The 56,739-nt window shown below is 70.4% G+C and carries 50 protein-coding genes (2 of these 50 running past the window's edge); 14 read left to right on the top strand and 36 right to left on the bottom strand.

Translation table 11 applies throughout. The features are described from left to right. Both NNW99_RS29865 and NNW99_RS29860 read left to right on the top strand, forming a co-directional pair. A protein-coding gene (locus NNW99_RS29865) for an alpha/beta hydrolase (protein WP_215122271.1) crosses the window boundary here: on the top strand, positions 1–1,152 show its 3' portion. It extends 492 nt beyond the left edge of the window; only the last 1,152 of its 1,644 coding nucleotides appear in the window; its start codon lies off the left edge, out of view; the stop codon is at positions 1,150–1,152. A gap of 99 nt (positions 1,153–1,251) precedes the next feature. After that, positions 1,252–2,085 carry a pectate lyase gene (locus tag NNW99_RS29860; protein ID WP_215122270.1) on the top strand — a complete coding sequence of 278 codons (834 nt, stop codon included), beginning with the start codon at positions 1,252–1,254 and terminating at the stop codon, positions 2,083–2,085. A 221-nt stretch (positions 2,086–2,306) separates the two neighbouring features. Here NNW99_RS29860 and NNW99_RS29855 read toward each other — a convergent pair whose 3' ends face one another. After that, positions 2,307–3,461: a right-handed parallel beta-helix repeat-containing protein gene (locus tag NNW99_RS29855; RefSeq protein ID WP_215122269.1), complete on the bottom strand. Its 1,155-nt coding sequence runs from the start codon at positions 3,459–3,461 to the stop codon at positions 2,307–2,309. A gap of 258 nt (positions 3,462–3,719) precedes the next feature. Here NNW99_RS29855 and NNW99_RS29850 point away from each other — a divergent pair, with 258 nt between their 5' ends. Beyond that, positions 3,720–5,927: a family 43 glycosylhydrolase gene (locus NNW99_RS29850; protein ID WP_215122268.1), complete on the top strand. Its 2,208-nt coding sequence runs from the start codon at positions 3,720–3,722 to the stop codon at positions 5,925–5,927. 3 nt (positions 5,928–5,930) lie between these two features. Here NNW99_RS29850 and NNW99_RS29845 read toward each other — a convergent pair whose 3' ends face one another. The 17 genes from NNW99_RS29845 to NNW99_RS29765 form a co-directional block, all read right to left on the bottom strand. Then, positions 5,931–7,088 (bottom strand): dienelactone hydrolase family protein, encoded by a 1,158-nt coding sequence (locus NNW99_RS29845; protein WP_215122267.1) that lies wholly within the window; start codon positions 7,086–7,088, stop codon positions 5,931–5,933. Next, positions 7,075–8,340: a polysaccharide lyase family 1 protein gene (locus tag NNW99_RS29840; RefSeq protein WP_215122266.1), complete on the bottom strand. Its 1,266-nt coding sequence runs from the start codon at positions 8,338–8,340 to the stop codon at positions 7,075–7,077. Before NNW99_RS29840 ends, NNW99_RS29845 begins: the two co-directional genes overlap by 14 nt. Further along, the gene (locus tag NNW99_RS29835) at positions 8,333–9,454 is read right to left on the bottom strand and encodes a pectinesterase family protein (RefSeq protein WP_215122265.1); all 1,122 of its coding nucleotides are present in this window, start codon (positions 9,452–9,454) and stop codon (positions 8,333–8,335) included. Before NNW99_RS29835 ends, NNW99_RS29840 begins: the two co-directional genes overlap by 8 nt. Positions 9,455–9,650: 196 nt before the next feature. After that, positions 9,651–10,961: a polysaccharide lyase family 1 protein gene (locus tag NNW99_RS29830; RefSeq protein WP_215122264.1), complete on the bottom strand. Its 1,311-nt coding sequence runs from the start codon at positions 10,959–10,961 to the stop codon at positions 9,651–9,653. 36 nt (positions 10,962–10,997) lie between these two features. Next, positions 10,998–11,795 (bottom strand): rhamnogalacturonan acetylesterase, encoded by a 798-nt coding sequence (locus tag NNW99_RS29825; RefSeq protein WP_215124509.1) that lies wholly within the window; start codon positions 11,793–11,795, stop codon positions 10,998–11,000. Between the two features lie 108 nt (positions 11,796–11,903). Beyond that, positions 11,904–13,253: a sugar ABC transporter substrate-binding protein gene (locus NNW99_RS29820; RefSeq protein WP_215122263.1), complete on the bottom strand. Its 1,350-nt coding sequence runs from the start codon at positions 13,251–13,253 to the stop codon at positions 11,904–11,906. Positions 13,254–13,315: 62 nt separating this feature from the next. Next, entirely contained in the window at positions 13,316–15,307 is a 1,992-nt protein-coding gene (locus NNW99_RS29815; protein WP_215122262.1) for a pectinesterase family protein, read from the bottom strand. A 34-nt stretch (positions 15,308–15,341) separates the two neighbouring features. Beyond that, positions 15,342–16,850 carry a glycoside hydrolase 43 family protein gene (locus tag NNW99_RS29810; RefSeq protein ID WP_215122261.1) on the bottom strand — a complete coding sequence of 503 codons (1,509 nt, stop codon included), beginning with the start codon at positions 16,848–16,850 and terminating at the stop codon, positions 15,342–15,344. After that, positions 16,847–17,692, bottom strand: a complete 846-nt coding sequence (locus NNW99_RS29805) for a PmoA family protein (protein WP_215122260.1) — start codon at positions 17,690–17,692, stop codon at positions 16,847–16,849. Before NNW99_RS29805 ends, NNW99_RS29810 begins: the two co-directional genes overlap by 4 nt. Further along, positions 17,689–18,852, bottom strand: coding sequence for a Gfo/Idh/MocA family protein (locus tag NNW99_RS29800; protein WP_215124508.1), 1,164 nt, complete (start codon positions 18,850–18,852; stop codon positions 17,689–17,691). The genes NNW99_RS29805 and NNW99_RS29800 overlap by 4 nt, the downstream gene beginning before the upstream one ends. Before the next feature lie 20 nt (positions 18,853–18,872). After that, complete coding sequence (locus tag NNW99_RS29795; RefSeq protein ID WP_215122259.1) at positions 18,873–20,159, bottom strand: polysaccharide lyase family 1 protein; 1,287 nt, start codon at positions 20,157–20,159, stop codon at positions 18,873–18,875. Continuing rightward, a complete protein-coding gene (locus tag NNW99_RS29790) occupies positions 20,156–21,052 on the bottom strand; it encodes a carbohydrate ABC transporter permease (RefSeq protein WP_215122258.1) in 897 nt (298 codons plus the stop codon). Before NNW99_RS29790 ends, NNW99_RS29795 begins: the two co-directional genes overlap by 4 nt. Continuing rightward, entirely contained in the window at positions 21,049–21,984 is a 936-nt protein-coding gene (locus tag NNW99_RS29785; RefSeq protein ID WP_215122257.1) for a carbohydrate ABC transporter permease, read from the bottom strand. Before NNW99_RS29785 ends, NNW99_RS29790 begins: the two co-directional genes overlap by 4 nt. A 289-nt stretch (positions 21,985–22,273) precedes the next feature. Then, complete coding sequence (gene araD / locus NNW99_RS29780) at positions 22,274–24,004, bottom strand: L-arabinonate dehydratase (protein ID WP_215122256.1); 1,731 nt, start codon at positions 24,002–24,004, stop codon at positions 22,274–22,276. Continuing rightward, on the bottom strand, positions 24,001–24,912 hold the full coding sequence (locus NNW99_RS29775) for a dihydrodipicolinate synthase family protein (protein ID WP_215122255.1): 912 nt from the start codon (positions 24,910–24,912) through the stop codon (positions 24,001–24,003). Before NNW99_RS29775 ends, araD begins: the two co-directional genes overlap by 4 nt. Continuing rightward, entirely contained in the window at positions 24,909–25,568 is a 660-nt protein-coding gene (locus NNW99_RS29770; RefSeq protein ID WP_215122254.1) for a GntR family transcriptional regulator, read from the bottom strand. Before NNW99_RS29770 ends, NNW99_RS29775 begins: the two co-directional genes overlap by 4 nt. Positions 25,569–25,718: 150 nt before the next feature. Beyond that, on the bottom strand, positions 25,719–26,315 hold the full coding sequence (locus tag NNW99_RS29765; protein WP_215122253.1) for a TIGR03086 family metal-binding protein: 597 nt from the start codon (positions 26,313–26,315) through the stop codon (positions 25,719–25,721). A 120-nt stretch (positions 26,316–26,435) separates the two neighbouring features. Between NNW99_RS29765 and NNW99_RS29760 the strand changes: the two genes are divergently transcribed. After that, positions 26,436–26,891 (top strand): SRPBCC domain-containing protein, encoded by a 456-nt coding sequence (locus NNW99_RS29760; RefSeq protein ID WP_251057976.1) that lies wholly within the window; start codon positions 26,436–26,438, stop codon positions 26,889–26,891. 74 nt (positions 26,892–26,965) lie between these two features. Continuing rightward, a complete protein-coding gene (locus NNW99_RS29755) occupies positions 26,966–28,204 on the top strand; it encodes an MFS transporter (RefSeq protein ID WP_215122251.1) in 1,239 nt (412 codons plus the stop codon). Positions 28,205–28,635: 431 nt separating this feature from the next. On the opposite strand, the gene NNW99_RS29750 is transcribed toward NNW99_RS29755, so the two are convergent. Continuing rightward, positions 28,636–29,802, bottom strand: coding sequence for a hypothetical protein (locus NNW99_RS29750; protein WP_215122250.1), 1,167 nt, complete (start codon positions 29,800–29,802; stop codon positions 28,636–28,638). Further along, entirely contained in the window at positions 29,799–30,740 is a 942-nt protein-coding gene (locus tag NNW99_RS29745) for a 5-dehydro-4-deoxyglucarate dehydratase (RefSeq protein WP_215122249.1), read from the bottom strand. The genes NNW99_RS29750 and NNW99_RS29745 overlap by 4 nt, the downstream gene beginning before the upstream one ends. A 223-nt stretch (positions 30,741–30,963) precedes the next feature. On the opposite strand from NNW99_RS29745, the gene NNW99_RS29740 reads away from it, so the two are divergent. The 6 genes from NNW99_RS29740 to NNW99_RS29715 all read left to right on the top strand — a co-directional run bounded on the left by NNW99_RS29740 (position 30,964) and on the right by NNW99_RS29715 (position 37,028). Next, positions 30,964–31,773 carry an NAD(P)-dependent oxidoreductase gene (locus NNW99_RS29740; RefSeq protein ID WP_215122248.1) on the top strand — a complete coding sequence of 270 codons (810 nt, stop codon included), beginning with the start codon at positions 30,964–30,966 and terminating at the stop codon, positions 31,771–31,773. 290 nt (positions 31,774–32,063) lie between these two features. Then, a complete protein-coding gene (locus NNW99_RS29735; protein ID WP_215122247.1) occupies positions 32,064–32,831 on the top strand; it encodes a DeoR/GlpR family DNA-binding transcription regulator in 768 nt (255 codons plus the stop codon). A 78-nt stretch (positions 32,832–32,909) separates the two neighbouring features. Beyond that, on the top strand, positions 32,910–34,283 hold the full coding sequence (locus tag NNW99_RS29730; protein WP_215122246.1) for a sugar ABC transporter substrate-binding protein: 1,374 nt from the start codon (positions 32,910–32,912) through the stop codon (positions 34,281–34,283). Next, positions 34,280–35,221: a carbohydrate ABC transporter permease gene (locus NNW99_RS29725; RefSeq protein ID WP_215122245.1), complete on the top strand. Its 942-nt coding sequence runs from the start codon at positions 34,280–34,282 to the stop codon at positions 35,219–35,221. The genes NNW99_RS29730 and NNW99_RS29725 overlap by 4 nt, the downstream gene beginning before the upstream one ends. After that, complete coding sequence (locus NNW99_RS29720; RefSeq protein WP_215122244.1) at positions 35,218–36,042, top strand: carbohydrate ABC transporter permease; 825 nt, start codon at positions 35,218–35,220, stop codon at positions 36,040–36,042. The genes NNW99_RS29725 and NNW99_RS29720 overlap by 4 nt, the downstream gene beginning before the upstream one ends. Further along, positions 36,039–37,028 (top strand): zinc-dependent alcohol dehydrogenase family protein, encoded by a 990-nt coding sequence (locus NNW99_RS29715; RefSeq protein ID WP_215122243.1) that lies wholly within the window; start codon positions 36,039–36,041, stop codon positions 37,026–37,028. Before NNW99_RS29720 ends, NNW99_RS29715 begins: the two co-directional genes overlap by 4 nt. Positions 37,029–37,211: 183 nt before the next feature. Here the strand turns inward: NNW99_RS29715 and NNW99_RS29710 are convergent, their stop codons facing one another. Beyond that, positions 37,212–37,922, bottom strand: a complete 711-nt coding sequence (locus tag NNW99_RS29710) for a 2-phosphosulfolactate phosphatase (protein WP_215122242.1) — start codon at positions 37,920–37,922, stop codon at positions 37,212–37,214. 120 nt (positions 37,923–38,042) lie between these two features. On the opposite strand from NNW99_RS29710, the gene NNW99_RS29705 reads away from it, so the two are divergent. Both NNW99_RS29705 and NNW99_RS29700 read left to right on the top strand, forming a co-directional pair. Next, a complete protein-coding gene (locus tag NNW99_RS29705; protein WP_215122241.1) occupies positions 38,043–38,264 on the top strand; it encodes a hypothetical protein in 222 nt (73 codons plus the stop codon). Between the two features lie 64 nt (positions 38,265–38,328). Further along, positions 38,329–39,564 (top strand): TerD family protein, encoded by a 1,236-nt coding sequence (locus NNW99_RS29700; protein WP_215124507.1) that lies wholly within the window; start codon positions 38,329–38,331, stop codon positions 39,562–39,564. 95 nt (positions 39,565–39,659) lie between these two features. On the opposite strand, the gene NNW99_RS29695 is transcribed toward NNW99_RS29700, so the two are convergent. The 12 genes from NNW99_RS29695 to NNW99_RS29640 form a co-directional block, all read right to left on the bottom strand. Next, complete coding sequence (locus NNW99_RS29695; RefSeq protein ID WP_215122240.1) at positions 39,660–40,247, bottom strand: TetR/AcrR family transcriptional regulator; 588 nt, start codon at positions 40,245–40,247, stop codon at positions 39,660–39,662. 74 nt (positions 40,248–40,321) lie between these two features. Beyond that, complete coding sequence (locus tag NNW99_RS29690) at positions 40,322–40,954, bottom strand: DUF6461 domain-containing protein (protein WP_215122239.1); 633 nt, start codon at positions 40,952–40,954, stop codon at positions 40,322–40,324. Between the two features lie 38 nt (positions 40,955–40,992). Further along, positions 40,993–41,865 (bottom strand): carbohydrate ABC transporter permease, encoded by an 873-nt coding sequence (locus NNW99_RS29685; protein ID WP_215122238.1) that lies wholly within the window; start codon positions 41,863–41,865, stop codon positions 40,993–40,995. Further along, positions 41,855–42,874 carry a carbohydrate ABC transporter permease gene (locus tag NNW99_RS29680; RefSeq protein WP_215122237.1) on the bottom strand — a complete coding sequence of 340 codons (1,020 nt, stop codon included), beginning with the start codon at positions 42,872–42,874 and terminating at the stop codon, positions 41,855–41,857. Before NNW99_RS29680 ends, NNW99_RS29685 begins: the two co-directional genes overlap by 11 nt. A 1-nt stretch (position 42,875) precedes the next feature. Next, entirely contained in the window at positions 42,876–44,168 is a 1,293-nt protein-coding gene (locus NNW99_RS29675) for an ABC transporter substrate-binding protein (protein ID WP_215122236.1), read from the bottom strand. A 316-nt stretch (positions 44,169–44,484) separates the two neighbouring features. Beyond that, positions 44,485–45,522, bottom strand: a complete 1,038-nt coding sequence (locus NNW99_RS29670; protein ID WP_215122235.1) for a LacI family DNA-binding transcriptional regulator — start codon at positions 45,520–45,522, stop codon at positions 44,485–44,487. Positions 45,523–45,578: 56 nt separating this feature from the next. Further along, positions 45,579–45,983, bottom strand: coding sequence for a VOC family protein (locus NNW99_RS29665; RefSeq protein ID WP_215122234.1), 405 nt, complete (start codon positions 45,981–45,983; stop codon positions 45,579–45,581). Between the two features lie 69 nt (positions 45,984–46,052). After that, positions 46,053–47,069 carry a 1-aminocyclopropane-1-carboxylate deaminase gene (locus NNW99_RS29660; protein WP_215122233.1) on the bottom strand — a complete coding sequence of 339 codons (1,017 nt, stop codon included), beginning with the start codon at positions 47,067–47,069 and terminating at the stop codon, positions 46,053–46,055. 25 nt (positions 47,070–47,094) lie between these two features. Beyond that, complete coding sequence (locus NNW99_RS29655; protein WP_215122232.1) at positions 47,095–47,736, bottom strand: GntR family transcriptional regulator; 642 nt, start codon at positions 47,734–47,736, stop codon at positions 47,095–47,097. Positions 47,737–47,819: 83 nt separating this feature from the next. After that, the gene (locus NNW99_RS29650; protein WP_215122231.1) at positions 47,820–49,403 is read right to left on the bottom strand and encodes a TROVE domain-containing protein; all 1,584 of its coding nucleotides are present in this window, start codon (positions 49,401–49,403) and stop codon (positions 47,820–47,822) included. Positions 49,404–49,757: 354 nt separating this feature from the next. Beyond that, a complete protein-coding gene (locus NNW99_RS29645; RefSeq protein ID WP_215122230.1) occupies positions 49,758–51,191 on the bottom strand; it encodes an alkaline phosphatase PhoX in 1,434 nt (477 codons plus the stop codon). A gap of 155 nt (positions 51,192–51,346) precedes the next feature. Beyond that, positions 51,347–52,774 carry a hypothetical protein gene (locus tag NNW99_RS29640; RefSeq protein WP_215122229.1) on the bottom strand — a complete coding sequence of 476 codons (1,428 nt, stop codon included), beginning with the start codon at positions 52,772–52,774 and terminating at the stop codon, positions 51,347–51,349. 310 nt (positions 52,775–53,084) lie between these two features. Here NNW99_RS29640 and NNW99_RS29635 point away from each other — a divergent pair, with 310 nt between their 5' ends. Further along, positions 53,085–54,914: an endonuclease/exonuclease/phosphatase family protein gene (locus NNW99_RS29635; RefSeq protein ID WP_215122228.1), complete on the top strand. Its 1,830-nt coding sequence runs from the start codon at positions 53,085–53,087 to the stop codon at positions 54,912–54,914. Positions 54,915–54,969: 55 nt separating this feature from the next. On the opposite strand, the gene NNW99_RS29630 is transcribed toward NNW99_RS29635, so the two are convergent. The 3 genes from NNW99_RS29630 to NNW99_RS29620 all read right to left on the bottom strand — a co-directional run. Next, a complete protein-coding gene (locus tag NNW99_RS29630; protein ID WP_215122227.1) occupies positions 54,970–55,656 on the bottom strand; it encodes an antibiotic biosynthesis monooxygenase in 687 nt (228 codons plus the stop codon). 438 nt (positions 55,657–56,094) lie between these two features. Beyond that, positions 56,095–56,460: a DUF3618 domain-containing protein gene (locus NNW99_RS29625; protein WP_215122226.1), complete on the bottom strand. Its 366-nt coding sequence runs from the start codon at positions 56,458–56,460 to the stop codon at positions 56,095–56,097. Continuing rightward, positions 56,457–56,739 carry the 3' portion of a phage holin family protein gene (locus NNW99_RS29620; protein WP_215122225.1) on the bottom strand. Its footprint extends 137 nt past the window's final position, so 283 of the gene's 420 nt are visible here — the last part of the coding sequence; its start codon lies beyond the right edge, outside the window — the gene reads right to left on this strand; the stop codon is at positions 56,457–56,459. The genes NNW99_RS29625 and NNW99_RS29620 overlap by 4 nt, the downstream gene beginning before the upstream one ends.

Below are 56,739 nucleotides of genomic sequence, written 5' to 3'. Positions count from 1 at the left end.
GTCGGCGCGAAGGAGCGGGCGACCTGGATCGAGGCGTACCGGGATCTGAGCCGGCGCTGCGAGCGGCGGAACCCCGAGCTGCTGCGCCATGTGTCCACCGCCGACACCGCCCGCGACCTCGACGGACTCCGCCGGGCGGTCGGTGACGCGCAGCTCACCTACCTCGGCATCTCCTACGGCACATACCTCGGCGCCACCTACGCCAATCTCTATCCGGACAAGGTCCGCGCACTGGTGCTCGACAGCGACTGGGATCCCCAGGCCTGGACGAACCGCGGCTCCGACGACGCCCGGCTCCCGAGCTTCCTCCGCCTGGGCTCCGACCGCAGCGCGGCGGCGACCATCGACAAGTTCCTGGAGCTGTGCGGATCCACCACCACCGCGCGCTGCGCCTTCTCCGCGGGCAGCCCGAAGGCGACCCGGGACAAGTTCGACCGGCTCCTGCGGCGGCTGAGGGACGAGCCGGTGGGCCCGTACACCTACTCCGCCACCGTCGACGACATGGTGAACAGCCTCTACATCGTCCACCCGGGGTGGACGCTGCTCGCGGGCCGGCTGCAGGACCTGTGGCAGGGCCGCACACCGGAGCCGCCCCCGCTGCCGCCCGCGCCCCCGGTGCCGAACCCGAACCCGTACGCGGGTGAGGAGCAGGGCGCCGCCGTGCTCTGCGCCGACAGCCCCAATCCGCGTGACCCCGAGGCCTACCACTCCTTCGAGGAGGAGAGCGCCGCCCGCAACGGGGTCGCCGGACGCTTCTGGACCTGGGCCTCCTCGGGATGCGCCACCTGGCCCGCGGTCGCCGCACACCGCTACCGCGGCCCGTGGAACAAGCCGACCGCGCACCCCATCCTGGTCGTCGGCACCGGATACGACCCCTCCACGCCCTACACGGCCGCGCAGGCCATGGCCTCCGAGCTGGCCGATGCCCGGCTGCTCACCAACGACGGGTACGGGCACACGGCCCTGCTCAACCCCAGCAGTTGCGTCCAGGGCCACGAGATCCGCTACCTCATCGACGGCACCCTGCCGCCCGTCGGAACGACCTGCCGGCAGGACACCCCGCCCTTCGCCGCACCCGAGCCGAACGGCGGCATCGCGACGGGCGGCGGCTGGCTGGCTCGGACGTCGGCGACCGGGCGCGACCGGGCCTGAAACACGCGTTTGAAAAAAATCCGAAGACGCGGCAACCCTTTCCTCACCGGTGACGACCCCTACGCGCAAAGAGTCACCCCCCATTCGAGGAATCGGTACATGACTGCACCAGCAGAACAGCGCGTCCGCCATCGCCGCAGCGTCACCAAGCGGCGGGCGGTGATCGCCGGACTGTCCGCGTTCGGCATCACGGGAGCGGCGATCGTCACCACGTCGCTGCTGTCCACCGCGGGCGCCGCGTCCTCCTGGCCCTCGGACACGGGCAGCAAGCCCGTGTCGAAGACCATCCCAGTCTCCGGTGTGCACGACGGCGGGATGAAGAAGTTCTACGGCAGCGGCGCGCTCGGCGGCGACAGCCAGGACGAGGGCCAGGACCCTCTGTTCGAGCTGGCCGACGGCGCCACGCTGAAGAACGTCATCATCGGCACCCCGGCTGCGGACGGCGTGCACTGCAAGGGCAGTTGCACGCTGCAGAACGTATGGTGGCTGGACGTCGGCGAGGACGCGGCCAGCTTCAAGGGCAAGTCCTCCTCGGCGGTGTACAAGGTGATCGGCGGCGGCGCGAAGAACGCCGACGACAAGGTGCTGCAGTTCAACGGCGCCGGCACGCTGAACGTGTCGGGCTTCCAGGTGCAGAACGCCGGCAAGCTGGTCCGCTCCTGCGGCAACTGCGGAACGCAAGCCAAGCGCACGATCGTGCTCAACGACATCGACGTCACGGCGCCGATGAACTCGATCGTCGGCGTGAACGAGAACTACGGCGACACCGCCACCCTGTCGAAGATCCGCATCCACGGCGACAGCAAGAAGAAGATCAAGACGTGTGTGCGCTTCAAGGGCAACAACACCGGCAAGGAGCCGACGGAGCTGAAGCCGCCGGGCCCGGACGGCAAGACCTGCAAGTTCAAGGCCTCCGACATCAGCTACCAGTGATGCGACGCCCCATCTGAACTCCGGCCCGCCCGAATCATCCCTCGGGCGGGCCGGACGCCGGACGTCCGGTCCCCCAGCCGGACCTTCGGCACCCGACCCTCCGGAGCCCCCCTCCGGACGGTCGGACGGTACCGGCCGAGCCCCCCTCGGCCGACCGGCAGGACGCCCCCGTCGGTGCGAACCGGCGGGGGCGTCGGCATGTGCAGCCGTGCGACGGCCGCCTAGTCCATCGTCGAGCCGATGGTCGTGGAGCCGGTCGTGAGGAACGTCGTCGCGGGCAGGGAGCCGTCCGTCTTGCGTGCCGCGTACGCGCCGGCCGCGTCGGTCGACCTGAAGGGCGGGGTGGTGACGCCGCTGTCCCAGTTGTTGCCGGCGGAGACCGTGGAGGAGCCGCGCTTCACGGGGCCGCCCTTGTCCTTGACCGCGAGGTTCTTGCCGAGGCGGGCCTTGCCGGTGGCGAAGTAGAAGCCGTTCTGGGCGTTGGCGTAGGCGGTGTTGCGGTTCAGGGCGATGGCGCCGGTGTTGGAGTTCTCGGTGAAGCCGTGCAGCGTGTTGTCCCAGGCCGCGTTGTTGTTGACGACGTGGGCGACGGAGGCTCCCCCGCCGCCGAGTTTGAAGCCGTTGCCGTTGCCCTCGAAGGCCGGGTCGTTCCAGCGGTTCTTGCCGTTGCCGAAGGCCCAGGAGTGCTCGATGGTCACCGGCGAGGAGAACTGCCAGAGGTCGAGGCCGTCGTCGGAGTTGTTGTACAGCCGGGCGCCGGTGATCCGGTTGCCCGTGCCGGAGCCGAACTTCACGGCGATGCCGTCGGCGTTCTGGCCGTGCCCGGCTGGGTCGTAGTTGCCGTGGCTGTCGAGGTTCTGCACGAGGTTGCCGGTGGTGCCGTCGCCGCGCAGGGTGAAGCCGGAGTCGCCGTTGTCGGCGGTGACGAGGTTCCTGAACACACCGCCGGCCGAGGAGGTGGCGACGAAGCCCTGGGCCGGGGCGTTGACGAAGGACAGGTCCTGGACGGTCCAGTAGTCGCCGTAGATCCCGGCCAGCCAGGATCCGGCGGGCAGCTTGGAGCCGTCGATGCGCACCTTCTCGCTGCCGTACGGCCGCAGGGTGATGCGTGCGGAACTCGTGCCGTTCGCCGTGGACTTGAGGGTCGCGGCCGGGTGGTAGGTGCCGCCGCGGACCTGGATGACGGTGCCGGCGGTGGCGTTCTTCACGGCCGCTTCGAGCTGGGCCGCGGTGGAGACGGTGACCGCGGCCGAGGCGGCCTGGGCGCCGCCGCTCGTCAGCCCGAGGTAGACGCCGCCCGCCCCCGCGGTCACCGCCACGGCGGCGGCGATGGTGAGCGTACGGGTCCTGCGGTGGCGTCCGGTGCTGAGCAGCACGGAGCGTTCCTTTCCTGGGGGGATGAGGGGCGGAAGCGGGTTCGGAGGGGCCCGCTCCGATCCGTTTCCGCCCAGCAGTCGCCGCCGGGCCGGGAAAGGGTTGCCGCCGTTGCCGCCGTCACGTGCACAGCCGCGCCCGGGTTCCGAAACTTTCGGAACCACCGGCCTCATGCACACCCGTTGACGCCCTGCCCCCGTCCGGTGAAACTCCGAGGGCCGATAGCCAACAGAATCCCCCACACTCCGACAGGAAGTGTCATGCGCCCCCGCACGCTTCTGCTTCCCTTCGTGGCCCTGACCGGCCTTCTCCTGACTCTCCTCACGGCGCCGCCCAGCACCGCAGACCCCGGAGCACCACCCGTGAAGCACTCCAAGTACGCCGGTTATCTCTTCGCCTACTTCACGGGCGAGGGCACCGCCGACGGCGAGCAGATCCGCTACGCCCTCAGCCGGGGCAACGACGCGCTGCACTGGCGTGAGCTGAACGCCGGCAAGCCGGTCCTGACCTCGACGATCGGCGAGAAGGGGCTGCGCGACCCGTTCGTCATCCGCTCCCCGAAGGGCGACAAGTTCTTCCTGATCGCCACCGACCTCAGGATGTACAAGAACTCCAGCGGGAGCTGGGACGACGTGCAGCGGCACGGCAGCAAGTCGATCATGGTCTGGGAGTCCACCGACCTGGTCAACTGGACCGACCAGCGCCTGGTGAAGGTCTCCCCGGACACCGCGGGCAACACCTGGGCCCCGGAGGCCTACTGGGACGACAAGCTCGGTGAGTACGTCGTCTTCTGGGCGTCGAAGCTCTACACCGACGACGACCCGGACCACAAGGGCGACACGTACAACAAGATGATGTACGCGACCACGAAGGACTTCCGCACCTTCAGCGAGCCGAAGGTCTGGAACGACCCGGGCTACTCGGTCATCGACTCCACGGTCGTGAAGTACAAGGACGAGTACTACCGCTACACCAAGGACGAGCGGGACCCCACCTCCTCCAGCCCCTGCTCGAAGTTCATCACCGGCGAGAAGTCGACCTCCCTGACCTCGACGAAGTACGACTTCGTGGCCGACTGCATCGGCAAGGGCGCGATGGACCGCGGTGAGGGCCCGACGGTGTTCAAGTCGAACACCGAGAAGAAGTGGTACCTGTTCATCGACGAGTACGGCGGCCGCGGCTATCTGCCGTTCGAGACCACCGACCTCGCCTCGGGCAAGTGGACCCCGTCCACGAACTATCAGCTCCCGGCGAGCCCCCGGCACGGCACGGTGCTCCCGGTGACGCAGAAGGAGTACGACCGGCTGCTGGCGGCCTACCCGAGCACCTCCACCTCGGTGGTGGACGCGACGGCGAAGCACCAGAAGGGCTACTCGATCGTCACGGACAGCGCCTCGAAGGTCGTCCTGCCGATGCAGCCCAAGGCCGACCTGCGCGACCTCGCCCCGAAGCTCTGGGTGGGTGAAGGTGCCGAGCTGAGCCCGAAGTCCGGCACGCGCCGCGACTTCCGCACGCCGCAGAAGTACACCGTCACAGCGGCCGACGGCACCAAGCGCGTCTGGACGGTCGCGGCGGTCCGCACCCGCAGCCCGCTGCTGCCCGGCCTGAACGCCGACCCCGACGTGCACTATCTCGACGGCAGATACTGGATCTACCCGACGACGGACGGCTTCGAGGGCTGGAGCGGCACCAAGTTCAAGGCGTACTCGTCGAAGGACCTGGTCAACTGGAAGGACCACGGCGTCATCGTCGACCTCGGTCCGGATGTGAGCTGGGCCGACAAGAACGCCTGGGCGCCCGCGATCGCCGAGCGGAACGGCAAGTACTACTTCTACTTCTGCGCCGAACAGCAGATCGGCGTGGCGGTGGCCGACTCCCCCGCCGGCCCCTTCAAGGACGCGCTCGGCAAGCCCCTGGTCCCCAAGGGCGGGGCGCTCAAGGGCCAGATGATCGACCCGGCGGTCTTCACGGACGACGACGGCCAGGCGTATCTGTACTGGGGCAACGGCCACGGGTATGTCGTGCCGCTGGGCGACGACATGGTGTCCTTCGACGCGTCGAAGGTGAAGGACATCACCCCGGACAACTTCCGCGAGGGCTCCTTCGTGATCAAGCGGAAGGGCACGTACTACTTCATGTGGTCGGAGGACGACACCCGCAGCGAGAACTACCACGTGGCCTATGCGACGGGTCCGTCCCCGCTCGGCCCGTGGACCAAGCGCGGGACGATCCTTCAGAAGCGGCCCGAGTACGGCATCCTCGGCACCGGCCATCACTCGGTGGTGAACACCCCCGGCACCGACGACTGGTACATGGTCTACCACCGCTTCGCCCTCAACGGCCCGGGTCTGCCGGGCGGCGACGGCATGCACCGCGAGACCACCGTCGACCGCATGGAGTTCGCGGCCGACGGCAGCATCAAGCCGGTGGTGCCGACACTGGAGGGCATCGAGCCGGTCCGGCGGTGAGCCTCACAGGACGTCGTCGAGCCAGTTGACGACCTCGTCCTGCATCACGTGGGTGAAGACGTGGCCGAGCTCCGGCCACGTCTTCGTCCGTATCCGCTCCTCCGCGTGGCGCGAGCGCCAGACGGCACGCAGCTTGTCGTGGGCGACCCGTACGCCCTCGGCGGGGAAGAGCGTGTCGAGCGCGCCGTTCAGGAACAGCATCGGCCTCGGGGCGGCGATGCTCGCCACGTCGGGGATGTCGAGATGCCGGGCGAGCCCCGGGTGGAGCATCCAGTACGCCGACTGCCCGCGCAGCGTGTTGTTGCCGGGCACCATCATCTCTTTCAGGCCGGTCATCCAGCAGACACTCGCGGCGGCGGCGATGTGATCGCTGAGGGCGGCGGTCTGCCAGGCGCGGTAGGCGCCCATGGAGAAGCCGACGGCCGCGACCCGCCGGGCGTCCACCCGGTCGAGGCCCGCCAGGAAGGCGGCGGCCCGCTGGTCCTCCCGGGCCATGAGCCCGGCGAGCGAGGAGCCCAGATTGTAGAAGTTGGACGCCAGCGCCTGCTGCTGCTCGTAGACGAGGGGCCCGCGGTCGCCCCAGCCGAGCGCGTCCAGGCAGAGCACCACATAGCCCCGCCGGGCCAGTTCGTCGCCGACGAACCGCCCGCTGAAGTACTTGTCCGCCCACGCCCGGGCGGAGGCGAGACGCGTGTCGTCGTACCAGGGCCGGACGAGCTTCTCCTTCCCGATGTCGAACTTGGAGCCGTGGTCGTGCAGGAGCAGCACGGCGGGGAAGGGCCCGTCACCGTGCGGGGTGAGCAGGGCGCCGCGCACCCGCTCGTACCGGGTGAGCGAGACGGTGACCAACTCGCGCGTGTAGCCGTCCCCTTGGGTCCGCCCGGTGTACTCCGGCGCGAACGGCACCCGGTCCTGCCGTTCGACAAGGAGGTGCTCCTCGACCGTGGCCCGGGCGGTCCGCCGCCAGGCGCGGAAGTCGCGGATCGGGGACGTCCCCCAGGCGAGCGGGAAGGTCAGCCGTTCCTTCAGCGCCGGGTGGAAGTCGGGCAGCGGCCCGTCCACGACCGCCGCCTCCGCCCCGGTCACCGCTCCCCCGGCCAGCAGCGCCGCACCCGCCCCGACCACGAAGCCCCGCCGGCCGAGCAGCTCATGGGCGTCCATACGGCCTCCCGGCTCCGGCGTGCCGCAGCACGTACCGCTCGACCGCCGCCGGGGAGGTGAGGGCGCGGTAGTCGTAGACATCGGCGGGGTCCCAGCCGACCTCGCTCCCGAGACCGAGCCCGCTCGCCACGTCGTTCAGCCGGGCGGGCCGGCCGTTGAACCAGGAGCCGGTGTCACGGAACCGCTCACCGCCGTAGTCCGCGACGGCGGCGGACGGTGAAGCGCCCGGATAGCGGAAGACATTGCGCTCGGAGAAGATCGCGGACTCCACGCCGACACCCAGGGCGTAGAGGGGCGTCCGCCCCCGGTAGACGTTGTTGACGACGTGCACCTGCCCGAAGCGGACGCGCGGAGCGCGCTGTACTACCTCGCTGAACAGGTTGCGGACGAAGGTCACCTTGAGATGCCCCCGGTCCCGGTCGCCGCGTCCGTCGCCCGAGCCGATGAGGAGCGCTTTGTCGTGGTCGTCGAAGCGGCTGTCGGAGACGGTGACGAAGTCGGAGCCGTCCTCGATGTCCAGCAGCCCGTCGTGCCGCTGGACGCGTTCGCCGTGGAAGCCGAGGGGCGCCTCGCGGTCCGGGAAGCGGCCGTCGGTGAAGGTGCAGTGGTCGATCCAGATGTTCTTGCCGGTGATCACGGTCAGCGCGTCGAAGCGGGCGTTCCAGCTGCCGCGGGTGCCGTCGTCGGGTGACCAGCTGGTGAAGTGGTCGACGGGCGCCTCCAAGTGCAGGTTGCGCACGATGATGTCGCTGCCCGTGTTGACGGTCAGGAACACCCCGAGCAGCCGGGCGTCACGCCCCACGCCCACCAGCGTGGTGTTGCCCGGCACGGTCAGCTGGATCTGCGCCTTCTCCTTGTTCGAGCCGGTCTGGCGCAGTTGCCGCTGCTGCTTGCAGTACTCGAAGCGGGTGTCGGACCAAGCGGCGCCGTCCTCGCCGAAGCAGGACATGTACGTGCCGAGGTCGTAGCCGGGCGCGTAGTCCTGCTCACCGAGCAGGGAACCGTCGTCGGCCTCGTGCCCGGAGATATCGCCGACGACCCGGATCACCTTGGGCGCGGTGGGATCACCGTCGTTCGCGAGAGCCTGCTTCAGCTCGGCCCGCGTGTCCACCGTCCAGATCCGGCCGCCCGCCCCGCCGTCGGTTCCGGTGCCGGTGGAGGCCCAGCCGATGGGCCCGCGTTCGGCGGCGGAGGCCCCGGGAGCCGGCCAGAGCAGGCACACACCGAGCAGGAGCGCAGCGGCCCTACGCACAGGGCCGCCAGTCACCGAGATACGTCTGCCTGGTGTGCGAGGCGGCTTGCGCCCGGGTGAGCTGGGGCCGGTTCTCCGGAACGGACACGACGGCACCGGGCCCGGTGTTGCGGTACTCGGCGAACCGCATCGACTGCCAGGGATGGCCGCTCGCCATGTTCGTGTAGGGCGCTACCGCGTCGATGCCCGGGCCGAGGTGGGTGTCCCGGACGGTGAGCATCGGGCGGGCGGTGGTGTCGGAGCTGGGCACCCAGGGCCGGGCCAGCTTGAAGTGGCCGTCGGGGGCCTCGCTGCTGACACGGCTCCTGGTCACCAGATAGCCGAGGGGGTTGGCGCCGGCCGTCGAGGGGGCGAAGACGAAGCCGTACGGGGCCGCGGGCAGGTCGGTCCGGTTCAGGGTCCGGAAGTGGCAGTGCTCGAAGACGGCGGTGGCCCTGCCGAAGACGAAGTCGACGTCGCCCTCGGCGTAGCAGTGGGCGAAGTGCTGGCGGGCGAAGGTGCCGAGCGCCATGGAGTCGGCGTACAGGGTGTCCTGGTGGCCGAGGAATCGGCAGTGGTGGAAGGCGGACCGGTCGCCCTGGACCTTGAGGGCGACGGCCTGGGTGCCGGTGATGTCGGGGTGGTCGGCGCGCAGCCAGTCGTTGGCGAAGGTGATCCAGCGGGCGGTGAAGCCGTCGGCCTGCACGGTGGTGGTGGCGGAGCCGGTGGTCCCGTGGGTGCCGCCGCCGGGCTTCGGGGTCCCGGCCGCGTTGTCGTACACGAGCACGACGTCACGGGGTTCCTCGCTCGCCCCGATCCAGGTCATCTCCGTACGGGCGGGGTCGACGGCGACGGTCTGCCGGTAGACGCCGGGCGCGATGACCAGGGTGTACCCGCTCCCACTGGCGGCGGCCACGGCGTCCCGGACGGTGGTGAAGTCACCGGCGCCGCCCGGATGGACGTACAGGGTCTTCGGGGTGAGGCGCGCGGCCGGTGAGCCGTACCGGCCGAACGGACGCGGCGGACGGGTCCCGGCCCGCGCGGGGCCGGAGGCGAGGCCGAGGGCGGCGCCCGCCGAGGCGCCGGCGACGAGGAATCCCCGGCGGGAGAGGGAGGGACGGGGTTGCGAGAGCATACGGCTGCTCCTTCGCGGTACGGCGAATACGGGAGAGGGAAGGGCCGGGGCGGGCGCACCCCGGGGCTGGGGGCCTTCTGGTGGAGCTCCGCAGAAGAAGGAGCGGCGTTCGGCACGCACGCTGCGGAGCTCCACCAGGAGGCCCCGAGGGATGCGATGCGGGCCGCCCCGGCCCGTTCATGTGGAGCGGGTCAGATCAGCACACGCGGCCGGCGCCCGCCCCGGCGTCGACGATGCCCGGGACCGCCTTCGCCGGGTCGACACCGGCCCGCAGGGTCGGCGTCCAGCCGGCACCCGACTGGAGCGTCTCCCCGGGGATCTCCGCGTTGTGCACGGCGATCAGGTCGACGGCCTTGCCGTTGACGTAGTTGGAACCGGCGGTGACCGGCGCCTCGTTCCACTTCTTGAGGATCTTCCCCGTGCTGATGCCCTGCGCGAGCGTGAACGCGTTGTGCTCGGCGACGAGCCGGGACTCCTTGCCGATGCCGTAGACATAGCCCCACTTCTGGGCCTTGGTGACCACGAAGTGGTTGTTGTACGAGTCGACCTGCCCGAACCGCACCCGCGGCGCCCGCTCGACGATGCCCTCGAAGCGGTTGTGGTGCAGCGTGACCTTCAGCTTGCCGGTGTCGTCGGCCGTGGCGCTGTCGCTGTTGCCGATCAGCATGGTCTTGTCATGGTCCTTGAACGAGTTCCAGGACACCGTCACATGGTTGGAGCCGCGCACGACGTCGGCCAGCCCGTCGTGCTGCTGATAGGTCTTGCCGAAGTAGGACGGCAGGGAGCTGTCGGGGTAGCGGCCGTCGGTGAGGGTGTTGTGGTCGATCCACACATGGGTGGAGCCGTAGACGACGACCCCGTCGTACTCGGAGTTCCAGGCGCCGGTCTTGTTGTCGTCGGTCGGGTCCCACTGCGGGAAGCAGTCGACCGGGGCCTCGATGGTGAGGTTGCGGACGATGACGTTGTCGACGCCCTTGATCTGAAGGCTGCCGCCGAGGATCCCGGAGTTCTTGCCCACGCCGATGATCGTGGTGTTGGCGGGGACGCTCGCCTTGATGATCTTGTCCTGCTGGGCGGCGGACGCGGCCCTCAGGTCCTCCTGCACACCGCTGACCGGCTTGTCGTGCCCCCAGACGGCGGGGTCGTAGTCCGCGAGGTACTGCTGGAAGTCGTAGCCCTCGGCCTCGAACGCCTCGCACCCCTGCGAAACGGCGTCGATCATGCCCTTCACCTTGATGATCCTGGGCGCGGTGCCGCCGTCCTTCAGGGCGGCCTTGAACTGCTCCCAGGTGGTGACGGTGTAGACGTGCGCGGCATCGGCGGCGGCACCTCCGCTGGTGCCGGTGCCGTAGGCGCCCCATCCGTCGTTCGCCCCGAGGGTCTGGCGCGCCACGTCCCGCGCCTGGGCCTGCGCGCCGGTCCCGCTCAGGGACAGCACGAGCGCGGTGCACCCGACCAGGAGGGCGGCTCTTCCAATGACGTGATCATGACACTTCGGATTCTTCACGGTGCGGCTCTCTTCCTTCTTATGTGTCGAGGGGTGTTACGCGGCGGACTCGGGCCAGCCGATCCAGGACTCCGGGATCTCCGCCTCCAGCCGGCACACATCACGCGGCCCGAGCACCCGGGCCCGCAGCAACTCCCGCGCCACCAGCCGGGCCACGGCGATCGCGCCCGGCGGATTGAAGTGCGTGTTGTCCTGCTCGGTAGCGGTCCAGTTGAAGTACTTCTTCGTCTCCTCGACCCCGAGCTCCTGCCACAGGGCGAGCGACAACGCCTGCATGTCCAGCAGCGCCACCCGCTCCTCGGCGGCGAGCGCCCGCATGGCCGCCGGATACTCACCGTGCGTCGGCACGGCCTTCCCCGCCGCGTCGAACCTCCGCCGCTCGACGGCGGTGGCCAACACGGGCCGCGCGCCGCGCGCCCGCGCCCCGTCGACGTACATCCGCAAGTACTCCTGATACGTCGACCAAGGCTCGGTGTAACGGGTGGGGTCTTCCGCCTTCTCATCATTGTGAGCGAACTGAATGAGAAGAAAATCCCCCGGCTCGATCACATCGAGAATCGCCTCGAGCCGCCCTTCATCCACAAAGCTCTTGGAACTCCGCCCATTCACAGCGTGATTGACCACGGGCCGAGAGCGATGAAGAAAGAAGGGCAACGCCATCCCCCACCCGGTCTCGGGCGCGGCGGCAGCATATTTCTGCGCGGCGGTGGAATCACCGGCGATGTAGAGGGTGCGACTGCGATGCCCGGTGGCAAGTGCCGATCCGGCACCGGAAAGGGCGAGAGGCACAGAGGCAACAGCGGCGGCAGCAACCTGTCTTCGACTGAGAGACATCAGAACCAACTCCATGTCTTTTTTGGGGGCGCGGGGAACTGCGCGACAAGCCAGGGACGGCCCGCACTCTGCCAACAACAGGCCGTCCCACGGCGAAACCCAGCAAAATCAACCGTTCTGCTGATCCCACTCCTCCTGAGCAGCATTCAACTGCTCAGCCATCGTGTCCAGAAATTCCTTCGCACTCATCTTCCCCAGCAGCACCTTCTGGAAGTTCGGCTCATTGTCAGCCTTGGAAATCGTGTTCCAGTCAGGCAGGTAGTACGGCAGCTGCACAATCGTCGTAGACCCGTCCGACAGCGCCCCGGCAGCCAGCTTCGTAGGCTCCGCCTTAGAAATCCACGCATCCGACGCCGCGTCCGTATTCGACGGCACCTGCCCCGCCGCCTCGTTGAACCGCGAGTTCTCCGCCTTGGACGTGGCGAACTCGATGAACTTCCAGGCCGCTTCCTTGTTCTTGCCGCTCTTGAACAGCCCCAGCCCGTCCACCGGGTTGGACACCTGCACCCGCTTGCCCCCGGCCCCCACCGGCTGCGGAATTCCCCGGAACTTCTCGCCCCCCAGCGCCTTCACATGGTCCTGGTACGACCCGAGGTTGTGGTTCAGCATCCCGATCGTGCCGGAGTCCCACTGCGCGACCATCTTCGTGAAGTCGTTGTTGAGGTCGGCCGCCGGGGTGACCTTCTTGTACAGCGCCGCGTACTTCTCCAGCGCCGCCACGTTCTTCGGGTCGTTGACCGTGGTCTTGTCACCACTGGAGTCCCAGAACGACGAGATCCCGGACTGCCCGTACATCGCGTCCAGCGCCTGGGCGATGGACCCGGAGCCACCGCGAATGGTGTAGCCGAACTCGTTCTTGCCCGCGTTCGTGAGCTTGTCCGCGGCCTCGTAGAACCGCTCCCACGTCGTGGGCTCCTCCAGGCCCGCCTTCTCGAACAGGTCGGTGCGGTAGTACAGCACACCGTTGTTCGCGGAGGTCGGGATCGAGTACAGCTTGTCGTCGCCACCGCCGGCCGCCTTCAGCGACTCGACCATGTCCTTGTTGAGCTTGCCGTTCAGCGAGGACTCGCCGAGCCGCTCGTCCAGCGGCTCCAGCGCGCCCTGCGCGGCGAACCCGGCGAGCATCGCCGCGCCCACACCGCCGACGTCCGGCAGACCGCCGCCCTGGATGGCGGTGTCGACCTTGGACTGGTACTCGGTGGCGGCGATCCCGACGTACTCGACCTTGATGTCCGGGTTGGCCTTCTCGAAGTCGGCGATGATCTTCTTCCAGATCTCGGTGCGGACACCGCCGTTGTTGTCCCAGAAGACGATCTCGCCCTTGCCGCTGCCCTCGGCGCCCTTGTCACCGCTCGCCCCGCTGCCGTCGTCGCCGCAGGCGGTGACGGTCAGGGCGAGCGCGGCGCCGAGTGCGACGGCCGTGGCGGCGCGCCTGCTTCTGCGAATGCTGATCTTCATTGGTCGGCTCTCTTCTTCTGGATCCAACTGGCTGTGGATACGTGCTGCGAAGGTGCGGGGGGTCAGTGGTGGCGGGCGTACGGAGCCCAGTCGTCCGTGCCCTTGAGGTAGTGCGCGACGGTGTGGGTCCGCGCGGCGGCGTCGCTCATCTGCGGCCGGTCCGCGGTCACCCCGGCCCCGGGCCCGAAGTTCCGGTACTCGGTGAACCGCGCGTCCTTCCACGAGAACCCGCTCATGTCGGTCCACGGCGAGGACTTGACCGCGGCGGGCAGCTCGGTGTCCCGGATCAGCACCTGGGCGACCGCCTCCGGCTCACCGCCCGGGTGCCAGGGCCGGCCGAGGTGGAAGGTCCCGTCCGGCGCGTCACTCACGATCTTCGACCGGGTGATCAGGAAGCCGTACGGGTTTCCCGTCCAGGTCGAGGCGGCGGTGATGTAGCCGTTGTTCGTGGCCGAGCCGCGGCTCAGCGCCCGGATCACCGACCGTTCGATCACGGTCGTGGCCCGGCCGTAGACGAAGTCGACATCGCCCTCGATGTAGGAGTCCCGGATGTAGACCCGGCTGACGGTGGTCAGCTTGGGGCTGTCCGTCATCAGCGTGTCCTGGTTGCCGAGGAACGCGGTGTCCTCGAAGACGATCCGGTCGCCCGTCGTCTTCATCGCCAGCGCCTGCTCGCCGCCCAGCTCGTGCGCGGCCTCGTCGAAGTCGTTGCTGAAGGTGAGGTTGCGCGCGGTGACGTCGTTCGCGGCGATCCGGACCGTGGCGCTCCCCGTCGAACCCCCTTGCGCGGCGGGCGTGTCGAAGACGATGACGGTGTCGGAGCGGTCGCGCCCGGTCCCGCGCAGTACGAGGTGCGGCTTGCTCGCGGGGATGAACACCTTCTCGCGGTAGGTGCCGGGTGCGACGGCGATCGTGACCGGGGTGTCGTTGCCTTCGGGCACCGCGTCCACGGCGGACTGCACGGTCGGATGGTCGGCCGGGACGTTCAGCACGACCGGGCCGCCGATCCGCTGCTGCGGACCCGAGAACCGCTTCACCAGCGCGGGCACGGCGGCGGCCGGGTCGAGGCGGTAGGCGTAGAACTCGCGGGGGTCGAAGGCCGTGCCCCAGGCATCGTGGCGGCCCGTCGTGTTCCGCAGGATCGAGCCGCGCTGCACCAGCTCGGCGGTGGCGTCGGCCTGGTAGGGGTGCTGGACACCGTCGTAGAAGCTGTTCTCGATGACCATCTTCGTCCGGCCGCGCGACCAGTTCCCGTATGTCCACACGGGGTCGCCGTCGGAGAGCTGCGAGGAGAGGTAGTTGTTGTAGAGGTGTGCGTAGGCGCAGTTGTCGGCGGACGGGTTGCGCTGCTTGGTGCCCCTGAACCAGTTGTGGTCGACGGTGATCTGCGTCTTGACGTTCGAGGTCCAGCCGATGCCGAAGGTCTTGTTGTTGTCGGTGAACCGGTTGTAGGAGACGGTGACGTACTCGCTGTCCTTGCGGATGTCGAGCTGGCCGTCGCAGATCCGCGAGAACCGTATGTGGTCGATCCACACATGGTGGGCGGTGTCGAGGCGGATGCCGTCGTAGTCGGTGTCCTTGCAGTCCCAGTTGCCCTCGATGGCCGTGTCGCGGATGGTGAGGTTGCGGATGATGACGTTGTGCGTGCCGGGGTCGAGGGTGAAGCCGCCGTGCACGATCTCGGCGGTGTCGCTGACGCCGATGATGGTCTTGTCGGAGGCGACGGGTATCTCCGTGCCGAACGGGTCCATCTCCAAGGCGCCCTTGACGCGGATGACGTAGGGCTCCTCGGCCGCCGCGTACTTGGCCAGCGCGGCCTGGTCGGTGACGGTGACGACCTTGCCGCCCGCGCCGCCGCTGGTGCCGCCGGCGAGGGAGGCGAAGCCGTGCGGGCGGTCGGACCAGCGGTCCGCGGCGGGCCCGGTCTGCGACGGCGGGGCCGCATGGGCGTCCCCCATCGCGCCGAGGCTCAGCGCGGCGACGAGGCCGAGGACGGCGGCCACGACCTTGCCGTGCCCCGGTCTCGACAAGCGCTTGCTACGGAAGTGCGTCATTGCGGCTCCCAACAGGCGTACGACGACGGGTGCGTTACGAGGGGCTGATCCGGAACCGGGTGAAGCTCGCCGCGCCGGCGTGTCCCTGACCGGTGGGCGCGAGGGCGAACAGGCCGAGCAGAGCGCCGACCCAGCGCCACGGGGTGGCGGCGAAGACCGGGCCCGAGGGCCGGAAGCCGTCGCCGGTGTCGGCCGAGAAGCGGCAGCGGGCGTCCGCGCCGATCTCGATGCGCAGCCGGGCCCGGCCCTCGGGCGCGAGCCGGGGGTGGGCGGCGTCGCGCTCGGCGTCCGCGACCGCCTCGGCGAACCGGTGCACGAGATGCGCGGTGCCGTCCGTGCACCGCTGGAGGCCGATCCAGCCGAACGCGTCCCCGAGGACGGCGAGTCCGGCGCGGGCCCCGGGCTCGTCGCTGTCGAGCCGCAGCTCCACCTCGACGGTGCGGGGCGCGCCGGGCAGCCGCTGGGTGAGCACGCTGGGCAGTTTGCGCAGGTCGTGGGCGTCGGCCGAGCGGACGCAGGTCAGCCTGAGCCCGTCGGCGGAGTGCTGGGTGGCCCAGCCGTCGCCCGGGTTGGCCGTCCACTGCCACTGGCGGCCGTACCGTCCGCCGGGGAAGTCGTCGTCGGTGGCGGGCGCGGCGGGAGGCTGCGGCGGCAGGTCGGGCAGCGCGTGTACGGCGACGGGGGCGCCGTCGTCCCCGAGCACCGGCCAGCAGTCCTGGCCCCAGCGCATGGGCTGGAGGTGGACGACCCGGCCGTAGGCGCCGCGCTGCTGGAAGTGCAGGAACCAGTCCTCGCCGGTCGCGGTGCGCACCCAGCCGCCCTGGTGGGGGCCGTTGACGTCGGTGTCCTTCTGCTCCAGGACGATTCTTTCCTCGTACGGCCCGAAGAAGCCGCGCGAGCGGAAGGCGCCCTGCCAGCCGGTCTCGACGCTCCCTGCGGGGGCGAGGATCCAGTACCAGCCGTCGTGCTTGTAGAGCTTGGGGCCTTCGAGGGTGAACCAGCCGGGTATGCGGTCGGCGTCGACGATGACCTTGCCCTCGTCGAGGAGTTCGGTGCCGTCGGGGTGCATCCGGTGTCCGGTGAGGCGGTTCTTGATGCCGGAGCGGGACTTGGCCCAGGCGTGCACGAGGTAGGCCTCGCCGGTCTCCTCGTCCCACAGGGGGCACGGGTCGATCAGGCCCTTGCCGGCCTTCAGCAGGTGCGGCCGGGTCCAGGGGCCTCTGATCTCGGGGGCGTTGATCTGGAAGATGCCCTGGTCGGGGTCGCCCCAGAAGATCCAGAAGCGTTCGTCGTGATGCCGGAGGGACGGGGCCCAGACGCCGCAGTCGTGGCGGGGCCGTTCGAACTCCTCTGCCGGTTCCAGGCGTTCGAGGGCGTGGCCGACCAGGGTCCAGTTCACCAGGTCGCGGGAGTGGAGTAATGGCAGGCCGGGGGCGCGGCCGAAGCTGGAGGCGGTCAGATAGAAGTCGTCGCCGACGCGGACGACGTCCGGGTCGGACCAGTCGGCGTCGAGGATCGGGTTGCGGTAGGTCTCGGTGGTCACGGGCTCACCGCCTTGCGGACGAGGGCCGCCGCGGCGTCCCGGCCGAGCCGACCGTCGGCGACTACGGTGACGACCCGGCGGACGACGGTCTCGCCCGGCGGGATCGGCAACCGCTCCTCGTGGGCCAGCGAGGAGCCGACACCCGGGTACTCCCCGGTGCGCACGAACCACGGGTCGCGGCGGGTCTGTTCGGTGGCCCCGGCGAAGACCAGCGTCCAGCCGGAGCCGGCCAGGGCGAGCCAGTCGGCGCGCTTGCCGTGCGCCTCGGTCTCGCCCTCGGTGCCGGCGGTGAAGACGTCCGGCGGCGCGTCCTCCTTGCGGGCGCGCCAGAAGAAGCCGCCGTAGGCCGCGCCCGGGCGCCCGTTCGTCGCCGGGCTGCCGATCGACAGCGGCTCCTTGGTGACGTTGGTGAGGGAGAAGGTGAGGTCCAGGGCCCAGGCCTGGTCGGTGAGTTCGGTGGCCGCGACCGTACGGCGCTCGCGCAGCAGCTCACCGGCCGCCGACACCCAGCGCAGCTCCTCCACGAAGCCGTCCGGGTCGCGCAGCTGGAAGGCGACGTGCCGCTGGGAGCCGTGGTTGTCCAGCTCGGTCGGGCCCTGGTCACGGACGTAGGTGCGCCCGCCCCAGAAGTTGAACCCCTCGACGTCGGGAACGGCTACACCGACGCCGAGGTGGTGTGCGTGGTCGGCGGGGCTCAGCTCGGTGACCGCCGTACCGGACAGGGTGGTGACGGGATGCAGATAGGGGCGCGGGGAGAGCCGGACCGGCAGCTCGGGCCGGGTGACGTACCGGCCGACCGGCCGGCCCGCGACGCGCAGGACCGCGGTGTCGTTGATGGTCATCGGGTGCTCACCTCGTTCGACAGATGCTCCGCGGCCAGCGCCCAGGGGGCGCCGAGTTCGGAGTAGAGGGAGAGGGTGTCGGCTGCTGCCGCGACGAGTCCGTCGATGCCGGGGACGACACGGCGGTTCTCGTCGGGGATGCGGTGCCAGGCGGAGTCGGGCAGCGGCGCCGGGTCGGGAGAGGTGCGGATGGCCTCCACGACCTTCATGAAGGCGCCGGTCTCCTCCGGCGGGACCAGCAGGGCCGCGCCGGTGGTGAGGTGCGCGACGAGGTTCTCCAGCAGGTCGGTACGGCCGTGCTCGGACTCCTGCGGGCCGTGCCCCGCGCGCTGGAGCAGCACCCGGTCCTGCTTGTACCAGAAGGTGATCCGGCCGCTGCTGCCGTGCACGAGGACGTACGGCTCGTCCGACTCCTCGGCGCACAGCGTCGCGGCGACGGTCACCGGGTGGCCCTGTGTGGTGGTGACGCGGACGCAGGAGGTGTCGTCGGACTCGATGGCGTTGGCGCGCAGCAGCTCGGTCTCGATGCCGACGACGTGCTCGGCGCGGGTGCTGCCGCCGAGGGCGAGGGCGGTGGCGACGGCGTGGGCGAGGGGGTTGGTCAGCGCCCCGTCGATCACGTCGACGCCGTTCAGCCGCCGCTTGCCCGCCCAGGGCGCCCGGCGGAAGTAGTCCTCGTCGCGCACCCAGGCACCGGCCCCGCCGAGCCCGACCAGCGTGCCGATCGCGCCCTCGGCGACCATCGCGCGGATGGCGGGCAGGGCGTGCGAGCCCAGCGACTGGAAGCCGATCTGGCAGACGACCCCGGCCGCCGCGACCCCGTCGGCCATACGGCGGAACTCCGCGTACGAGGGGGCGGGCGGCTTCTCCAGCAGGACGTGCACGCCCCGCTCGGCCGCCGTGAGGGCGAGGTCGGTGTGGGTCTGGATCGGTGTGCAGATCACGGCGATCCGCGCGCCGGTGGAGTCCAGCAGGGCCCCGAAGTCGGCGGACTGCTCGGGCGTGCCCAGGTCGCCGAGCTCCTCCTCGGTCAGCGGCGTCAGCTCGCAGACGCCGACGAGCCGTACGAGGCCCTGCTTCTGGAGCCGGCGGATGTTCTCGACGTGCCAGCGGCCATGGCCACGGGCACCGGCGAGGACGACGGGAAGTGGTGTGTTCATGGCGTCGATGATGCGACCGGTCACCGGATCCTCCCCGCTCCCGCGCCGCGGGCCACGGCCCGGTCGGCCGCCTCGGCGCTGTCGATCCGCCCGTGCAGGGTGGGGGTCCAGCCGACGTCGGCGGTCAGATCGCGCTCGCTGCCCGAGTTGTAGGCGTTGTAAATCGCGAGCAGGTCGACCGGGTAGCCGTTGAAAACGGTGCCGCTCTGGTGCAGGGCGCTGCCGTTCCAGCTCTTGACCAGGTCGGCGACCTCCACATGGCCGGGGGCGTGGAAGGCGTTGTTCTCGGCGAAGATCTTCGACTCGGTGGAGACGCCGAGGGAGTAGCGGTGGTAGTCGCCGGTGATGTCGTAGCGGTTGTTGTAGACGTGCACCTGCCCGAAGCGGACGCGCGGGGCGCGCTGCACGACCGACTCGAAGGCGTTGTGGTGCAGGGTGACCCGGAGCTTGCCCCGGTCGCCGGTGGCGGTGTCGCCGTTGCCGATGAGCATCGCCTTGTCGTGGTCGGCGAACCGGCTCCAGGAGACGGTCACCAGGTCGGAGCCGCCTGTGATGTCGAGCAGTCCGTCGTGGCGCAGGTAGTTGCGGGCGAAGTAGGTGGGTTCCTTCGCGTCCGGGTGGCCCCGGTCGGATGCGGTGATGTGGTCGACCCACACATGGGTGGCGCCGGTCAGCCAGATGGCGTCGTAGGCCGCCTTCCAGTCGCCGAGGCCGCCGGTGTTGGGCTGCCAGACGGGGAAGCAGTCGTAGGCGTCGCGTACGTCGAGGTTGCGGATGATCACGTTGTCGGCGTTCTTGACCTGGAGGCTGGCGCCCTTGAGGACGGCCGAGTCGCCGAGTCCGACGAGGGTGGTGTTGGAGCCGACGGGCAGCACGATCCGCTCGGCCTGCTCCGCGGCGGAGGCCTGGCGGGCCTCCTCCTGCGGGCCGCTGGGCTTGGCGGAACCCCAGGTGCGGGGGTCGTAGGCGGCGAGGTACTTCTTCAGGCTGTAGCCGCCGGTGGCGTAGTCGGAGCAGTCCAGGCGGTCGCCGTCGTCGTCGGTGTTGGCGTCGATGGTCCCGGCGATCCTGATGATCTTCGGGGTGTCGCTGCCGCCGTCGAGGGCGCGGACCAGTCCGGCCCGGTCGGTGACGGTGAAGACGTGCTCGGCGTCGGCGGCGGCGCCTCCGGTGGTGCCCGCGCCCTCGGCGGCCCAGCCGTCGTTCGCGGGCAGGGTGTCGCGGCTGATGTCCCGGTCCTCGGCGTGCGCGGGGACGCACAGCAGCGCCAGCAGCCCAGCGGTGACAGCCAGTTGTCTGCCCCTCATCCCTTCACCGCCCCCGCGCTGAACCCGGTGATCAGCCACTTCTGGATGAAGGCGAACACGATCACGACCGGGACGGCCGCGATGATGCCGCCCGCCGCGAGGGCGCCCAGGTCGACGCTGTCCGCGCTCATCAGGGAGTTGAGGCCGACCGGGATCGTCTGCTTGTCCTGGTTGTTCAGGAACATCAGGGCGAACAGGAAGTGGTTCCAGGAGTGGACGAAGGCGAACGAGCCGACGGCGATCAGGCCCGGCCGCAGCAGCGGCAGCACCACGATCCGGAAGGCCGTCATGCGGTTGCAGCCGTCCACCCAGGCCGCCTCCTCCAGGGAGTACGGCACGTTCTTGATGAAGTTGCTGATCAGGATCATCGACAGCGGCAGCTGGAAGACCGTCTCGGCGAGGATGACACTACCCAGCGAGTTGATCATCTGCAGTTCGGCGAAGATCTCGAACAGCGGCACCAGCAGCAAGGCGCCCGGCACGAACTGGGAGCACAGCAGCGCCAGCATGAACGCCCGCTTGATCTTGAAGTCGAACCGGGCGAGGGCGTAGCCGCCGGCCAGGGCGACGAGCGTCGTCATCAGCAGGGTGGCGACGCCGACGAGCACGCTGTTGGTGAAGTAGGTGCCGAAGCTGCGGTCCGTCCACACCTTCTCGAAGTGCTCGAAGGTCATCGGCCAGGGCACGAGCGAGGTCGAGCCGGCCGGGCGCAGCGAGAAGAGCAGGATCCAGTAGAAGGGGATGAGCGTGAAGACCAGGTAGATGCCCAGGGGCAGATAGACCTGCCAGCGGGGTGCCTCGTCCCACGCGCGCTTCCTCTTCGGGTGCCGCGGCGATTCGGGGGTGGCGCGCACGGGAGCGGGCGCCGCCTTGGTGGCTTCCTTGACGCTCACTTGTTGTCGCCTCCGAACTTGCTCAGCCGCAGATAGACCATCGAGCAGAAGAGCAGGATCACGAACGCGACCGTGGTCAGGGCGGACGCGTAGCCGAAGTTGTGGGCGTCGACCGAGGTGTTGGCGATGTACAGCGGGAGGGTCGTGGTCTCCCCCGCCGGGCCGCCGCCGGTCAGCGTGTAGAGCAGGTCGACGTTGTTGAACTCCCACACCGCGCGCAGCAGCGTGGACAGGATGATGGCGTCCTTCAGATGCGGCAGCGTGATGTGCCAGAACTGCTTGATGCGGCTGGCCCCGTCGACCTCGGCGGCCTCGTACAGGTCCTTCGAGACGGACTGGAGGTCGGCGAGGATGAGGATCGCGAAGAAGGGAACGCCTCGCCACAGGTCGGCCACGACCGCCGCCGGGAACACCGTGGAGGTGTCCGACAGCCAGCTCGTGCCGTAGGAGCCGATGCCCAGGTCCGCGAGGTAACGGGTGATGCCCGTCTGGGAGTTGTAGAGCAGCACCCAGATCGCGGAGGTCAGTACGCCGGAGACGGCCCACGGGGAGAAGACCAGGGCGCGTCCCAGGCCCCGGCCCACGAAGGTCTGGTTGACGATGAGGGCCAGCGCGAGACCGAACAGCAACTGGAGTCCGACCTCGACGACGACCCACTTGGCGCTGAAGACCAGGGTGTCCCAGAAGATCGGGTCCTTGGTGAAGGCGTGGACGAAGTTGTCGAAGCCCGCGTAGCCGTTCCGCCACGGCTTGGTGGGGTTGTAGTTCTGCAGGCTGTAGTAGAAGACGCTGATGACCGGGTAGGCGATGAAGCCCAGCATGAGCAGGGCGGCCGGGGCGATCAGCAGGTACGGGAGCCTGCGCGGCGTGGCGGAGGCCCGGCGCCGCCGGGGTGGCGCGGGCGGTTTCGCCACGGCTGCGGCTTGGGCCATGACAGTTCTCCGTTCTCAGTACGTTCGCACTTCGCGCACGGGTTCGCGTGAAGCGCTTTCTTTCCAAGCAGGGTGGTGCCGGGTCGTGCTGAGGTGCGTGGGCGCGCCGAGGGGCGCGGGTGGTGCGTGGGCGCGCCGAGGGGGCGCGGATGGTGCCTGAGCGGTGCGGTGCGGTGGCGCGAGGTGGTGCTGTGGCGCGAGGGTCGTACCGTGTCGCTGAGGTGGTGCCGTGGCGCTGGGTCGTGCCGTGCGCTGCTGTCGTGCCGTGGGGCGTGTCGTGCCGTGGGGCTCAGCCCGCGTACGGGTCCTGCACCTTGCCCGAGCGGGCCAGGAACTCGAAGTCGCAGCCGGTGTCGGCCTGCGTGATCTGCTCGTTGTAGAGCGCGCCGTAGCCGCGCTCGTACCGGGTGAGCGGCGGTGTCCAGTCCGCCCTGCGCCGCTCCAGCTCCTCGTCGTCCACGTGGAGATGGAGGGTGCGCGCCTCGACGTCGAGAGTGATGGAGTCGCCGGTGCGGACGAGGGCGAGCGGTCCGCCGACGTACGACTCCGGTGCCACGTGCAGCACGCACGCGCCGTAACTCGTGCCGCTCATCCGGGCGTCGGAGATCCGGACCATGTCCCGGACGCCCTGCTTGAGCAGGTAGTCGGGCAGGGGCAGCATCCCGTACTCGGGCATGCCCGGGCCGCCCTTGGGGCCGGCGCCCCGCAGCACGAGGACGTGCTCGGGGGTGATGCCGAGCGACGGGTCGTTGATGGTGCGCTGCATCGTCTTGTAGTCGTCGAAGACGACGGCGGGCCCGGTGTGCTTGAGCAGGTGCCGCTCGGCCGCGATGTGCTTGATGACGGCACCGTCGGGGCAGAGGTTGCCGCGCAGTACGGCGACTCCGCCCTCGGCGGCGACCGGGTTCTCGCGGGTGCGGATGACGTCGTCGTCGTGCACGACGGCGTCCCCGATCTGCTCCCCCAGGGTCCCGTTGACGGTGGGCCGGTCCAGGTGCAGCAGGTCGGTGATCCGCGAGAGGAAGGCGGGCAGACCGCCGGCGAAGTAGAAGTCCTCCATGAGGTACGTCTGTCCGCCGGGCCGGACGTTGGCGAGCACCGGCACGGTGCGGGCGATGCGGTCGAAGTCGTCGAGGGTGAGCCGGACCCGGCAGCGCCCCGCCATGGCGATCAGGTGAATGACGGCGTTGGTGGAACCGCCGAGCCCGAGCACCGTGGTGACGGCGTCCTCGAAGGCCTCGCGGGTGAGGATCCGGGACGGTTTGAGCGCGGTCCAGGCGAGCTCCACGGCACGGCGCCCGGAGGCGGCGGCCATCCGCTCGTGCCCGGAGTCGACGGCCGGGATCGAGGAGGCGCCCGGCAGTGTCATACCGAGGGCTTCCGCCGCCGCGGTCATCGTCGACGCGGTCCCCATGGTCATGCAGTGACCGGGAGAACGCGCCAGTCCGCCCTGCAGCTCCCTGAGTTCGCAGTCGGTCAGGTTGCCCGCGCGGTGCTCGTCCCAGTACTTCCACATGTCGGTGCCGGACCCGAGGGTCTCACCGCGCCAGTGGCCCGGCAGCATCGGCCCCGCCGGCGCGAAGATCGCCGGTACGTCGGCCGAGGCCGCGCCCATGAGCAGCGCGGGCGTCGACTTGTCGCAGCCGCCGAGCAGCACCGCCGCGTCGATCGGGTACGACCGCAGCAGCTCCTCCGTCTCCATCGCGAGGAGGTTGCGATAGAGCATCGGGGTCGGCTTCTGGTACGTCTCGGAGAGCGTGGCGACCGGGAACTCCAGCGGGAAGCCGCCGGCCTGCCACACGCCCCGCTTGACCGCCTCGGCGCGCTCGCGCAGATGGACATGGCAGGGATTGATGTCGGACCAGGTGTTCAGGACGGCGATCACCGGGCGGCCCCGGTACTCCTCCGCCTCGTAACCGAGCTGGCGCATACGGGCGTTGTGCGACCAGGTGCGCAGCTGGCCCTCGGCGCCGTACCACTGATGGCTCCTGAGGTCCTCGGGGCTCAGCCTGCCGGTCATATCGACCACCCCGCGGCGATGGCGGCGACCTCGGCGCGCTCGCTCTCCGGGAGCGGCTTGCTCGGCGGGCGGACCTCACGGCGGCACAGTCCGAGGGAGGCGAGGGCCTCCTTGACGACGGTGACGTTGTTGGCGGAGCCGCTGTCGGCGCGCAGTTCCTCGAAGCGGCGGATCTGCTCCCAGACCTTCATGGCGGCCGGGTAGTCGCCGGAGCGCAGCGCCTCGATCATGTTCAGGGAGACGGCGGGGGCGACGTTGACGAGCCCCGAGGTGAATCCGGTGGCGCCCGCCGAGAAGTAGGAGGGGGCGTACGGCTCGGCGAGGCCCGCCACCCACACGAACCGCTCAAGACCGGCGTCCCGGGCGAAGGCTGCGAACCTGGCGGCGTCCGGGACGGCGTACTTCACGCCGATGACGTTCGGGCAGGCGTCGGCGAGTTCGGCGAGCCGGGCCCCGGTGAGCTGCGGGTTGCGGACGTACGGGACGACGCCCAGCTCGGGCACGGCCTCGGCGACGGCCCGGTGGTAGTCGACCCAGCCACCCTGGGAGACGTAGGGGTGGACGGGCTGGTGGACCATCACCATCCGGGCGCCGAGTTCCCGGGCGTGCCGGGCGGAGGCGACGGCGGTCGGCACGTCGTGCCCGACCCCGACCAGGACGACGGCCCGGTCCCCTGCCTCGTCCATGGTCAACTCGGTGACCAGACGGCGCTCTTCGGGGGTCAGGGCGTAGAACTCGCCGGTGTTGCCGTTCGGGGTGAGGGTCGTGATGCCGCCGTCGAGCAGACGGCGCAGCAGGGCCCGGTAGGTGTCCTCGGCGACGGAGCCGTCCTCGGCGAACGGGGTCACCGGGATCGCCACCACGTCGGCCAGGGCCGCCCGCTGGGTCTCGAACGCCACGCTGCTCATTGCTGACCTTCCTGTTCCAGTCCTGCCTCGGGGAAAGCACGCCGTACGAAGGACGCGATGTGGGAGTGGAGGGCGCGGGCCGCGCCGTCGGCGTCGCCGTCGAGGGCGAGCCGGAGGATCTCGCGGTGCTCGCCGGCCTCCCGCTCCCAGGACGGGGAGGCGGCCCAGGCGACGGCGGAGACCAGGGCGGCCTGGTCGCGGACCTCGTCGAGCATCCGGCCGAGCAGCGGGTTGCCGCAGGGCAGGTACAGGGCGCGGTGGAACTCCCGGTTGGCGAGGGACCGTTCGGCGGTGTCGACGGCCGCGTCGGCCCTGGTCAGCGCCTCACGGGCGGCGTCCAGGGAGGCCCCGCGCTGTACGGCGCGCTTCAGCGCCTCGGGTTCCAGCAGCAGCCGTACGTCGTAGACCTCGCGTGCCATGTCCGCGTCCACCAGGCGCACGGTGACGCCCTTGTACTGGCTCATCACGACCAGCCCGGTCCCGGCGAGGGTCTTGAGGGCCTCGCGCACCGGGGTCTTCGACACCCCGAACTGTGCGGCGAGCTCGGTCTCGACCAGCGCCTGCCCGGGCGTCAACTGCCCGGTGAGGATGCGGTGCTTGATCCCTTCCAGCACGAACTGCGTGCGGGAGGGGATCGGCGTGGGCACAGAGGTCATGCGCGCCTCTCGGATCTCGCGTCACGACGGATCGCGTATGGGATCTCGCGTATCGCGTCTCATATATGACGTACGAAGTACGACGCGATGACCGTAGGAGGGCGCGTGTGGTTCGTCAATGCTTTCGACAAAGGAAAGGGAAATCGCTTTCTACGGGCCTGGCGTCCACCCCGGCTTCCGCCCGCTCAGCCCCACCGCCCGGTCCAGCAGCGCCGCGTCCGCGCCCACGGGCACGACGGGGCCGAAGATCTCACCGCGGCCGGGGTCGTCGGCCGCCGCCGTGAGGAAGTCGTGGCAGACCTGGAGCGCGGCCGGGTCGGGGGCGTAGGGCCGGCCGGTGGCGCGGGCCAGGTCCCAGCCGTGGATCACCAGCTCGTCGGTGGCGACGAGGCCCGCGATCTCGCCGGGCAGGTCCAGGCCTCCGGCCCGGGTCATACCGGTCCACGCGGCCGGGTCGCGCCAGGCCTCGGCCAGTTCACCGAGCACCTCGGGCAGCTCCTCGCGCCAGCCGGGGCCGATGTCCGGGAGCGCGGACTGCGGATTGGTGTCGGTCGTGGCTCCGAGGTCCTTGCGGCCGGCGTCACGGAAGGCGGCGGCCAGTCCGGCCAGATGGCCCAGCACATGGCGCACCCTGTACTCGGGGCAGGGCGTCGGGCCCGCGAGCTGCTCGTCGGTGACAGCTTCGGCCAGGCGTGCGACGACCGCCGTCTGGGGTCCGAGGTCGAGGGTCGGGGTCGTGTCGGTCATCGGCTGCTCCTCCTGGTTCCGTTCCTGAGAGGTGGACCGACGGCGACCGCGGAACTCATCGCCCGGACTAAAATATACATAGGGGTTATTTCAGGCATCTTCGGTGACAGGTGATGCGTGATGACACAGGACGGCGCGCTGAGACTGCATCTGGAGTACGAGCTGGACGATCTGTGCCCGGTCGTGTTCCGCAAGCTGACCGAGCCCCGGGAACTGGCACGCTGGTGGGGCCCGGACGGGTTCGACACCCCGGGTGTGGAGATCGATCTCCGCCCGGGTGGTGCCTACCGGATCGCGATGCAGCCCCCGGAAGGCGAGCTGTTCCACCTGGTGGGCGAATACATCGACGTCGATCCCCCGGTAGGCCTGTCGTACACCTTCCGCTGGGAGGAGCCCGACCCCGAGGACCGGGAGACGGTGGTGACACTGTCGCTGCACGACACCGACGTCAGACGGTCCGAGCTCACCCTCGACCAGGGCGACTTCGCCACCGAGCGGCGGCGGGTACTCCACGAGGAAGGCTGGGTGCAGAGCCTCGGCAAGCTGGGGGAAATGCTCGCCTCACCCTGGGATTGATCACTGTCCCCGAGCACGAACTAAGGCACCCTCCCGATCCCTCCGCCCGGTCCTTAGCCCCACGATGGCCAGGCATGACGATCAAGTCGACCTGGCCTCTCGTGCTCGTCCTGCGCGACCGCAACGCGGGGCTCTACCTCTCCTCCGTGGTGGTCTCCGGCTTCGGCACCTCGGCCCTGTGGCTCGCGTCCGGCGTCTGGGTCAAGGACCTCACCGGTTCGGACGGCCTGGCCGCACTGTGCGTGCTCGCCATGTGGCTGCCGACCCTGGCCGGCCCGCTGCTCGGCACCCTCGCCGACCGGGGCAGCCGCAAGCCGCTGCTGATCGGCGTGAACCTGCTCCTGGCCGCCCTCCTGCTCACCCTCGTGAGCGTCGACGCCCCGGGCGACCTGTGGCTGCTGTACGCGGTGCTGTTCCTGTACGGCGCGGCGGGAGTCGTCCAGGACGCGGCCGAATCGGCGCTGGTGGCCGACGCCGTCGACCCATCCCTGCTCGGCGACTTCAACGGCCTGCGCATGACGGCCGCCGAGGGCATGAAACTCCTGGCCCCGCTGGCGGGCGCGGGCCTGTACGCCGCGTACGGCGGTGCGAGCGTCGCCCTCTTGGACGCGGCGACGTTCGTGCTGGCCACAGGGTTGTACGCGCTACTGCGGGTCCGGGAGCGGCAGCCCGCCCCACCCACCGGAAACCACCGGAAGCGAACCGCCGAGGGCGCCCGCCACCTCTGGTCCCACCCCGTGCTGCGCCCCCTGGTCCTGGCGGGCGGCGCGACCATGCTGTGCGCCGGAGTGAACGGGGCGATGGTCTACGCCGTCGTCGACGGCCTCGGGCACTCCCCCGCGTACGCCGGTGTGCTGTACGCCGTCCAGGGCGCCGGGTCGGTGGCGATCGGCCTGCTCTCCGGCACGGCCCTGCGCCGACTGGGCGCGCGGCGCTTCGCGGCGTACGGCATCGCCCTGCTGGCCGTCGCGGTGGCCCTGCGGGCGGTGCCGTCCGACCCCCTGGCGCTGGTGTCCGGCGCGGCGATCGGCGCGGGCCTGCCCGCCGTACTGATCGCCACCCTGACCTCGGTACAGCGCGAGACCCCCGGCCCACTGCTGGGCCGCGTCACCGCCACGGCCAACACGCTGGTGTACACCCCGAACGTGCTCGGCCTGGCCACCGGGGCGACCTTGGTCGAACTGACCGACCACCGGCTGGTACTAGTGGCCCTGGGAGGGGCGCTGCTGCTGACGGCGACCCCGCTGTTCCGGCGCCAGGCGCGGGCGGAACGGAGCGGGTGGAGAGCGCCGTCGGATGCCGACGCGGCGTGATGGCAGCTCGTCGACGCCGAGCCACCGGGGGGGCGGGCCCGGGCCGAGTCAGCGCACTACCGGCCGGTGCCGTCGGGCTCTGGGCGCGGCCCTGCTGGCAACGGCGACCCCGCTGATCGGGCGCCCAGCCACCGGAGGGACCTGACCGAGCTGGCCCGCCACCGGCATGTGCCGAGGCCCCGGGCGCGGCCCTGCTGGCAACGGCAGCCCCGCTGATCCGGCGCCCAGCACCGACGGAACAGACCACTCCGAGATCGCCGTCGGACACCAACCCGACATGACGAAGCCACAGCCCGCCAACGCCCAGCCACCGGGCTCGGCCCCGGCCGAATCAGCACACCACCAGCCGCTGCTGTCAGGCACTGGACGCGGCCCCCCTGGCGACAGCGGCCCCGCCTGAAAGAGCCACCGGCCCGCGCGCCCCCGCAGCCTCAGCGCCCCGCGAGCACGGCGCGGACCGCATCCAGGTCCCCGTCCGATGCCAACCCGGCGTGATACAGCCGCAGCTCGGTGGCCCCGAGGCGGCGGGCCTCGGCCATGTCGTCGGCGAGGGTGTCGAGGCTGCCGCCCATGCCCGAGATGACGGGGAAGTTGGCGGCGATGACGGCGTCCTCCTTGCCCTGGCTCGCGAACGGCGCCAGGGTGCCGGTGCCTCCCGCGCAGGGCACGACCACGCCGTCCGCGACGGAGAGGATGTGCGCCGGGTCGACGCCGGGGTTGGCGCCGACGTGGTAGGACACCGGGTCCGCGTGCAGCAGCACCTGGAAGCCGTCGGGGGCGGCGGCCCGGACCGCGGCGACGGCCTGCTCCTGGAGCGTGCGGGCGGTGTCGTCGCGCCACGCGCGCGTGGTGTGCGCGAGGGTCTCGCCGAGGAGCTTCTCGATGCCGGTCCAGCCCCCGTCGGAGGGCGTCGCCCCCTGCCAGACCGGCTCCAGCGCGGTCCGTACGGCGGCGGCCAGCTCGTCGGCGTCGAGGCCGTGCCGGCCGTAGCCCTCCCGGCAGGACGGGCAGAAGCAGAGCGCCATCAGGTACTGCCCGGCGTCCCCGAGGCCGATGCCGCCGGTCTTGTCGTGGGCGTGCAGATGCTGCAGGCCGTACCAGCCGAGGGACTCCAGCTCGGTGCCCCGCGCCCCGGGCCGTACCGCCGCCTCCGCCGCCAGGTCGGTCAGGTACGCGCGCGTGGCGGGCTGGGCGATGCACGGCGCCCAGGGGTAGTGGTCGCCGTAGGCGTTGACGACCGAGGTGTCCGGGTGCTCGGCGCCGAGGCGGGAGTTGTGCGCGAGGACGACCCAGGTGTGCACCCCGAGACCGGCGTCCGCAAGAGCGACGGCGGCCTCCCCGAAGGCGTCCCCGGGGGCCCAGGCGCCGGCCGCGTAGGGGCGCAGCTCGCGCCCAGCCCAGCGGTCGTCCGCCGGATACAGCACGGAGGCGTGCTCGGCGGTGACGATGCGGTGGCGCGGGTGGCGGGGCGTGAGGGCGCGCGTGGAGTGGTAGGCGGCGGCGAGCGTCACCTGCTCCACACCGAGCGCGGCGATCCGCGCGGGCGCCTCCGGGTCCCCGTTGACGTCCCAGGGATAGACGAATGCCGACGCCTTCACTTGGCCTCCTCCAGCAGCGCATAGCCGCGTTCGATCAGTTCGGCGAGCTGCTTGACATGATCCTCGGTCGGCTCGTGCAGCGGGGGCCGCACCTCGCCCACGTCGAGGCCACGCAGCCGTACACCGGCCTTGACGAGGGCGACGGCGTAACCACGCCCCTGGGCACGCAGTTCGACGAACGGGCGGAAGAAGCCGTCCAGCAGCTTCTCGACGGTCCGTTCGTCGCCGTTGCCGAGGGCCTGGTGGAAGGCGAGGGCCAGCTCGGGCGCGAAGCAGAACACGGCGGAGGAGTAGAGCGTGACACCGAGGGCGCGGTAGGCGAGCTGGGTCTGCTCGGCGGTCGGCAGGCCGTTGAAGTACAGGAAATCGCCCGGGACCTCCGAGCGCACCGCGCTGATGACGCGCTGCATGAGGTCGAGGTCGCCGAGCCCGTCCTTGAGGCCGATGATCCCGTCCGTGCGGGCCAGTTCGACGACGGTCTCCGGGGTGAAGACAGCGTTGTCGCGCTGGTAGACGATGACCGGCAGGGCGGTCGCGGCGGCCACCTCCCGGTAGTGCCGCAGCAGGCCTTCCTGCCCGGCGACGACGAGGTAGGGCGGCATGGCGAGCAGCCCGTCCGCCCCTGCGGCCTCGGCGAGGCGGGCGTAGCGCACGGCGAGCGCGGTGCCGTACCCGGCGCCCGCGACCACCGGCACACGCCCCTCGGTCGCCTCGACGGCCGCCCGGACACACCGCTCGAACTCCTCAGGCGTGAGCGCGTGGAACTCGCCGGTGCCGCAGCAGGCGAACACGGCGGCGGCTCCGGCCTCCACCCCGCGGCGTACATGCGTGCGGTAGGCGTCGAGGTCCACGGAGCCGTCGGGGCCGTACGCGGTGACCGGGAAGAACAGCGGTCCGCTGGGGACGGTGAGCCGAGCGGCGAGAGGGGCTGACGTCACAAGCTCTCCCGGTTCCATATTCATGATTGGCGTCTATATTTCTGAACACCTCCACGCTAAGGCGCCCCCTTGGTGCCGGTCAAGCGCGCGAACCCGCGACGCACCAGCGGATTCGCCGCTCCCGCGCCATACTTGACGGGCTCCACCCCAGCTCCTTAGCGTGTCCACGCATATGAATGCCGTGCGCCCATGTACACGGCGGCCCATTCAAGGAGACCCGAGGATGCCCGCTCCCCGCACCGTTCTGCTCACCGGCGCCGCCGGCGGCCTCGGCACCCTGATGCGGGACCTGCTCCCGGCCTACGGCTACGAGCTGCGCCTGCTCGACCTGCGCCCGATCGAGGACGCGCCGGACGCGATCGTCGCCGACCTCGGCGACAAGGACGCCGTGCGCGAGGCGGTCCGGGGCGTCGACGCGATCATCCACCTCGCGGGCATCTCCCTGGAAGCCCCCTTCGAGAAGATCCTCAAGGCGAACATCGAGGGCACCTACCACCTGTACGAGGCCGCCCGCGAGGAGGGCGTCGGCCGGATCGTCTTCGCCTCCTCCAACCACGCCGTCGGCTACACCCCGCGCCCCCGGGGCGACGACCCGCTCATCCCCATCGACACCCCGCACCGCCCGGACACCTTCTACGGCCTGTCCAAGTCCTTCGGCGAAGACCTCGCGCAGTTCTACTGGGACAAGCACGGCGTCGAGACGGTCTCGGTGCGCATCGGCTCCTGCTTCGCCGAGCCGACCAGCGTGCGCATGCTGTCGATCTGGATGAGCCCGACCGACGGCGCCCGTCTCCTCCACGCGAGCCTGACCGCCGAGAACGTCGGCCACACCGTCGTCTACGGCTCCTCCGCCAACACCCGGCTCTGGTGGGACCTCACCACGGCACGCGCGCTCGGCTACGACCCCCAGGACGACTCCGAGCCCTTCGCCGAGAAGCTGATCGCCGAGCAGGGAGAGCTGCGGGACGGCAACGAGGCCCACGCCTACCTCGGCGGCCCGTTCGTGACGGACCCGCCGATCTGGCCGTACTGACCCGAAGACAGTGCCTCCGGCGGTGAGCGGGCAGAGAACGGACCCGCCCGCTCGGGCATTCGGGCAACGCCGCCAGGGGCGCGGGGAACTGCGCGACCAGCCACAATGCGCCCGCAGACAGCTACGACCTCCCCCCGGCCCATCGCACTGACCGAAGACCGAACGGGCACAGACGGGCAGGATCGCTCCCGCAACAGACCTGGCCACCGTCGAACACCCGCTGTAGAACTTCCCCCAAGGCCCGACCGAGGGCCCGAACGGGCAGCACAGCAGGGAGGCGGGTGACGGCCATGACCAGAACCGCGGAAGAACGTCAGCGCGAGATCGTGCTCGTCGCACGCCGTGACGGCGCGGTCGACGTCACCGCCCTCGCCGACGAGCTGGGCGTGGCCAAGGAGACCGTACGGCGGGATCTGCGCGTCCTGGAGGACCACGGCCTGCTCCGGCGTACGCACGGCGGCGCCTACCCCGTGGAGAGCGCCGGCTTCGAGACGACGCTCGCCTTCCGCGCCACCAGCCACGTCCCCGAGAAGCGCCGGATCGCGGCCGCCGCGGCCGAGCTGCTCGGGGACGCCGAGACCGTCTTCGTCGACGAGGGCTACACCCCGCAGCTCATCGCCGAGGCACTCCCCAGGGACCGGCCGCTGACCGTGGTCACCGCGTCCCTGCCGGTCGCGGGCGCGCTCGCCGAGACCGACACCGTCTCCGTCCTGCTGCTCGGCGGCCGGGTCCGCTCCGGCACCCTCGCCACCGTCGACCACTGGACGACGAAGATGCTGGCCGGCTTCGTCGTCGACCTGGCGTTCATCGGCGCCAACGGCATCTCCCGCGAACACGGCCTCACCACCCCCGACCCGGCCGTCAGCGAGGTCAAGACACAGGCGATCCGGGCCGCCCGCCGCACAGTCTTCGCGGGCGTGCACACCAAGTTCGGAGCGGTCAGCTTCTGCCGGTTCGCCGAGGTCGGCGCACTGGAGACGATCGTGACGAGCACACTGCTGCCGACCGCCGAAGCCCACCGCTACTCACTGCTCGGACCCCAGGTCATCCGGGTCTGACACCACACCGACGTCCCCCCTCGGGCGCAGCCATGCCCTGAACCACCCTTTATCTCCCCATACATCCAGGAGCGATCCATGCGAACCCAGAGCCGACGACGGCCACCGCGAGCCACGCTCGCCGCGGCCGCCGCAGGGACGCTGCTCGCCCCGCTGCTCTCCGGCTGCTGGGTCGGCGCGGGCGGGGCCGGATCCGGCGGCGACGCCATCAACGTCCTCATGGTCAACAACCCCCAGATGGTCGAGCTGCAGAAGCTGACCCGCGCCCACTTCACCAAGGAGACGGGCATCAAGGTCAACTTCACGGTCCTGCCCGAGAACGACGTCCGCGACAAGATCAGCCAGGACTTCGCCAACCAGGCCGGCCAGTACGACGTCGCCACCCTGTCCAACTACGAGATACCGATCTACGCCCGCAACGGCTGGCTGCACGAGATGAACGGCCATGTCGCCAAGGACCCGGCCTACGACGAGCGGGACGTCCTGAAGCCGATGCGCCAGTCCCTCACGGCGGAGGACGGCAAGCTCTACGGCCAGCCCTTCTACGGCGAGTCGTCGTTCCTGATGTACCGCAAGGACGTGTTCGAGAAGCAGGGCCTGACGATGCCCGCGCACCCCACCTGGCAGCAGGTGGCGGACCTCGCGGCGAAGACGGACGGCGCCGAACCGGGCATGAAGGGCATCTGCCTGCGCGGCCTGCCCGGCTGGGGCGAGGTCATGGCACCCCTGACCACGGTCGTGAACACCTTCGGCGGCACCTGGTTCGACAAGGACTGGAAGGCCCAGCTGGACTCGCCCGCCTTCGTGAAGGCGACGAAGTTCTATGTCGACCTGGTGCGCGAGCACGGCGAATCCGGCGCCGCCCAGTCCGGTTTCGCCGAGTGCCTGAACAACATGACCCAGGGCAAGGTCGCCATGTGGTACGACGCCACCTCCGCGGCCGGGTCCCTGGAGGCGGCGAAGTCGCCGGTCAAGGGCAAGGTCGGCTACGCCCCCGCACCCGTCGAGCGGACGAAGTCGTCCGGCTGGCTCTACACCTGGGCCTGGGGCATCCAGAAGTCCTCCCGCAACCCCGACAACGCCTGGAAGTTCGTCTCCTGGGCGTCCGGCAAGGGCTACGAGGAACTGGTCGGAGACAAAGCCGGCTGGTCCAACGTCCCGGCCGGCAAGCGGGCGTCGACATACGCCAACGCCGACTACCGCAAGGAGGCCGCCGCCTTCCAGGAGATGACCAAGGAGGCCATCGAGGGGGCCCGGCCCGACGATCCCGGGGTGCAGCCGCGGCCCGCGCCCGGCATCCAGTTCGTCGGCATCCCCGAGTTCACCGACCTCGGCACCAAGGTCTCCCAGGAGATCAGCGCGGCCATCGCCGGACGCCAGTCCGTCGAATCGGCCCTGAAGAAGTCTCAAGCGCTCGCCGAGAAGATCTCCGAGGAGTACGAGGGACGATGACCGCCACGACAACGGCCCCCGCGGCCTCCCCCGAGCTCCGCACCCCGGCCCGCAGGCCCTCCGCCCGGCTGCGCGCCTGGGCCACCCGGGCCCCGCTGCTCCCCGCCCTGATCTTCATGGTCGTGGTCACCCAGCTGCCCTTCGTGGCCACGCTGGTGATCTCCTTCTTCGACTGGAACGCCCTCTATCCCGACGCCCGCCACTTCACGGGCCTCGACAACTACCAGGAGGTCCTCACCGACGCGGACCTGCGCCACTCGGTGTGGACGACCGTGCTGCTGACGGTGGCGGTGGTCCTGGCCAGCCTGGTGCTGGGACTCGTCCTCGCCCTGCTGCTGGACCGGAAATTCAGAGGCCGGGGCATCGTCCGCACCCTGCTGATCGCACCGTTCCTGGTGGTCCCGGTAGCAGCGGCCCTGCTCTGGAAGCATGTGCTCTACAACCCTGAATACGGCCTGCTCAATGGGTTGTTGCACTATGTGGGCGGCCCACAGCCCGACTGGATCTCCACCACCCCGCTGCTCGCGGTCGAGGCTTCCCTCGTCTGGCAGTGGACGCCGTTCATGATGCTGATCCTGCTCGCGGGACTGCAGAGCCGCGACCACGAGCAGGTCGAGGCGGCCCGGGTCGACGGGGCGAGCGACTGGCAGATCTTCGTCCATCTGACACTCCCCCACCTGCGCCGCTATCTCGAACTGGGCGCCCTGCTGGGCTCGATCTACATCGTCCAGAACTTCGACGCGGTCTTCACGATCACGTCCGGCGGCCTGGGCACAGCCAACCTCCCCTACACCGTCTACCAGAGCTTCTACCAGGCCCACGAGAACGGCCTCGCCTCGGCCGCGGGCGTCCTGGTCGTCATCGGCTCGATCATCATCGCCACCTTCGCCCTGCGCGTGGTGTCGTCCCTGTTCCGCGAGGAGGCCTCCCGCGCATGAACGTCCTACGCCGTAACAGCATGGGCCTCGTTGCCTGGCTGGCCGGGATCGTGTTCTTCCTGCCCATCGCCTGGATGGCCCTGACGTCCCTCCACTCGGAAGCCGACGCGGCCACCAACCCGCCCTCCTTCGCGGCCTCCCTGACCCTGGACGGCTACCGCGAGTTCTTCGGCGCGGGCGGCGGCGCGAGCCCCTGGCCGGCGCTGATCAACTCGGCGGTCGCGTCCCTGGCCTCGACCCTGCTGGTGCTGCTGCTGGCCTTCCCGGCGGCGTACGCGCTGTCGATCAACCGCGTGCGCAAGTGGACGGACGTCCTGTTCTTCTTCCTCTCCACGAAGATGCTGCCGGTGGTGGCGGGCCTGCTGCCGATCTATCTGTTCGCGAAGAACGCGGGGATGCTCGACAACATCTGGCTGCTGGTCATCCTCTACACGTCCATGAACCTGCCGATCGCGGTGTGGATGATGCAGTCCTTCCTCGCCGAGATCCCGGTCGCGGTGATCGAGGCGGCGAAGGTGGACGGGGCCAGACTGCCGACGGTCCTCGCGCGCGTGGTCGCCCCGATCTCCCTCCCCGGTATTGCCGCGACGGCGTTGATCTGCTTCATCTTCAGCTGGAACGAACTGCTCTTCGCACGGGTGCTGACCGGCGTGGTCGCCGAGACCGCCCCCGTCTTCCTGACCGGCTTCATCACCAGCCAGGGCCTGTTCCTGGCGAAGGTGTGCGCCGCGTCGCTCGTGATCTCCCTGCCGGTGCTCGCCGCGGGGTTCGCCGCCCAGGACAAGCTGGTCCAGGGCCTGTCGTTGGGAGCCGTGAAATGAAGGCCGCCGTCATCGAGTCAGTGGGCAAGGCCGTCGTCGCCGAGGTCCCGGACCCGACGCCAGGGCCGCGCGAGGTCGTCGTCGAAGTGGCCGCCTGCGGCCTCTGCGGCACCGATCTGCACATCCTCCAGGGCGAGTTCGCCCCGAAGCTGCCGATCGTGCCCGGACACGAGTTCGCGGGCGAGATCGTTGGGGTCGGCGCCCAGGTCACCGAGGTGTCGGTGGGCGACCGGGTCGCGGTCGACCCCTCGCTCTACTGCTACGAGTGCCGCTACTGCCGTACGGGCCACAACAACCTCTGCGAACGCTGGGCGGCGATCGGCGTGACCACGGCCGGCGGCGCCGCGCAGTTCGCGGTGGCCCCGGTGGCGAACTGCGTGAAGCTCCCGGAGCACGTCCGCACCGAGGACGCGGCCCTCGTGGAGCCGCTGTCCTGCGCGGTACGCGGCTACGACGTGCTCCGGTCCCGCCTCGGCGCGCACGTCCTGATCTACGGCTCCGGAACGATGGGCCTGATGATGCTGGAACTGGCCAAGCGCACGGGCGCGGCCAGCGTGGACGTCGTCGACGTGAACCCGGCCCGTCTGGAGACGGCCCGCCGCCTCGGCGTCTCGGCGTCGGCGGCGAACCCCGACGAACTGGACCGGCCGCAGGGCTGGGACCTGGTCGTCGACGCCACGGGCAACGCGGCGGCGATCCAGGACGGTCTGGACCGGGTGGCGAAGGCGGGCACGTTCCTGCAGTTCGGCGTGGCCGACTATGCGACCCGCGTGACGATCGACCCGTACCGCATCTACAACCAGGAGATCACCATCACCGGCTCGATGGCGGTGCTGCACAGCTTCGAGCGGGCGGCGGAGCTCTTCGCGAACGGCGTGCTGGACCCGGAGATCTTCATCAGCGACCGCATCCCGCTGGAGCGCTACCCGCAGGCGCTGGAGCAGTTCGCGTCCGGTGTGGGCCGGAAGATCGTCGTGGTGCCGTAGCCGGACCGCACGGCCTCATGGACCGAAACCGCGCGTGGGGTGCGACCCTCCGGCCGCACCCCACGCGTCCCCCGAGAACGGCCGACCGTGCAAGATCCTTCCGCGCCAGTCTTGTGCAGCCGGACCCCCGAGGGGAACATCCGCCCGATTCCGATCTCCGACGGATTGATAGCTGTACGGCTGTCAATGGCGCCCGGTGCCGTCGCCGGACGGGACCTCGGGCACCGCGACGGGACGGAGCACCGTCGATGAGTCCTCCTGGCGAGCCACCATCGCGAAGGGGAACCTGTCGATCTCCAGGCAGAGATCGACATCGTCGGGGTGGTAGCCGCTCCGCAGCCCCCCGGCGAGGTCCGCCGCGGCACGAGACGTCCGCGCGCGGTGCAGATACGGGGCCGCCTCCACATCGCGTCCGGTCATCCGCCGACCGATGTATTCAGCGCAGGCCAGGTCCTCGTCGGCCTGGCCTCCCTCGCCGGTGACGACGAAGGTCACGGGACCGGGATCCGCGGCCCGCAGGAACCGCGCGGTCGGGCCGGCCACCACGAAGCTCGCGCACAGGACCAGCGGCGCGTCCGCGACGGCCAGGGCGCCCACGGTTCCCGCCGTCGTCTTCTGCACGAGTGTGCGCCCGGTGAAGTCGCGGGATCTGAGCAGGCCGGGTGAGTTCACCGCGTCGAAGCCCTCCGCCAGGGCCCCGTCCTTCAGAGCCAGCCAGCCCGGGCGGCTCTCCTTCAGGGCGAGTGCCTCGCTCTCCGTCGAGGCCAGGACTATTTTCTCGACTCCACGCGAGAAGGCCCAGGCGGCCACGGTGAAGGCACGCATGACATCGATGACGACGGCGACACGGGGAACTCCGGTCAACTCCGGGATCCCGACGACGTGATGCTCCATCGCCCCATTCTCCGCGGTTCGGCCTCGCAGCCCAGGTGATCTCCGCCTCGCCGACCGGGGCGAAGGCCGCCGACGCGAAAACCGCTGGGGCACCGGTCCCCCGCCCCGTACCCTCACGGCATGCCACGACCTCACGGATTCAGCTACGAGGAACACACCGGCGGAACCGTCCGCATCACCCACCACGGCCGCCCCGCCACCACCCTGAACGGCCCCCGCGCCGCCCAGTTCCTCACCGAGGTCGAGAGCCCCGACCCCCAGCTCGTCATGGCCCGCTGGACCGGCAACTACAAGCGGGGCAACGAACGCACCGCCCGCGATCACCCCCGCAATCGCCGCTGACCCGATTGGCCCCAAGGTAAGGGAACGGCAAAACCGCCTCGCTCGTTCACCCGGCATGACAGCTATGACCCCCGGCTCGAACATCCCCCTGTCCGCCGCCCGCGTGACGGTGGACGTCGCCGCTCCCGTGCGGCTCGACGTATCGGGCCTGCTGCTCACCGCCGACGGCAAGGTGCGCTCCGACGACGACTTCATCTTCTACAACCAGCCGTCGGGCCCGGGCGTGACGTACCGCTCCGGCGGCGGCACCGCGCCCGACGCGATCACGGTCGACACGGCGGCCGTGCCCCCCGGCATCGAGAAGATCATCGTCACCGCCAGCCCGGATGCCGCGGGCCAGACCTTCCAGGGCGTGGAGCCGACCGCCACGATCCGCAACGCGGACGACAGCTCCGTCCTGGCCTCCTTCACCCCGCCGCAGCTCGGCAGCGAGACGGCCCTGGTGATCGTGGAGATCTATCTGCGAGGCGGCCAGTGGAAGGCCCGCGCGGTCGGCCAGGGCTACGCCAACGGCCTCGCGGGCATCGCCACGGACTTCGGTGTGACGGTGGAGGAACCGGCCGCCCCGGCCCAGCCCGTGACCCCCGCCCAGCCGGTGACCCCGCCGCCGGCCCCGATGCAGCCGCCGGTGGCCCCGCCGGCCCCGCCGGCCCCGCCGGTCTCCACGCCCGCTGCGCCCCCGGCCCCGGCCACCCCTCCCCCGCCGCCCGCGCCCGGCGCCGGGAAGATCAACCTCGACAAGGGCCGCGTCAGCCTCCAGAAGAACCAGACCGTCTCCCTCGTCAAGGGCGGCCGCCCCCTGCTCTCCTCGGTCAAGATGGGCCTCGGCTGGGAGCCGGCGTACCGCGGCAAGGACATCGACCTCGACGCCTCGGTCATCGCCTACGGGCCGCAGCGCAACCACATCGACAGCTGCTACTTCGGCAAGCTCCAGATCGTGGGCGGCGCGATCAAGCACTCCGGCGACAACCTCACGGGCGAGGGCGGCGGGGACGACGAGGTGATCGTGGTCGACCTCGGCCGGCTGCCCCAGGAGGTCACCGGCCTGGTCTTCACGGTCAACTCCTTCTCCGGCCAGAAGTTCACCGAGGTCGCCAAGGCCTACTGCCGCCTCCTGGACGGCACGACGGGCGAGGAACTGGTCCGCTTCGACCTCACCAGCGCCGAACCCCAGACCGGCGTGATGATGGCCAAGCTGATCCGCCAGTTCTCCGGCGAGTGGGACATGACGGCGATGGGCGACTTCGTGAAGTCCCGCACGGTCAGGGGCATGGTCAAGCCGGCAGCCCAGGCCCTGTAAGAGAACGGCCTAGACTCCCCGCGCCCCTCCAGGGGCGCGGGGAACTGCGCGACAAGCCCCCACCTCCCGCCCCCCCCAAAAAAAACCCCGCACCCCTACGGCGCCCGGGACACACCCCTCGGCCGCAGCCCCTCCACCAACAGCATCAAATACCGCCGCACATACCCACACTCCGCATCGGCCAGCTCCGCCGCCACAGCGACACCATGGACCAGCCGCAGCACATCGACCGGCTCGACGTCCCCCCGCAGCGCACCCACCTCCCGCGCCGCCCGCACCAGCCGCCCCGCCGCGCCCTTCACCGAGTCACCGCAGGCCGTCCCCACCGGGGCGCCCGTGTCCGTGACGGCCGGACCCAGCAGCGCCTTGAGCCCACGCACCTCGATCAGCCCGGCACCGAGCTCGTACAGCCACTCCACCAGCGCCTCACCCGGCGGCAGCCCGGCCGCCAGCTCGTCCGCCCGGGCCGCGATCGCCTCGATGCGGTCGAGATACACGGCCTCCAGCAGCGCCTGCCGGGTCGGAAAGTGCCGGTACAGCGTGCCGGACCCCACCCCGGCCCGCTTCGCGATGTCGTCGAGCGACGCGCTCTCCCCGTGCTCGGCGAAGGCCTCCACGGCCGCCTTCAGCAACCGCTCGTAGTTACGCCGGGCATCCGCCCGCATGGGCCTGACCTGCGCCACGCAGCAACTCCTCACGAACCGGGGACCCCGCTCCGTACCTTAGATCGAAACCCGGGGCCGAGAACGCCGGCAGGTCAGGCCGGTGTCTGCCCCCTGATCAGAGCGGCGGGGACGGCCCGGTGCAGCACCTGGTCGCGAGGGAGAGTCAGGCCGAACACCTGCTCCACCACGGCGAGGGACCTGGCGTGGGCCGAGCCCCTGTCCTCCTCGTCCGGGACGCCCGCCGCCCGGACCGCGTCGCTGAGCAGCTCCGGGTGCGGGCCGGTGATCTCGTGCGACCAGGTGTGCATGTACATCTGGAAGCCGCAGACGTAGCCGCCGTCACGGAAGTAGCTGAACTCCGGCGGCGGCCGCTTCGGATTCTGCGTCTCGTAGTAGAGCTGGAACACATGATCGTCCTGCCCGGACAGGCCGTCGGTGTAGCCGGGCCCCAGGCGTCCGGGCCACTCCCCGTACGCCACGGCGAAGGACAGGTCCGCGCTCGTGCCGTACCGCACCGCGACACCGTCGTCCCGGCCGCGGTCCCGGTCGCGCCGGTCCAGGAAGTCGACCAGTTCCTCCGCTCCCCGGTCGCCGAGCTCCTCGGGGGGCTCGTCACCGCTGAGACGCCGCACCAGTTCCCCGGGCTCCACACCCCGGGCCAGGGTGACGCAGTACCCCAGCCAGGTGAGATCCTCGCGGGCCAGCCACGCTAATCCGTCGCGCATGTCCCCATCCTTCCCCTTGCTCACGTCGCAGTGTCACCTCACATCTTCATGGCCCCCGCCGCCAAGTCCCGCAGGAAGTGCCGCGCACCGATCAGGAAGACCAGGATCAGCGGGATGACGCTCATCAACGCGCCCGCCATCACCAGGGAGTAGTCGGTGTTGTAGAGGACGTTGAGGTTCGCGAGGGCGACCTGGAGGGTGACCCTGTCCGGGTCGATCATGACGACCAGGGGCCAGATGTAGTCGTTCCACAGGCCGATGAAGGTGAAGATGCCGAGGAAGGCGAGGGCCGGGCGGAACAGCGGCACGGCGACCGTCCAGTAGAGGCGGAAGAATCCGGCGCCGTCGATCCGCCCCGCGTCCAGCAGCTCGTCCGGCAGTGAGTTCTGGGCGTACTGGCGCATCCAGAAGATGCCGAACGCGTTCGCCGCGCTGGGGATGATCAGCGCCTTCAGCGAGCCCGCCCAGCCGAACTCGGCCATGGTGACGAACTGCGGCACCAGGGAGAGCTGCGCCGGGATCATGTACGTCACCAGCAGCATGCCGAAGAGGAACTTCTTCGCCGGGAACTCGTACTTGGCGAAGGCGAAAGCGGCCAGCGAGTCGAAGAACAGCACCAGGACGGTCCCGAGCACGGCGACGACGACGGTGTTGAACAGCGAGCCGAAGAAGTCGACGGTGTCGAGCACCCGCCCCATGTTGTCCAGCAGATGCGGCCCGGGCAGCAGCTTGGGCGGGTAGCGGTAGATGTCCTGCGTGGTGCCGGAGGCCAGCACCACCAGCCAGTAGAAGGGGAACAGCGAGACCAGCACACCGAACAGCAGCGTCGCCCGGACGCCGATCCGGCTGAGCCTGCTGCCGGAGCCGATGGCCAAGTGGGCGCTGGAGGTCGTCCTGTCGTCAGCGGCCATCGCGGGCCCCCTTCCGGCGCAGCAGACCGGCGAGGCCGGGACGGCGGTCGTCGTCCGAGCCGGAGACCAGCCGCCAGTTGATGATGGTGAAGATCGCGATGATCGCGAAGAGGACCCAGCCCATCGCGGCGCCGTAGCCGAACTGGTGCTCCTTGAAGGCCTTCTGCCACAGATAGAGCACGATGGTCATCCCTTCCTGGCCCGGACCGCCCGTGGTTCCGGTGTCGGTCGACTGGAAGAGCACCTGGGACTCGGTGAAGATCTGCAGGCCGTTGATGGTGGAGGTGACGGCGGCGAACAGCACCACGGGCCGCAGTTGCGGCAGCACGACCCGGAAGAGGGTCTGCCGGCTGTTCGCGCCGTCGACGCGGGCGGCCTCGAAGTGCTCGGTGGGGATGGCCTGGAGGCCCGCCAGGAAGATCAGCGCGTTGTAGCCGACCCACCGCCAGATGATCATCAGGGAGACGGAGGACTTGATGCCCCACTCCGAGGACAGCCAGCCGATCCCGTCCACGCCGATCGCCCGCAGCACCGCGTTGGCGAGGCCCGCCTGGGCGAAGACCGAGCCGAAGACGACGGTCATGGCGACCATCGAGGTCACGTTGGGGATGAAGTACGCCACCCGGTAGGCGCCCGTGAAGCGGACCTGCGAGTGCAGCAGGAACGCCAGCACCAGGGCCAGGAACAGCATCGGCACCGTCGACAGGAACCAGATCTCGAAGGTGTTGAGCACCGAGTGCCAGAACACCGAGTCCCGCAGCAGCCAGCCGTACTGCTGGAGTCCGACGAAGCGCATGTCCCCGATGCCGTCCCAGTCCTGGAAGGACAGATAGACGGAGAAGACGATCGGGAAGGCGCCGAAGACGGCGAACAGCACGTAGAACGGGGAGATGGCGAGCAGGGGCGGGAGGTGACGCCTGCGTCCGCCCGGGGTGGTGGACTTGGTACGGCGGGCAGGTGGCCGCTCGTCGGCCGCCGGCGCCCCGGCCGGGTCCAGAACCGTGGCCATGTCAGCTCACCCCCACCCGGGACAGCGTGGTCTCGGCCGTGTTCACGGCGTCCCGCCACGCCCGTTCGGGGTTCTTGCCGAGCATCTCCACATTGGTCAGCTCCTGGAAGAACGGGGTGTTGGCGGTCTCCTCGTAGGGGCTGAACCAGACGACCGGGGCCTTCCGGGCGGCCGGGCCGAAGACGTCGATGGGCTGCTGACCGCCGAAGAAGGGGTCGGGCTTGTGCATCGCCGGGTCGGCGTAGGAGGCCGGAGTGGTGGGGAACAGGGCCATCTCCTGGTAGCTCTTGAGCTGGTTCGCGGGGCTGAGCATCCACTTCAGGAAGGCGAAGGCCGCTTCCGGTTCCCGGCAGTAGCGGGTCAGGGTGACGTAGGAGCCGCCGTAGTTGCAGGGGCCGTCGGGCAAGGTGGTCAGCCGCCAGGATCCGGAGGTCTTGGGGGCGGTGTCCTTCAGGCCGTAGATGGCCCACACCGCCGTGGTCATGGTGGCGACCCGGCCGCCGCTCATGGCCGCGTTGAAGTCCGGTGTCCCGTCGGTGATCCCGGCGCTGAGCTGCTGCCGGAGGATCTCCACGGAGAGATCCCAGGCGCGCCGGACGTGCTCCTGATCGCCGATGAAGCGGTTCTCGGCGTCCACGAACTGCTTCGGGCTCTGCAGCAGGACCTGCTGGAAGACGTTGCCGATGTTGCTCAGCAGGCAGGGCTTGCCGGGCCCCTTGGCCCGCAGGGTCCGTCCGGCGGCGATGAACTTCTCCCAGGTGGGGATCTCCTCGGCGACGTCCGCCGGTTCATGGGGCAGTCCGGCGTCCCGGAAGAGGTCCCGGCGGTAGTAGAGCGCGGTGGGACCGGCGTCCAGCGGGAAGCCGATCATCCTGCCCGTCGGGGTGAAGCAGGCCTTCCACTTCCAGTCGAGGTACTGGTCGCGGACGGACTCCGCGCCGAGCGTGCGCAGGTCGAGGAACTCGTTCTCGTCGGGGAAGAACGTGGCGAGGTTGTCGCTGTTGACGACCGTCAGGTCAGGAACGTAGGCGCGGGCGGCGAGACTTGTACGCACCTTGGAGTCGATGTCGCCGTCCGGGATCTGGGAGCCCTTCACCCGCAGCCCCGGCACCCCGGGGACACCGCGCCGGGCGGTGGCGAGCAGCTGGTCGCTGAGCGAGCCCTTCCAGTACCAGAGGCTGAGGTGGTCCGTGCCGGCGGAGGCAGAGCCCGCCTCTCCCCCGCATCCGGTCAGCCCGAGCAGGCCCGCGCCCGCGCCGCCGAGGGAGGCCCCCAGAAAGCGTCTGCGGGACATCGTTCGGTGTTCCATGGGCGCGCACTCGCTTTCCGGGCGTACCGCGGCCGGGGGGAAGGCACTGCCGCGGGCCCGTTCTCACGGGGATGGGGGGACGCTTCGGATGCTTCAGATGCTTCGGGCGCTTCCGGGATGAGGAAGCGAAGACAACGATGTCGGCGGGCGCCTGGTAGTCGGGCCGACGGTCCCGCGATGGGGACTTCTGGGGGTTCGTGAACGTTCACGTGAGCGTTGCCGTTGAGTATCGGGGCGCCCGAAAACCGGTGTCAAGGGAACGGCACAGCCGATCTGGCGACGGGCACGACGGCCCGGGAGGTCAGGCGGACTCGCGCACGACCAGCTCGGGGGTGATCCACGCGTCCGCGCCCCGCAGCGGCTCCTCACCGGCGCACAGCCGGGCCATCTGCTCCACGGCGAGCCGTCCCAGCTGCCGCTTGTCGATGTGCAGCGTGGTCAGGGCGGGGTCCACCAGCTCGCCCAGGGAGAGACCGTCGAAGCCCAGCACGGCCAGATCGTCCGGCACCCTGCGGCCACGGCGCCGGGCGGTGCGCATCGCCCCGACCGCGATCAGGTCGTTGAAGCCGAAGACCGCGGTGATCTCCGGCCGCGCGTCCAGCAGCCGCTCCATGCCGGACTCGCCCCCGGCCACGCTGTGCTCGGGGCACAGCACGATCCAGCTCTCGTCGACGGGCAGACCGTGCCGCCGTACCTGCTCGAGGAAGGCCTTCCTCCGGGCCCCGGGTCCATGCTCGCCGTCCAGCATGCCGATCCGACGGTGCCCGGACTGCACCAGGTGGGCGATGCCCTGCTCGACACCGGCGGAGGCGTCGATGCCGACGGCCGCGAACCGGGTCTGCTGCGGGCCGCGCTCCAGCAGCACCAGCGGCACGCCCCCGAGGTGCCGGGTGAGCACCTCGTCCGAGTCCTTGAAGTAGCCCACGACCGCGTCCGCCTGGTGGGAGAGCACGTCGAGCGCCTGCCGCTCCCTGGCGTCGTCGATACGGGAGTCCCATACGACGACCTGCCAGCCGCGTTGCTCGGCCGCCTCCAGCACACCGGCGGCCACCTCGGGGAAGAAGGGGTTGCGCAGGTCCGGGATGACCAGCCCCGCCGTCACCGCGCCCTTCTGCACGAGTCCGCGCGCGAACCGGCTGGGCCGGTAGTCCAGGAGCCGCGCCGCCTCCAGCACCCGCTCCTTGGTGCCCGGGTCGATCTCGCCCTTGTCGTTGACCGCCCGGGAGACCGTCTGGCGTGACACCCCGGCCAGCCGCGCGACGTCATGGATCGTGGCCCGGCGCCGGGCACCGTCGGGCCGCTCGTCACCCGGCTCCACCCGCTGATTGTCGGTCCACACGCTGAGCACTTTATCCGGCGCCGGACGCGGCCCGGCAGGGCAGCGGGACGGGCCGCTCAGTCGCCGAGCTCGGTGAACAGCGTCAGCTGCAGGGCGCCGGGGGCCTCCAGCCGGGAGTTCAGGGAGTTCCAGGGGGTGCGCGTCGGCTCGGCGACGACCGCAGCCCCGGCGGCGGCGAGCTTCGCCGTGACGGCGACGGAGTCGTCCACCTGGAAGGCGACCCGGACATGACCGGCCACCCGCCGCCCCACCTCCACGTCGTCGATGAACGCCGCGTGGTTCGGATCGGTCAGCTCCAGCGTGGCCCGCCCGGCGTCGAGGATCGTGACCCGCCCGCCTTCCGAGGCGAAGGCGGCCTGCTCGCTCAGGCCGAGCACGTCCCGGTAGAAGTGCAACGCGGCGTCGTAGTCGTCGGCGGTCACGACGAGTCGCAGCTCTCGGACGGCTGATTCCTCGGGCATGGGGATCCTCCGTGATCTCGGGTATCCGCAGACAACCCGGGCCCCGGCGGGTTGATTCCCGAGAAGCCGTCAGAACAGCGCGCTGTAGGCGTTCAGCGCCGGCTGCCCGCCGAGATGGGCGTAGAGGGCCGTGGAGTCGCGGCCGATCTCTCCGTTCGAGACCAGGTCGATCATCCCGGCCATGGACTTCCCCTCATAGACGGGGTCGGTGACCATGCCCTCCGTGCGGGCCGCCAGGCGCATCGCCGCCAGGGTGGTCTCGTCGGGGATGCCGTAGATGCCCGCGTGGTACCGCTCGTCGAGTTCGACGTCGGACTCGGTCAGCTCACGCTTGAGGCCGATGAGCTGCCCGGTCTTGTGAGCGATCCGGGCGATCTGCGTGCGGGTGGCGGCCGGCTTGGCCGAGGCGTCGATGCCGAGCACGCGCCGGGGCCGCCCGCCCGCCTCCTCCAGCGCGGCGAACCCGGCGACCATGCCGGCCTGCGTCGACCCGGTCACCGAGCACACGACGACGGTGTCGAAGAAGACGCCCAGCTCCCGCTCCTGCCGCACCACTTCATGGGCCCAGGCGGCGAAGCCGAGGCCGCCGAGCGGATGGTCGGAGGCACCGGCCGGAATGGCGTACGGCTTCCCGCCGCCCTCCTCGACCTCCCTGAGCGCCTGCTCCCAGCTCTCCTTGAACCCGATGCCGAACCCGGCCTTCACCAGCCGCACATCGGCCCCGGCGAGCCGGCTGATCAGGATGTTGCCGACCTTGTCGTACACGGCGTCGGGCCAGTCCACCCAGCTCTCCTGCACGAGCACGCACTTGAGCCCGGCCCGGGCGGCGACGGCCGCGACCTGGCGGGTGTGGTTGGACTGCACCCCGCCGATCGACACGAGCGTGTCGCAGCCCTGGGCGAGCGCGTCGGCGACCAGGTACTCCAGCTTGCGGGTCTTGTTCCCGCCGTACGCGATGCCGGAGTTGCAGTCCTCGCGCTTGGCCCAGAGGGAGGCGCCGCCGAGATGCTCGGTCAGCCGCTGCAGACGGTGGACGGGCGAGGGCCCGAAGAGCAGCGGGTAACGCTCGTACGAGGAAAGGGGCATGGGTCCTCCCGGGTTCGGGGGTCGGTCAGTCGGCGAGTGCTTCGAGCCCCCGCCAGATCTCCGCCGTGACGCGGACCGCCTCGGCCACGTCACCGGCCGCGCAGGCCTCGATCAGCCGCTCGTGCAGCCCGGTGGAACGGCAGCTGCCGCCCTGCCCGAAGCGTCGTCGCTCCAGGCGGCGGATGAGCGGGGTGTAGCGGGCGGCGGTCGCCGCGGCGGCGCGGTTTCCGCTCACCCGGACGAGGACCTCGTGCAGCGCGTCGTCGGCACGCAGGGCCGCGTCCACGTCTCCGCTGCCGACGGCGGCGGCGAACCGCTCGTTGGCGGCCCGCATCGCCTCGATGTCCGCGGCCTTCAGCCGGGGCACGGCGACCCGCGTCACCAGCTCGTGCATGGCACCGACCACGGCGGCGGCGTCCCGCACCTCGGAGGCCACGAGCGGAGTCACCCGGGTGTAGCTCTGCGGCTTGCTCTCCAGCAGCCCCTCGTCCACCAGCCGGGAGAACGCGTCCCGCACCGGCGCCCGGGACAGCCCGAGCCGCTCCGCGAGCTCGGCGTCCCGCACCACCGCCCCGGGTTCGATCTCCCCGGCCACGATGGCGTCCCGGATCGCCGCGTACGCCCGGTCCCTGAGCAGGGTCCGGGGCACGGGTCGGATGGCCTCCATGGACTGAAATGTTAGATGTCAGCAGTAGCCGCACACAAGAGGACCGTGGCCCGCACTCCCCACGCGGTGCGGGCCACGGTCTCTCAGGCCGCCCAGGGCCAGTCGGCGTCCCGGGAGGCCTCGATCAGCGGAACCATCCGGAAGCCCGCGTCCGACAGGCCGCCGAAGGTGTGCCGGTTCCCCGTGCCCGACAGGCCGTGGCCCGCCCGGTATCCGGCGAGGTTCCAGGTGTAGACCGGCACCTCGGCCGGGACCTGCTCGGTCGGGTCGCCCCGGTGGTGGTGCGTGTACTGCTCGTCGGTGACGATCAGCACCCGGTCGTGCTTCCGGTAGTGCCGGCGCACCGCCTCCGTCGTGTCGGTGCCGCCCAGATCGCCGAAGCGGTCCAGGATCTTCAGCACCGACTCGCCCTCACGGAACCGCACACGGTCGCTCGTCGAGCCGAACTCGACCAGGTCCGCGCGCTCCGCCCGCAGCGCCAGCGCCGTACCGAAGATCGCCGCCGCGTCGGCACGGGTGAGCTCCGAGCGGTCGGACAGCCGGGACCAGAACATCGAGCCCGAGCGGTCCACGAGCACCAGCGTCCGGCCGGGCAGCACCGGCACGTTGGCCAGCGAGTGCCCGAGGGCCCGCTCCAGCGCGTACGACCAGCGCAGCGACGGCGCGTTCCGGTACGCGGCGAGGTACCGGAAGGGGAACTGCCGCGAGCGCGCGACCTCCGCCGGGTCGCTGATCCGCGCGGCGACCCGCTCGGCGACCTCGTCGGACACCCCGGCCTCGTCGAAGTTCCGCAGGTTGCGCACGAGCGCCATGGTCCCCATCGACGAAATCACGGCCTCCCAGGCCGCCTTGTCCATCGGCCCCTGGATCCAGCCCGCCAGCGTCTCCCACGTCATTCCGGCAGCGGCCAGCCGCTCGGCACCGCCCTCGGCGGTCACGACCGCGCGCCGCTCCTCGACCGGCAGCGCCATCAGCTCACGGTGCGCGCGAAGGACTCGGTCGGCCTCGGGCGGTACCGCGGTGTCGGGGTTGTGCCGCCGGTCCAGGGCGTAGCGGAACAGCTCACCCTGCCACGGCTTGTCCGGGCCCGGGGCCGCGTGCACGAGGTTGAGGATGTCGCCGAAGCGGTAGCCCTTGGAGGCGGTGTCGTACTTCAGCAGCGCCTTGCCGTGGTAGAGGCGGCGGACGGCGTCGGCGATACCGCGCTTGACCGGCTTGGGCACGTTCCGCCCGTACCTCGCGGTCCAGTACGCGAGCAGTTCGCCGGGCTCGTCGGGCCGCTGGAGCACGGAGGCGACGACCTGCCGGTTGGACGGGCCGTCGGTCGCGCCAGCCTCCAGACGTGCGCGCACATACTCGGCGGCACCGACGACCGAAGCCGTACGCAGGTTCCCCTCGCCGCGCAGCCAGCCGAGCAGGCCGGCCGTCCAGGCCGGGTCGGTGACGGCGAGTTCGCGCACGAGCTTCACGAAGCGGTCGTCGCGGTCGGCGCCGGTCTCGTAGAAGGTCTGCTGCGACACGAAGTTCGAGACGGCGAGCAGGAAAAGCTCGGAGCGGGCATCGCGCTCCCGGCCGCGGCCGCCCTGGTAGGTGCGCAGCACACGCCCGGTGGACGTGACGCGCGAGACGGGACGCGCACGGGCTGCCTTGGAGTTGAATCGCGCCATGATGAATTCCCCCGAATTCCTTATTGCTTACGTAATCCAGGGGAGACGCTGCATGCGAGAAAGAGAGGTGGGTGCCCGAGGACAGAAGTCGGCGACGGACTATTCAGATGCTCTACCCATTGAGCTACAGCGACCCGAGGTCGCTGACGGGACTCGAACCCGCAACCTTCCGATCCCATGAAGTAACCGTTGCCTGCGCACCGGGCACCCACCACATGCTGCGCCTCCCGAGATCAAGTCGGCGGCGGCATCGGATTCTTTGACAGAGAAGTAGCCGCTGCCATCGCACCGGGAGGTGCGTGACGTTGTGATCTCACTGTAGGAGGCGCAGCGCCGGCACTGCGACCGAATTTCCTACCGCTTCTGCCGCTTCCAAGGCCCGGTGATGGCCAGCATGATGCCCGGGGTCTGAATGTTGGCGTAGAGCGTCCGGCCGTCGGGAGAGAAGGTGACACCGGTGAACTCGCTGTATTCCGGCTCCTCCTCGGTGCCGGTGTTGAGTTCGTTGCGGGCGATCGGGTACGTCCGTCCGCTGTCGGTGGCGCCGAACAGGTGCTGCACGCCTTCCCCGTCCTCGGCGATGACGAGGCCGCCGTACGGGGAGACGGTGATGTTGTCGGGGCCGTCGAGGGCGCCGTCCTTGGAGGGGTCGGGGTTCACACCGAGCAGGACCTTCAGGGTCAGCGTCCGGCGCTTGGGGTCGTAGAACCAGACCTGCCCATCATGCTGAACGGGGCTCTCCTCACGGGCGTACGAGGAGACGATGTAGGCGCCGCCGTCGCCCCACCACATGCCCTCCAGCTTGCGGGCGCGGGTGACCTGGTCGTCCTCGAACTGCTTGCGCACGGGGACGGTACGGGCGTCGCGGTCGGGTACGTCCACCCAGTCGACGCCGTACACGGTGCCGATCTTCGTGGCCCGGGACAGGTCGTCGACGAACTTGCCGCCGGAGTCGAAGCACTTGGGCGCCTGGAGGACACCGGCGTCGTCGGCGAGCTTGCGGAACTTCCCGGGGCCGTACACGAAGCCCTTCGGCGGGGTCCAGCGGAAGAAGAGGCCGTTGGGGTCGGCGGCGTCCTCGGTGAGGTAGGCGTGGCCGCGCCTGGGGTCGATGACGACGGCCTCGTGGTCGTAGCGGCCGAAGAACTTCAGGGGCTTGGGGCTGCGATTGGCGCGCCGGTCGCACGGATCGACCTCGAACACATAGCCGTGGTCCTTGGTCATGCCGTTGACGCCGGCCTTGTCGGAGTTCTCCTCGCAGGTGAGCCAGGTACCCCAGGGGGTGCTGCCACCGGCGCAGTTGGTGGAGGTGCCGGCGATGCCGACCCACTCGGCGACCCGTCCGTCAGGGCGTACCTCGACGACCGTGCAGCCACCGGCGGCGGCCGGGTCGTAGACGAGGCCCTCGGTGAGCGGCACCGGGTGCTCCCAGTTGGCGCGCGGGCCCTTCAGCTCGTGGTTGTTGACGAGCAGGGTGGTGCCGCGGGGACCGTCGAAGGTGGCGGTGCCGTCGTGGTTGGACGGCGTGAACTCGCCGGACTCCAGCTTCGTCCTGCCGCTGTAGGTGAGGATCCGGTACGTGAAGCCGGCGGGCAGGGCGAGGATGCCCTTGGGGTCCGGGACCAGCGGCCCGTAGCCGACCCCGTGCCGGGAGTCCGCGGCCGCGTCGGTGTCGTAGGACGCCAGCGCGTTCGGTGCGGTGGCGAGGGCGCCGACACTGCCCGCCAGCGCGACACCGGCACCGGTGATCGCGGAAGTTCTGGCGAAGTCCCTACGGGTGAGCGACATGGTGTCTCCTGTGACGGTGAGAATGCCGTGGAGGGTGGCGGACCTCGTTTCGGCGACACCGTGCCGGTCATCCATGAACGCCGGTTGAACAACACCCCAGGGGCGCGGGGAACTGCGCGATAAGCCAAGACGGCGCCGCACCCGCAAAAGCAAGGTCAACCACCCTGCTGCGACCGCGCCTTGAACGCAGCCTTCCGGGCCTCCTTCGCCACCTTCTTGTCCGGATGCAACCGCCCCATCGCCTCCAGCACATCAGCCACAGCAGGATGATCCACCCGCCACACCGCCGCGAAGAACCCACTGTGCTGCTGAGCAAGCCCCTGCACCAGCGCCCGCAGCTCCTCGGAGTTCCCCTCCGCGGCAAGCTGCGCGGCAACCGTGTCGATGGTCAGCCAGTACACCATCGCCTCGGACGGCGCCGGCACATCCACCGCCCCGTGCTCGGTCAGCCACACTCGCGCAAGCCCGCCCAGCTCGGCATCGTCGAGCACCTCCCGCAGCGCCGGCTCGGCCGAGGCACCCACCAGGGACAAGGCCTGCTGGCACCGCAGCCGCCGCAGAGGCGCTCCGGCGTCCGCGCCCCGGGCCGCCGCGAGCAGCTCCCGCGCGGAGGCGAGGGAGTCTCGGCGGGCGAGCCACTGCTGCGTCTCGGCCTGCGCCGCGGCCGGGGGGAACGCCGCCGTGCCGTCGAGCAGGGCGTCGGCGCCCTTGTCCGCGAGGTCGCCGACGGCGGGCGCCTCGAACCCGGCCTCCAGCAGCCGGGCGCGCATCCCGTACAGCCCGAGCGGGGTGAGGCGGACCATGCCGTAGCGGGAGACGTCGGTGTCGTCGACGGGCGCCGCGGGCTCCTCGTCGGCGTCGGCCATGAGCGCCTCGTCCACCGGCTGGTACTCCACGAATCCCACCGGCTCCAGCATCCGGAACTGGTCGTCCAGCCGCATCATCGCGTCGGACACCTGCTCCAGGACGTCGTTGGTGGGCTCGCCCATGTCGCTGGGCACGATCACCGACGCGGCCAGCGCGGGCAGCGGCACCGGCGCCTCGTCGGGCGTGTCCTCGCCGGCGGTCAGCAGATAGAGGTTGCCGAGGACCCCGTCGAGGAACTCGGCCTCGGACTCGGGGTCCCAGTCGAGCCCGGAGAGGTCGATCTCGCCGTCCTCGTCGACGAGGTCGGCGAGTCCCTCCAGGTCGGGCACGCTCGCGTCGGCGAGCACCGTCTCCAGGGCGGCGAGCCACAGGGCGAGTACGTCCTGCGGCGAGCCGCCGGTGAGCAGGGCCAGGTCCTCGCCCGCGCGGACGGTGCCCTCCTCCTCGTCGACGACCTCGACGAGCCCGGCGTCCACGGCCACCCGCCACGCCTCACTGGCGTCGGCGGCGGCATCGTCCCCGCTCAGCCCGAGCGTCTGGGCCGCCGCGGGCAGTTGCTCGTCGACGAGCCCTCCCCCGGCGTCGACGCGGGTGTCCGGCCCGGCCCAGCGGGCGAGCCGGGCGGCCCGGGAGAGCAACGGCGTGGACAGTGCGGCACGTGCCAGCTCCGCTTCGGAGTGCAGCCGCACCGGCGGCAGGGGGGAGCTGTCTGACATCGGCTGTTTCTCCTAGGGCGCCTCATACGACTCAGCCGCTCAGCCTAGACGGATTTCCACCCATGCCGCCCGCTTCATCTCCTCGTCGGCCGTTGTACATGGCCGAAACCTTGACAAGTGACATGAACAGGCTGGAGATTGACGCGCGTAGAAGTCGGCGGACAGTTGTTCACCGGGTCGGCCCCACCTCACCCGCCCGTCCACCACCCCCTACACACGTCACACCGCCCCGCCGCCCCACAGGCAGCGGCGGACAGCCCACGCACCACCCTCGTCCCGGCGCTCTGTCACGTCCCCGGAGGGAAACCCCTTGCCGAGCAAGTCGTCCGCGCGTCTCGCCGCGCTCACCGTCGCCGCCGCGTGCTCCGCGGCTTCCACGATCGTCCTCACCACCCCCGCGCACGCGGACTCGGTCCGCGTCCACGACGTCCAGGGCAGCACCCGGACCTCCCCGTACGCCGGGAAGCAGGTCACGGACGTGGCCGGAATCGTCACCGGCATCCGGACGTACGGCTCCTCCCGCGGCTTCTGGATCCAGGACCCGAACCCGGACGCCGACCCGGCGACCAGCGAGGGCGTCTTCGTCTTCACCAGCTCGGCGCCGAAGGGCGTCGCCGTCGGTGACTCCGTCACGGTCAGCGGCACGGTCGCGGAGTACGTCCCCGGCGGCGCCACCTCCGGCAACCAGTCGCTGACGGAGATCACCAAGCCGACGTTCACGGTCCTCTCCAGCGGCAACAAGCTCCCCGCCGCCACCACGATCAGCTCGCGGTCGGTCCCCGCCACCTACGCGCCCACCGGCGACACGACCGCGAACGGCTCGATCAACGCGCTCCCGCTCAAGCCCTCGAAGTACGCCCTGGACCACTACGAGGCGCTGGAGGGCATGACCGTCCGCGTCTCCGACACCCGTGTCGTGGGCGCCACCGACCCGTACACCGAACTCTGGGTGACGGTGAAGCCGCACGAGAACCGCAACCGCCACGGCGGCACGGTCTACGGCGCCTACGACGCCCAGAACACCGGCCGCCTGCAGATCCAGTCCCTCGGGGCGACGGCCGACTTCCCGAAGGCGAACGTGGGCGACACCCTCACCGGCACGACGGCGGGCCCGCTCGACTACAACCAGTTCGGCGGCTACACCCTGGTAGCGAGCGAACTCGGCACGCTGAAGACCGGTGACGCCAAGCGCGAGACCACCCGCAAGCAGAAGAAGGGCGAACTGTCGGTCGCGACGTACAACGTCGAGAACCTCGACCCGTCCGACGGCACCTTCGCCGCGCACGCCTCCGCGATCGTGAACAACCTCAAGTCGCCGGACATCGTGTCCCTGGAGGAGATCCAGGACAACAACGGCGCGACGAACGACGGCACGGTCGCCGCCGACCAGACCCTCACCAAGCTGATCGACGCGATCGTCGCGGCCGGCGGCCCGAAGTACGACTGGCGCTCGATCGACCCGGTCAACGGCACCGACGGCGGCGAGCCGGGCGGCAACATCCGCCAGGCGTTCCTGTTCAACCCGGAGCGGGTCTCCTTCACCGACCGCGCCGGCGGCGACGCCACGACGGCCACCGACGTGACGAAGATCCGCGGCAAGGCCCACCTCACGCTGAGCCCCGGCCGTATCGCCCCCGCCGACGAGGCCTGGAAGAACAGCCGCAAGCCCCTGGCCGGCGAGTTCGCCTTCCGCGGCCGTACGGTCTTCGTGATCGCCAACCACTTCAACTCCAAGGGCGGCGACCAGGGCCTGACCTCCCAGTACCAGCCGCCGTCCCGCAGCTCCGAGACCCAGCGCCACCAGCAGGCCACCCTGGTGAACGCCTTCGTCAAGGACATCCTCGACACCCAGAAGAACGCGGACGTCGTCACGCTGGGCGACATCAACGACTTCGAGTTCTCGACGACCGCGAAGCTCCTGGAGGGCCGCGGCGAACTCTGGTCGGCGATCAAGTCGCTCCCGCGCAACGAGCGTTACTCGTACGTCTACCAGGGCAACAGCCAGGTCCTCGACCAGATCCTGATCAGCCCGTCGATCCGCCGCGACTGCGACTTCGAGTACGACAGCGTGCACATCAACGCGGAGTTCAACGACCAGATCAGCGACCACGACCCCCAGGTCCTGCGCTTCCGCCCGTAACCGGCGAGGGCCGGCTGAACGACTGCTTCAGCCGGCCCACCTCACACCACACCCCTCACCCGGGCACGAGCCCCAGCGCATGCCGATACCGGCTCCCGCTCGACCCCGTCATCCCCGGATAGCCCCGGACTCGCTCCCACGCGTCACTCCCCGGCGCAGCCAAGGCATCGTCATAGGCCTGGTCGCTCTCCCACTCGGCGTAGTTCAGCACATGCCCGCCATCGGTACTCAGATGGAAGTGAGCGGAGATCAGCCCGGCGTGCGTCTCCGGATCGTCCCCGAGAGCCTTCACCACCAGGTCGACCCACTCCTCCCGGCGCGCCCCGGCCCCTTCCTCGAAGTCGATCCGGACGGTGACGATCACCCCGGGCACCCGCACGTCCCCGACGGCCCGCTCCCGGCTGCGATACCGCCGGTACCGCCCGAGCCCCACTCGCTCGATCCCCGGCACCGCGGTGTCGATCTCGTCGACCCGCTCCTGCCGATGGGTCTTCACGAACGCCTCGAAGGCGTGCTCGCCGCTCCACTGCGAGTGGTGCATCAGCGTGGACCCGTCCTGCCCGGCGTACACGTGATACCCCAGCAGCCCGTCCGCGGGCCAGGGCCGCCGCTCCCACGTCCGCCCGATCGCCTCGACAGTCAGCCCCTGCCGCTCGGGCGTCCCCACGCGCCAAGTACTGAAGAGGGGAGCACCGATACGCGGGTCGGTGAGATCAGGTTGCTGCTCGGTCCGACGGCTCATTGAACACTCCAGTCACGGTTCGCCGAATGCGTTGCACCCACCTTTCAATCTCAACCAAGCTTGAGGTCAAGCAATGGTTCTCACGCACCTCGGCGTCGGCGCTGAAGTCGGCTGGGTCCGCAGCCCGGCGTAGCGGGGTGCCGCTGCGCCCACCCGTGCCGCCCCTAGCGGCACGCATGCCCGCAGCGGGGGCGGCAAGGGCGGACCCGCGGCGGCGCCGGCGGCAGCTCAGCCGGGACGCGCCCGCACCCGCGTACGGCGAGCAGGGGACGTGTCGGGGGGTGTCCGCCCGCAGCGGTTGGCGCGTCAACGGACAGCTAGTCGGTACGCAACCCCATCGCGCCGTTCCGAGGACGGACACCCCCCGGCGCGGCCCCGACCCACCACCCACGGCGTAGGCGCTACCCGCACCCGCACAAGCACCGCACGCACCCGCACTCACCAATGCCCGTAACGCCTCCGCCGCAACACCCCGACAGCCACCACCGCCCCCGCAGCCGCCCCCACCACCAGCACCGGCCGCGGATGCCGCAACCCGGCCTGCACAGCGTTCCGCACCGGCCGAGGCCCCGTATGCGTCGCCTTGTCCTGCACCGTATGCCCCGCCTGCACCGCACTACTGCGCAACTGCACGGTCATCGCCCCGGCCTTGTCCCGGAGATCAGCCGCCCGCGCCCGCGCACGCCCCTTCACATCAGCCTTCCCCGCCAACTCCTCCACCGTGTTGCCGAGTTCACTGCGCGTCCGCTCGATCTGCCGCCGCAGCTCATCGGGCCCCTTGGCCCCACTCGTCGCGTCCGTCATCGATGCGCCCTTTCCCTGATCTCCTCCACGTCCGCCTTCACGCTGCCCAGGGCCTCCTCAGGCGTAGGAGGCGTCGCCCGACGCAACTGCCCCCGGCCGACCACACCCAGCACGGCCGCGATGACGAACAGCACCCCCGTCACGATGAGCGCCGCGGCCCAGACGGAGAGCACCAGCGAGAGGGCGGCAATCCCCGTCCCGGCCAGCGCGAGGAACCCGGCATAGGCGACCGCCCCCGCCGCACCGAGCAGCCCGCCGCCACGCCCCGCACGCCGCCCC

Source organism: Streptomyces sp. CRCS-T-1 (assembly GCF_024442335.1).
Classification (GTDB): domain Bacteria; phylum Actinomycetota; class Actinomycetes; order Streptomycetales; family Streptomycetaceae; genus Streptomyces; species Streptomyces koelreuteriae.
The sequence above is the reverse complement of the archived record's forward strand: the minus strand, read 5'-3'. Positions and strand labels throughout refer to the sequence as shown.

Bases quoted from the DNA above. Each gene is read 5' to 3' on its own strand.
- NNW99_RS29835 (WP_215122265.1), bottom strand. From the start codon at position 9,454: ATGCTCTCGCAACCCCGTCCCTCCCTCTCCCGCCGGGGATTCCTCGTC.
- araD (WP_215122256.1), bottom strand. From the start codon at position 24,004: ATGACCGGCAGGCTGAGCCCCGAGGACCTCAGGAGCCATCAGTGGTAC.
- NNW99_RS29650 (WP_215122231.1), bottom strand. From the start codon at position 49,403: ATGGCGCGATTCAACTCCAAGGCAGCCCGTGCGCGTCCCGTCTCGCGC.
- NNW99_RS29685 (WP_215122238.1), bottom strand. From the start codon at position 41,865: ATGGCCGCTGACGACAGGACGACCTCCAGCGCCCACTTGGCCATCGGC.
- NNW99_RS29755 (WP_215122251.1), top strand. From the start codon at position 26,966: ATGACGATCAAGTCGACCTGGCCTCTCGTGCTCGTCCTGCGCGACCGC.
- NNW99_RS29760 (WP_251057976.1), top strand. From the start codon at position 26,436: ATGACACAGGACGGCGCGCTGAGACTGCATCTGGAGTACGAGCTGGAC.
- NNW99_RS29640 (WP_215122229.1), bottom strand. From the start codon at position 52,774: ATGTCAGACAGCTCCCCCCTGCCGCCGGTGCGGCTGCACTCCGAAGCG.
- NNW99_RS29645 (WP_215122230.1), bottom strand. From the start codon at position 51,191: ATGTCGCTCACCCGTAGGGACTTCGCCAGAACTTCCGCGATCACCGGT.
- NNW99_RS29795 (WP_215122259.1), bottom strand. From the start codon at position 20,159: ATGAGGGGCAGACAACTGGCTGTCACCGCTGGGCTGCTGGCGCTGCTG.
- NNW99_RS29715 (WP_215122243.1), top strand. From the start codon at position 36,039: ATGAAGGCCGCCGTCATCGAGTCAGTGGGCAAGGCCGTCGTCGCCGAG.
- NNW99_RS29630 (WP_215122227.1), bottom strand. From the start codon at position 55,656: ATGAGCCGTCGGACCGAGCAGCAACCTGATCTCACCGACCCGCGTATC.
- NNW99_RS29815 (WP_215122262.1), bottom strand. From the start codon at position 15,307: ATGACGCACTTCCGTAGCAAGCGCTTGTCGAGACCGGGGCACGGCAAG.
- NNW99_RS29820 (WP_215122263.1), bottom strand. From the start codon at position 13,253: ATGAAGATCAGCATTCGCAGAAGCAGGCGCGCCGCCACGGCCGTCGCA.
- NNW99_RS29660 (WP_215122233.1), bottom strand. From the start codon at position 47,069: ATGCCCCTTTCCTCGTACGAGCGTTACCCGCTGCTCTTCGGGCCCTCG.
- NNW99_RS29775 (WP_215122255.1), bottom strand. From the start codon at position 24,912: ATGAGCAGCGTGGCGTTCGAGACCCAGCGGGCGGCCCTGGCCGACGTG.
- NNW99_RS29700 (WP_215124507.1), top strand. From the start codon at position 38,329: ATGACCCCCGGCTCGAACATCCCCCTGTCCGCCGCCCGCGTGACGGTG.
- NNW99_RS29720 (WP_215122244.1), top strand. From the start codon at position 35,218: ATGAACGTCCTACGCCGTAACAGCATGGGCCTCGTTGCCTGGCTGGCC.
- NNW99_RS29675 (WP_215122236.1), bottom strand. From the start codon at position 44,168: ATGTCCCGCAGACGCTTTCTGGGGGCCTCCCTCGGCGGCGCGGGCGCG.
- NNW99_RS29625 (WP_215122226.1), bottom strand. From the start codon at position 56,460: ATGACGGACGCGACGAGTGGGGCCAAGGGGCCCGATGAGCTGCGGCGG.
- NNW99_RS29845 (WP_215122267.1), bottom strand. From the start codon at position 7,088: ATGGACGCCCATGAGCTGCTCGGCCGGCGGGGCTTCGTGGTCGGGGCG.
- NNW99_RS29735 (WP_215122247.1), top strand. From the start codon at position 32,064: ATGACCAGAACCGCGGAAGAACGTCAGCGCGAGATCGTGCTCGTCGCA.
- NNW99_RS29655 (WP_215122232.1), bottom strand. From the start codon at position 47,736: ATGGAGGCCATCCGACCCGTGCCCCGGACCCTGCTCAGGGACCGGGCG.
- NNW99_RS29725 (WP_215122245.1), top strand. From the start codon at position 34,280: ATGACCGCCACGACAACGGCCCCCGCGGCCTCCCCCGAGCTCCGCACC.
- NNW99_RS29740 (WP_215122248.1), top strand. From the start codon at position 30,964: ATGCCCGCTCCCCGCACCGTTCTGCTCACCGGCGCCGCCGGCGGCCTC.
- NNW99_RS29680 (WP_215122237.1), bottom strand. From the start codon at position 42,874: ATGGCCACGGTTCTGGACCCGGCCGGGGCGCCGGCGGCCGACGAGCGG.
- NNW99_RS29705 (WP_215122241.1), top strand. From the start codon at position 38,043: ATGCCACGACCTCACGGATTCAGCTACGAGGAACACACCGGCGGAACC.
- NNW99_RS29785 (WP_215122257.1), bottom strand. From the start codon at position 21,984: ATGGCCCAAGCCGCAGCCGTGGCGAAACCGCCCGCGCCACCCCGGCGG.
- NNW99_RS29765 (WP_215122253.1), bottom strand. From the start codon at position 26,315: ATGACCGACACGACCCCGACCCTCGACCTCGGACCCCAGACGGCGGTC.
- NNW99_RS29850 (WP_215122268.1), top strand. From the start codon at position 3,720: ATGCGCCCCCGCACGCTTCTGCTTCCCTTCGTGGCCCTGACCGGCCTT.
- NNW99_RS29710 (WP_215122242.1), bottom strand. From the start codon at position 37,922: ATGGAGCATCACGTCGTCGGGATCCCGGAGTTGACCGGAGTTCCCCGT.
- NNW99_RS29770 (WP_215122254.1), bottom strand. From the start codon at position 25,568: ATGACCTCTGTGCCCACGCCGATCCCCTCCCGCACGCAGTTCGTGCTG.
- NNW99_RS29825 (WP_215124509.1), bottom strand. From the start codon at position 11,795: ATGTCTCTCAGTCGAAGACAGGTTGCTGCCGCCGCTGTTGCCTCTGTG.
- NNW99_RS29730 (WP_215122246.1), top strand. From the start codon at position 32,910: ATGCGAACCCAGAGCCGACGACGGCCACCGCGAGCCACGCTCGCCGCG.
- NNW99_RS29665 (WP_215122234.1), bottom strand. From the start codon at position 45,983: ATGCCCGAGGAATCAGCCGTCCGAGAGCTGCGACTCGTCGTGACCGCC.
- NNW99_RS29805 (WP_215122260.1), bottom strand. From the start codon at position 17,692: ATGACCATCAACGACACCGCGGTCCTGCGCGTCGCGGGCCGGCCGGTC.
- NNW99_RS29690 (WP_215122239.1), bottom strand. From the start codon at position 40,954: ATGCGCGACGGATTAGCGTGGCTGGCCCGCGAGGATCTCACCTGGCTG.
- NNW99_RS29800 (WP_215124508.1), bottom strand. From the start codon at position 18,852: ATGAACACACCACTTCCCGTCGTCCTCGCCGGTGCCCGTGGCCATGGC.
- NNW99_RS29860 (WP_215122270.1), top strand. From the start codon at position 1,252: ATGACTGCACCAGCAGAACAGCGCGTCCGCCATCGCCGCAGCGTCACC.